The organism is Treponema socranskii subsp. buccale (genome assembly GCF_024181585.1).
Classification (GTDB): domain Bacteria; phylum Spirochaetota; class Spirochaetia; order Treponematales; family Treponemataceae; genus Treponema_D; species Treponema_D buccale.
Genome location: NZ_CP054258.1, coordinates 114,800 through 172,470, shown reverse-complemented (window position 1 = coordinate 172,470; position 57,671 = coordinate 114,800). Strand labels below are relative to the sequence as shown.

Sequence of the window (57,671 nt, the reverse complement as noted above, 5' to 3'; positions counted from 1 at the left end):
TTTCTTCGTACTTATACAGCGCGTTGACGACGAGCGGTGTAACGATAGCCGTGACGATAACCGCAGCGGCGCATTGTGCCGTAGCCGCGGCGGCATAGGGTTCCCACGTCGGATCGACGGCGGCGATGGCGGCAGGTGTTCCGACGGAATTTCCCGCAGCCGTACCGACCGCGGCTCCTACCGCGCAGCTTCGCCGGTTCTTTTTGCGGATAAGCAATTTGTAGATAAAATACGTCGGAATACCCGTCCACAAGACGGTAAGCAGACCGATAAGGATACCCGGAATACCGGCCGTGATAAAGGTTTTAAAACTCATACCGGCGCCGAGCGGAAAAGCGAAGAGGAAAATCGATATGAGCATACCGGGCTTTAAAAAATCGCGCATTTTATCGTCGAGGTTTCCGAGTATCATGCCGACGATGATCGGGAAAATACATGCAAACAAAGCTTTCGCCGGAATCGTCGCGACGCCGCCGAGTCCCATAAACAGCATTTCATAAAACGGACCGTCGTTCGAAGAGATGACCGCGATGGCACCGACATCGGTTTTGTCGCCGTATTTCGTAGCGAGCGCGGTGTACAAGCCTCCGTTTGAATTCGACATACAGCCGATAAGGCCGAGCGGCGTCATACCGAGCATAACGGCACCGGGACCGCCGATTCGCGCGAGGATAACACCGATAGATACGCCGAACAACACTTTACTCGTATTGATGACGACGCCTTTATACAATGCCTGTCCCGCGCTGCGGAATTGAATTTGCGCACCCGAACAAAGGAACAGCACTGCAATAAGACAGTTGCCGCCGTTTTTGAAAAGCGCCGTCGTAAAGCTTCCGATCTTCAAAAAATCCGGAAAGAGCGTGTTAACGGTCACTCCGAGAATCAACGGAACGACCATCAATCCGCCGGGGATTTTGTTAATGGTATCAAGGATTTTAACTTGCCCGAGTTTCATAATTTCCTCCGCGATAAAGTAATATATAATTATAAACCCCGAATTTAAACGCTGTCAAGGAAAATAAAATCTCGTATCGCACACACGGAACGCGCCGGATCGCCCTGCACTCTCACGACGGTTCATATTTGCAGCACACCGAACAGCCGGTAACGATGACGTGCTTTTTACCGTCCTTCGTTTTATTGAAAAGACGGGCGACGAGGTGACCCTCAGGCGGAACTTCTTTATGGCATACGGGACATATCCGTCTTACACCCGGCTCGGGTTTCGGATAACAATGCGGACAGCCGAGTATGATACAGCGTTGATCGCTTACCGTCATCGGCCGAAAAACGCGCGAATACAGATCTTCTTTATATAACGGCGAAGCGCAAAGCGGACAATTCGCAAACGAAGGAGCTTTTTGCCGCGTGCCTCTCGCCGTATATTTATCGCGTTTCGTCAATTTAATAAAATACCGCAGCGCAAAGACAATGATAACGACCGCACCGCCGATCAAAATATAATCAAGCATACGGAAAGTATAGCACGTTTTCGCCATACGTACACGCAGCGTACCCTGATGCGATTCGAATGCGAATGCGATGCGCATCTTGCCGTTCGCGGTTTTTTTATTTATTATTAATGCATGAATATCATCCTCGTCGGATCGGGCGGGCGTGAACATGCCGTCGCGTGGTCTCTCGCGCAAAGTCCGCTTGTAAAAAAGATCGTCGTCGTTCCCGGAAACGGCGGTACCGCTTCTGAAGCGAAATGTAAAAATATCGATATATCCTCGTGCGGTTATATAGAAAACAACGGTACTTCTCCTTACGTGCAGATTGCGCGGCGCGAAGAATGCATTATGGCTGTCGTCGGACCGGAAAATCCGCTTGCTGAAGGCCTTGCCGACGATTTTTGGAAAGCCGATATTCCGTGCATCGGACCGAAAAAAGCGGCCGCCGAACTTGAAGCGAGTAAAGATTTTGCAAAGCGATTTATGCGCACGTACGGCGTCGCATGTGCAAAAAGCGAAACGTTTGACGACAGCGAAAAAGCGAAAGCATACGTCATGCAACACGGCGCACCGGTCGTCATAAAAGCGGACGGGCTTGCGGCGGGAAAAGGCGTTGTCGTTGCAGCGACCGTCGAAGACGCCCTTTCGGCGATTTCCGATATCATGGATTCGGGCAAAGTCGGAGCGGCGGGGGAAAAAATCGTCATCGAAGAATACCTCGAAGGCATCGAAATTTCCGTACTCGCCGCGGTTTCGGTAACTCCCGAAGCGGCAAAAAAACAAAAGGCGAAAATCGTGCCGTTTTTGCCGGCACGCGATCACAAACGCCTTTTCGACGGAGCGGCAGGCCCGAACACCGGCGGCATGGGAGCCGTATGCCCGCTTGCCGACGTGACGGATGAAACGATGACGCTCTTTCGGCGCGATATTCTTTCGCCGACGCTCAAAGGACTCATAGCCGAAAACTTCGATTACCGCGGTTTTATTTTTTTCGGCCTCATGCTCACAAAAGACGGACCGAAGCTTCTCGAATACAATGTACGGCTCGGTGATCCCGAAACGCAGGCCCTGCTTCCGCTCGTCGATTTCGATTTCGCCGCGATGTGCTGTTCGATCGTCAACTGTTCGCTTGACAATTTTTCATTCAAATGGAAAACGGGCTGCGTCGTCGCTCCGGTCGTCGTTTCGGGCGGTTATCCCGGCGCATACGAAAAAGGCAAAGAAATTACAATCGATGAAAACCGCATAAAAGAGGCCGGTGCGAAATTATTTATTGCAGGAGCAAAGCGCGCTCCAAACGGAAAACTCGTCACCGACGGCGGACGCGTACTCGCATGCAGCGCACACGGTGCCGATTTCGACGAAGCGCGTAAAAAAGCGTACGATGCGATCGATGCGGTACGCTTTGACAATGCGTTCTATCGAAAAGATATCGGATTACCGGGCGCGGCGGAATCCGGAACGCTGTAAAAAATCGATTGCGCGGATCCCGAATTTTGCTCGTCATATCCGATTAAAAACATCGGACGGTAACGCTTTTCTTGAAACATATTTCTTCTTTCCCCGCATTTTGTCGATTCAATTGCCGGGTGTAAAAAATTCCATGATATCTTCTTTGAGACATTCGACGGCCGCTTTTTTATCGCCGCGCATCAAATAATTAATAAGCTGTTTATGATAATTCGCTCCGCTGCTTATCCGCGTTAAATGCAGCATTTTCCAATACGAACGGACATAGACGATGCCGAGCGTCCGCATAACATCGGCAAGCCGTTCGTACGAAAAATCGTTGCCCGAAAACGAAAAAAGCGTCAAATGAAAATTACAGTTTTTTGCCCAGTGTTCAAGCGCTTCACGCTGTTCGGGCTTACGGTAATCTTTATACAACAATTCTTCCAACCGAGCGATCCGTTTATCCGTTACGGCATCCCAATTCCGTTCAAGATACCCGCATTCCAATACGACACGGTAATCGAGCATCTCGGAAACCGTTTGCTCGGAAATAGACATCACTTCATAACCGAATCTCGGTATGCTTTTTAACAATCTTTCATTACATAGAGAAATCAACGCTTCTCGAATCGGAGACTTGCTCACGTTGAATTCATCGACAAGAGACTTTTCCGTAATGATGTCGCCCGATTTATATTCATCGCGGATAACACGCTGAAGGATAATATCGTAATACGTATCTTTCAGCGTGTTGTTCGAATATTTTTTCCGCGTCGCAACCATGACATGTGCCTTATTTTTCGAGCATGATATGCAATATTTCCGTATCGGTTGAACGCATACCGTCGCGGCCTACGCGGCCGAAGCTCCGTATCGTTTCTTCAGCCGACCCTTTAACCAGACCCTCACCCTTTTGGAATGCGATACCCTCTTCGGAACCGAGTTCGAAACCGAGAATCGCCGCATCCACCGCCGATGCGATCTTTGCCGCACACGAAGGCTTTGCGCCGTCACATACGATACCGCCGACATCGCCGAGCGTATTCGTAATCGTACGCGTAATGGCATCTTCTCCGCCGCCGTGCAGATAGGTTATGCCGCAGCCGGCTCCGGTCGCCGCGCACACCGCTCCGCAAAACGCGCTCAAGCTGCCGATATAACGCTTTTGCAAAAGCGCCATGAGATTTGCCAAAACAAGCGCACGGATAAGCTTGTCGTGCGGCACATGCCACTCTTTCGCATATTCGATGACCGGCAGCGATACCGTCATTCCCTGATTGCCGCTTCCGCTGTTTATGACGACCGGCAGCGGACATCCGCTCATACGCGCATCGCTTCCCGCCGCGGCGGCAGCACGAGCGCGCACGCGTACATCGTTTTTGTCGTACAGCTTTTCAAGCGTGCGTCCGATCCTCGCTCCGTATTCGCGCGCAAGCCCTTCTTGCGATATGGCGGTATTATATTCGATCTGCCGTTCAATCACGGCGCGCACGTCTTCGATATTCACTTCATTCGCAAAATCGATGATATCTTTTACCGCAAGCAGCGATTTGTCCGCTTGCGTTCCCGTGTCGGCTTTTGCTGCGGGCGATTGCGCATCGATTATTACTTTTCCGTTTTTTTCAATATATGAAATATTCGTGTGCTTTTCGGATACGATGACGATCGCCGTATCGTCACCTTTTTTTGCCGTTACGCGGATATAAAGATTGTCTTTGCCGTCGACAAGACTGCACTTGCAAAACCCCGAATCGACAAGCTCTTTCGTTTTTTTAATCTGCTCTTCGGTGATTTTCGAAAGCACTTCCAAACCGATTTCAGCGTCGCCGCCGACAGCACCGAGCGTCGCCGCCACATCGATTCCTTTCATGCCGCCGGAGTTCGGAACGGTTACGCCCTGCACGTTTTTGACGATATTACCGCTCGCTTCGACCCGTATCGTTTCGGGAAAACTCCCGAGCACGTCGCGCGCTTTTGCCGCCGCAAACGCGATGGCGATCGGCTCGGTACAGCCGAGCGCGGGTACGAGTTCCGTTTTTAAGATTGCGACGTATGCATCGTATATCTTTTTATCCATATAATTATTTTCCTTGCCAATACGTATTTATCGCTTCAAACAAGAGTTTACCGACGACCGAACCGCCGTCGAGAACGCCGATGCTTTTTTCCGCGTAGTATGCCGCACGTCCGTGTACCGCTTTCATATTTTTCGTATTTTCCGAACCCTTTGCGGCAGCGGCGGCGGCAGCTTCGAACGCTTTTTTTTCACCGTCGGCACTGTGCTTTTCAAGTTCGTCGACTGCGGGAATAAAGGCGTCCATAATCGTTTTTTCTCCGGCTTTCGATCCGCATTTTTCGCTGATCGCATCGATCCCCGCTTTAAATGCGGCACTCGTTTCCGCCAAATCGATATCCGTTTTGCCGCGCATCGCTTTCGCCATACCCATAATGCCGATCGACGTAATCGTCCCGAGCGACGACGGCGCCTTTTCGTTAAACGTCATCCCCATTTTCATAAATAATTTTCCCAAGTCCGTTTCATCGGAGGTGTCGAGAAAATCACTTACCGCTTTATAACCTTCGCTCATGGAAATGCCCAAATCGCCGTCGCCGTTTTGCTGGTCAAGTTGAATGAGATAATCTTTATTTTTCGTCATCACATCGCTTATAATTTTACATGCACCTTTTACATCTTTCGCATTCATACGAGATCTCCGTATATTAATAATTAATAAACAGGGCTGCCCGAAAGCTGAAATTTTCAGGCAGTATCCTCCATTTTTTATACATTATTTTAAATAATAACTATTTGTTTTCATTCGTATAAAACGGTGTCGATGCCGGGGCGCGGAGCAATTCTTCAAGCTGCGAATCGAGCTTGAATACGGTGATCGACAGGCCGGCCATCTCCATAGATGTCGCAAATTCTCCGATGTGCGGCATAAAAACGCTTACGTTTTTAGAAGCGAGCATCTTTGCAACCGAACGATAGACGATGAGCTGCTCTTCAAGCGGCGTCGCACCGAGTCCGTTTACCATAACGGAAACTTTGTCGCCGGAAGCGAGGGGCATATCGGCAATGATTTTGTCGAGGATAACCTTTGCGACTTCATCGGCCGTCATCATCTTGCGCACTTCGATTCCCGGCTCGCCGTGAATGCCCATACCTACTTCGATTTCATCGTCATTGATGGAAAACGTCGGCTTTCCGACTTCCGGAACGATGCACGGGGAAAGCGCGACACCCATCGTTCTGATATTTGCAAGCGCTTTTTCCGCAACGGAAGCGACTTCATCGAGCGACATCATTTTATCGGCGGCCGCACCGGCAACTTTAAACGCATACACCATACCCGCAACACCGCGGCGCTTTGCCGCCGTTTCTTTTGCGCTCGAAGCGACGTCGTCGCACACGAGTACGGTTTTCGTTTTGATATCGTCCATGTCGACCATTTCGCAGGCCATGTCGAAATTCATTTTATCGCCGCCGTAGTTTCCGTAGAGGCACAAAACGCCGCTGCCGCGGTCGCACGCTTTAATCATATTCGCCATCTTCTGCGATGACGGAGAAGCGAACACGTTACCGATCGCGCAGCCGTCAAGCATACCGCTTCCGACATAGCCCAAAAACACCGGCAAGTGCCCGCTGCCTCCGGCCGTCACGATACCGACTTTGCCGTCTTTTACGGGATAACCCGAAACGAGCACACGGCAGTCGCCGTCGAGAAAATGCACTCTGTCGCCGTATGCAAGTTCGATGCCTTCCATCATTTCGTTTACAAAGTCTTCCGGTTTGTTAATAATCTTTTTCATACATACCCCCATATTGATATTGATTTAATAATTTATATTGCGGACAATCGATTATATCACGATTATCCGCCCAAATACGCTTTAATCACTTGCGGATCGGAAAGCAGTTCCTTTCCGGTTCCCTCCATGATTACTTCACCAGTCGCAAGAACATAGCCGCGGTCGGCGATCGACAAAGCCATCGATGCATTCTGTTCGATCAGTAAAATCGTTTTGCCGCCTGCTTTCAATTTTGCGAGCAGTTCGAAAATTTCTTCGACGATAATCGGCGCAAGTCCCAGCGACGGTTCGTCGAGCATGATGATATCGGGCTTGAGCATAAGTCCCCGCGCGATGGCGAGCATCTGTTGTTCTCCTCCGGAAAGCGAACCGCCCGCCTGCTTTTCGCGCTCTTTTAAGCGCGGGAAAAGCGCATACTGTTCTTCGATGAGAAGCGGTATATCTTTATTTTTAATGGACGGATTTCCCATCGTACCCGTGACAAGATTTTCGTAAACGGTAAGCGCCGGAAAGATTCTACGTCCTTCGGGAATATGCGCGAGTCCCATTTTGACGATTTTATCGGGAGCGAGGTTCGTGATATCCTTGCCTTTGAACATAATCGTTCCGCCCGATTTCGGCACGAGATTTGAAATCGCCATGAGCGTACTCGTTTTGCCGGCGCCGTTTCCGCCGATAAGCGTTACGAGTTCTCCGCTTCGCACTTCGATATTTTCGTCTCGGAGCGCGGATATACTGCCGTAATTGACGCTTAAGTTTTTAATGCTGAGCATACGGCGCCTCCCCTGTCAAAAGACCTTTACCGAAATACGCTTCGCGCACTTCTTTATCGTTTTTTACGACATCGGGAGTGCCTTCGCATATCTTTTGTCCGAAATTGAGCACGAGAATTTTTTTGCATGTTCCCATAACGAATTTCATATCATGTTCGATGACCGCAATCGTGTATCCCAAATTGTTGAGTTTAATAATAAATTCCGAAAGCGATTTCGTTTCGTTCGGATTCATACCGGCAGCCGGTTCATCGAGCAAAAGAATTTTCGGATTCAGTGCAAGCGCACGTGCAATTTCGACTTTGCGCTGAATACCGTACGGCAAATTGCCCGCAAGCGTATCGGCATACGCTTCAAGACCGATCATCGAAAGAATTTCAAGACCTTTTTGCGCGGCAAATTCTTCGTCGTTTTTATACGTTTTATCCCGGATAATCGCATCCGCAAATCCCGTTTTCAGTTGAAGATGAAATCCGATTTTAATATTTTCCAAAACGGACATAAAGCGAAACAGCATGATATTTTGAAAGGTGCGCGCCATTCCCTTCGCCGCGACGCGTTCGGGTTTCATGCCGGTAACGTCTTCGCCGCAGAACAGGATTTTACCGGACGTCGGATAATCCATTCCCGAGCACACGTTGAAAAACGTCGTTTTGCCCGCACCGTTCGGTCCGATGATGCCGAAAATATCTCCGGCGCCGATTTCCATGCTGACTTTTTCCACGGCTTTAAGACCGCCGTAATATTTACACACGTTTTCCGCTTTTAAGACAGGAGTATTCATTTCGAGACCTCCGTATCGCGTTTTCCGTCAGAGCCTTTTGTCTTCCCTGCCTTCCTCGCTCTCTTTACAAAACGGCGCAGGCTGAGATTCCCGGCAACGGCTGAAGCACCGACAAGTCCCTGCGGACGGAACCACATCATAATGATTATCAAAAGCGCGTATGCGACGAGCCGCCACTGTCCGATCGGCCGCAGCACTTCGGTAAGGAAGTTGACGATTATCGATCCGACGACGGGACCGACGAGCGTCCCCTGACCGCCGATAATCACCATGGACAGGATATTCCATCCTTCATCGAGCGTAAAATACGTCGAATCGATAAAGCGGACATAGGGAGCGTATATTGCGCCGGCAACGCCGATCCAAAACGCGCCGTACATAAAATTCGAAATTTTGTACCGAGAAGAATCCACACCGAGGCTCTTTGCGGCAAGTTCGTTCTCGCGTATCGACATCCACGCCCGCCCGATCCGCGAATTGATAACGCGGTGCGATACGAACAAAAATAAAATCGCAAATCCCAAAAATACATAATAGTAACGACGCGGGTTTCTGATCGCAATGCCGAAAAACTGCGGAATCGGAATACCTTTTATACCGAGCGCACCGCCGGTAAGAGCCGTCCAGTTGAGCGCAATAAGACGTGCGATTTCGGAAAAACCGAGCGTTACGATCGACAGATAGATACCGCTCATTTTAAGCGTCGGAAGCGCAACGAGCAGCCCGATCACAGCCGTAACGATACCGGCGACCGGAAGAGCGAGCCAAAAATTCCATGCGGCGCGGGTTGAGAGAATCGCTTCCGTGTAGGCACCGACACAAAAGAAACCCGCCGCACCGAGACAGGTCATACCGCTGTAACCGTTGATGATATTCAGCGCTCCGGCGAGCAGCGCATACAGGCAGATACGGCACATAACGCCCATAAAATAGCTTTTGCCGTAGATCTGCGGCAGAGCGAGCATCACCGCAATGAGAACGGCGGCAGTGACGATAACATGCTTTTTGCACCAGGCATTTACGGAATATAATGTATCGACGACCGCACTCATACTTTTACTCCGCGTTTTGAAACGAATCCCGTCGGCTTAATAATTAAAACGGCTATTAAAAATCCGAATGCGAATATATCGCGGAAGCTTGCCGATGAAATCATGATGCCGAAATTTTCGATTATGCCAATACACAATCCTCCGAGCGCGGAAAACCGCACGTCGGTCAAACCGCCGAGCACCGACGACGAAAACGCTTTCATACCCATTGAACCGCCCATCGTCGCCTGCAGCATTTGATAATAGATGCTCGACAAAAGCCCCGCAATACCGCCGAGTCCGCAGCCCAGACAATTTCCGAGCATCGCCATACGCTTTACATTGATGCCCATCATGTATGAAGCCGTTTTATCCTGACTGACCGCTTTAAGCTTGATACCGAATTTCGTACGGGTAAACAAAAACGACAGCGCAGCGGCGAGCAGGATGACGGTTATCATGATCAATAACTGTACCTGTGATATTTGAACGGTACCGATTTTAAAAAATCGCGGCTCGATGACGTCGAGCATCGGTTTTTGATTCGGTCCGAATATAATCTGCGCCAGATTTTTAATAAGCATCGAAAAGCCTATCGTACACAGCAGAGAAATATGCCGCGGCGCCGTAAAAAAATTCTCATAGCAGATTTTATATACGAGGATGCCGAGCAGCCATGAAGCGGCAAAACTCGATATGATACCGAGTACGATATTGTTTCCGCAAAGTTCGAACGCATAAAAAGCCGCAAACGAGCCTATCATAATCACTTCGCCGTGCGTAAATGTAACCATGCCGACGACGCCGACGACTACCGAATAACCGATAGCCATAAGCGCGTAAACAGCTCCCTGACATAATCCGTTTATCAGGTGATTTAAAAAGTATTCCATAAACCGGGCTTCCCTTGAATCGCTGTAAGCCGGCGGTCGAATAAAATCGGCCGCCGATATTATATTTTATTAATTATTTTTTAGAATAATCGAATCCGGCTTTAACTACGTACTGTCCTTTTTCGACCGCGCAAATCATATACACGCGAGTGATATCGCCGGCAGGGTTGAATTTAAGAGGCCCGGTAATTCCCGTAAAATTGCCGGAAGCGAGGTTATCGCGAATCGCTTTCCGCGTGATTTTATCGGGAGGACAGCGCGCGATCGCATCCGCGAGGAGGTATATGCAATCGTATGCACAGGCGGGGTGAACGGTCGGCTGGAATCCGGATTTTTTTGTAAACTCGTTTTTCCATGCGGTAAGCCGCGGATCGGCAGGATCGAAGAAAAACGGCGTCGAAAGCAAAAGCCCTTCGGAATTTTCTTTCGTCAAATTGATAAGCTGTTCCGAAGTTCCCGGCCCGAGCGTCGTCAGAGGAATATTCCATCCGGATGCACGGATCTGATTGATAACCTGCGGAACAGCGCCCTGATCCATAATGAGTACGACTTCCGGACGGGCGGAGCGCAGACGCGTAATGAGAGAAGAAAAATCTTTTTCATCCTGGACATAACTTACATCCGCAACGATATCGAGCCCGACAAGTTTCGCTTCTTTTTTGAAATTGTCGAATGCGGACATACCCCAATCGCTGTTGATATAGATGACACCGACTTTCTTTACGCCCATATATTTTTTCAAAATGTACCGTGCAAAAAACGGCGCCTCACCGTCCTGCCGTCCCATAATGCTGAAACACCAATCGCTCATACCCGCATAGGTCGGATTCGACGCCGTCGGCGAAAGCTGCACGATACCGGCTTCATCGACGATCGGAGCGTTTGCCATACAGCAGCCGCTCGTAAAATCGCCCATAATCGCGAGGATTCTGTCGTCGTCACCGAGTTGCCGCGCGAGGTCGGAACTTTCCTTTTGGTCGCCTTTCGAATCTTTTATAACGAGATTTAATTTCCGTCCGTGAACACCGCCCTTTGCATTGATTTCGTCGACGGCCATCTGCCCTCCGACTTGAAATCCTTTACCGTATTCGGCATTCGTTCCGGTAAGAGGCGCCAATACGCCGATTTGAATGGAATCGCTGTCGGAAGACCCCAGCGCCCATACAGCGACGGCACATAAAAATACAGCCGTTAAAGCGACAATCAGTTTTTTCACATTGTACCTCCGTAATTCTTTCACTGAAATATCCGGTTTTATGCGGTTTGTAAGATACCAGTAATATCTTACAAATACCTTATAAGTATAAATCGAGTTTTCAAATAACGCAAGGTTTTTTTTGTTTTTTCGATTTCAGCGGTTCGTCCCCGTCACACGCTGAACAGCAAATCTTCATACGACGGAAACGGCTTGTACGCTTCGGCAAGCAGCGGCTCTATCGCGTCGGTTACCGCACGCACTTTTTCCATCGCGGGGATCACTTTTTCGGCGTACGCTTTTGCACGGCGCATATAATCGCCGTTTGCGATCGCCGCCGCATGCTTTTCCGAAAGCGAAGCCGTCTCTGCCGAAAGAGAATCGGCAAGCGTGTCGAGTTTTTCGAGCAGCGAAATACCCGCTCCGCATTTTGCGTGCGGGACTGCATCTTTTACCGACACGACCGTCTCCGCAATCGAATCCATATAACCGAGTACAGAGGGCATGATATTTTTATTAACCATTTCGATCATCGTGCCGACTTCGATATTGAGCACTTGGCAGTATTTTTCGAGCTTTACTTCATAGTGGCTTTTCATTTCCGCTTCCGTGTAGATGCCCATCTCGGTATACAGCTTGACGTTTTTCGGCTTGAGGTATTCGGCGACCGCTTCCGGAAGATTGCGCAAGTTCAAGAGTCCGCGCTTTTTCGCTTCGGAAACCCAATCGTCTCCGTAGCCGTTGCCGTTGAAGATGATTTTCCAGTGATCCGTGATTTCTTTTTTAATAAGTTCCTGCAGCGCTTGATTGAAGTCTTTAGCTTTTTCGAGTCTGTCGGCATATTCTTTCAAAACGTCCGCGACGATTGCGTTGAGCGTCGTCATCGGCCCCGAAATCGACAGCGAAGAGCCGACGGAACGGAATTCGAATTTGTTTACGGTAAACGCAAAAGGAGACGTGCGGTTGCGGTCGGTCGTATCTTTCGGGATGGGCGGCAAAACATCGGCGCCGATTTTTATCTTTTGTTTCGATTTCGCGCTGTACGGCGTTCCGTCTTTTATCGATTTCAATACGGCTTCGAGCTCGTCGCCGACGAATATCGACATGATTGCAGGCGGCGCTTCGTTCGCTCCGAGCCGGTGATCGTTTCCCGCGCTCGCAACCGAAATGCGCAGCAAATCCTGATTGTCGTCGACGGCGCGGATCACCGCGGTGAGGAAAAGCAAAAAACGCGCGTTTTCCCTCGGCGTGTCGCCCGGCTTCAAAAGCCCCTCGCCCGCATCGGTTTCGATCGACCAGTTGTTGTGCTTGCCGCTGCCGTTGATGCCGGCAAAAGGTTTTTCGTGCAGCAGACACACAAGCCCGTGCCGACGCGCAACCTTTTTCATAATCTCCATCGTCAGCTGATTTTGATCGGCCGCCAAATTCGTCGTCGAAAAAATCGGCGCCATTTCGTGCTGGGCGGGAGCCGTTTCGTTGTGTTCCGTCTTTGCAAAGATGCCGAGCTTCCACAACTCTTCGTTCAAGTCTTCCATGTATTCACTGACGCGCGGCGTGATCGCGGTAAAATACTGGTCGTCCATCTCCTGACCCTTTGCGGGCTTTGCACCGAAAAGCGTCCGCCCCGTCATCTGGAGATCTCTGCGCTTTTCATAGAGTTTTTCATCGACCAAAAAATATTCCTGTTCGGCGCCGACGCAGGAAATCACGTGTTCGACGTCTTTTTCACCGAAGAGCCGAAGCACGCGCACTGCCTGTTTGCTGAGCGCTTCGATGGAACGAAGGAGCGGCGTTTTTTTGTCGAGGGCTTCTCCCGTGTACGAACAGAATGCCGTCGGAATGCACAGCGAATGATCTTTTACGAACGCATACGCCGTCGGATCCCACACCGTGTACCCGCGCGCTTCAAAAGTGGCGCGGCTTCCGCCCGACGGAAATGACGACGCATCGCTTTCGCCTTTGACAAGCTCTTTGCCGCCGAACTCCATAATGACGCCGCCGTTTTTGTCGGGAGCGATAAAACTTTCGTGCTTTTCCGCCGTAATGCCGGTGAGCGGCTGAAACCAATGCGTATAGTGCGTCGCGCCTTTCGAAATAGCCCACTCCTTCATCGCGTACGCCACTTGATTCGCAATTTCAAGTTCGAGCGGCGTGCCGTCGTCGAGCGTTTTTTTGAGCGCTTTGAATGTGTCTTTCGGCAAAAGCTCCTGCATCACCCTTTGATTAAAAACCATGCTTCCGAACAATTCCTGCACATTCGGCATACAGTCCTCCGGCGTTTTATCCCGCACTTTAAAAATAAAAAAAACGATGCAAACCCCTTTTGCACAAAAGCGTTTACATCGCCTGCAGTTTTCATATTCACGTTATAGCCTTTGTCGGCAAAAAAATCAAGCGATTTACCGGTCGCTGCCGCTATGCTTCCGTCATAAAAGCGTTACGTCGCAGCGTTTCCTCCATTAAAAAAATATTCTTCGATTGCATCTTTATCGGGCATATTCCTGTTTTCAATTTCATTAATAACCGTTTTTGTATTCCATTCCAACTCGATCGGTTTTATCGTATATGCGTTTTTATCGATTTCTATAATATCGGCTAATTTTCCTTTTGAATATTTTCCGTCGCAGCCCGCAGATCCTACGCTTATATATGTATTTATTTTCTCCGTTAGGAATGCTTTATGTAAGTGGCCGAAAAAAATCACATTATTTTTCTTCGGTTCGATTCCGAATACGCGATCGAGATCAAGTCCGTCAATACCGTATTCGAATACATTGTATTCGGAAATTATTCCGTTTTCCAAAAAGAAATGCTGAAAATACAGATTATATTTTCCGATTTCGATATGATATTTGTAGGGAAGCTTTTCAATATAACGTACGTTGTCGATGCCTATTTGCTCTTTTGTCCATCGATAGTGTTCAGCTTCCGATTTTCCTATGCTCTTTTTCAATTCGGGTCCGAGCCCTATCGAACAGTTATATTCTTCGTGATTGCCTTTCAGATAAACCGTTTTTTCTCTCTTAATAAATTCCAGCGTTTCTTTCGGCCACGGCCCCAAATCAACGGCATCTCCCAGCGTTATGTGCAAATCGCATTTTTCGCGCGCATATATTTTTGCCAACGCTTCGCATGCCAATATGTTTGCATGTATGTCAGAACTTATCAATATCCGCATTTTTTACTCCGCCGGGAGCGCGACTCCGGCATCCGTTATCCCGTAAAAACGATTTCGCCGATCCCTCACATATCTTTTAAAACCGACTTAAAGTGCACGAGGTAATCGGCAAACGAAATATAGCACAGCGCAAGGCTCGCGACAAACATACCGAGCGCGGCGTTTTTCCAAGCTTCCGTATGCTGCACGACCGATAAAACGACAGCGCCGACAGCTCCCCCTTTCACCGCATAAAAGCGCAGCGCACATTCGGGGATGAGGCATACAAATCCCGATGCGACGTAAAATACGGTTTTGAGTTTTCCGCCCTTTCGCGCGGCGATCGCCGTACCTTGCTTTGCCGCGACCATGCGGAGAAAATTCTGCGAAAACTCACGGTACAAAATCAATACGAAAATCCATACCGGAAGATAGCTTTTAACGGATGCGGCGAACGAATACATAAAACACGTAAACGTCGTCAAATGGACGATAACGTCCGCAAAGGGATCGAACATCTTTCCGAAGTCGCTCACCTCACGGTTTTTACGCGCAAAAAATCCGTCGAGAAAATCGGTAAATTCCATGCACGCCAGGAGAGGAATCATAAGAGCTGCCGAAAGACCGGCAAATCGCCCCGTCCAAATCGGGATAAAATAGATAAGGAAAAATACCGGCGCAAAGACGATGCGAACCGACGTAAATGCATTTGCAAGTTTCATATTGTAAGTATGTTTTGAAAGACACATAGTGTCAAGACGCGATATTGGGGCTGTCTCAAAAGTCGGTTACTTTTTCGACAGCCTGTCGAGTTTAAAATTAAGTCTTTATATTGCAAGAACTTAATTTTAAACATCGCATATAAAATCAAGGAAGCTGTCCAAAAACTGAAGTTTTTGGACAGCCCCGAACACATTAACGGAAACTTACTCTCAATGCACGGCACGGATGCCGTGTCGTATTCTTGCAAAACGGCCGCGTATTTTTGCTCCGCAAAAATACGGTAGTGAGCGCTGCACGGATGCAGCGCGAACGAATATTACTTCGCTTTTTCGGGATGGCGGTTTGCGAGGAAGTTCGCGTAAACGGCGCCCGAAATATTATGCCACACGCTGAACACGGCACCCGGGATCGTCGCAAGCGGATACTGTGCAAAGTGCGTCGCCGCAAGCGATGTCGCAAGTCCCGAGTTTTGCATACCGACTTCGATTGAAAGCGCACGGCACTTCGTCGTGTTAAGACGCAGTAATTTTCCGACGCCGAATCCCGTCGCATAACCGAGCAGATTGTGAAGAATAACGACGATGACGACCATAACGCCGACAGTTTTAAGCCGCGCGGAATTCGCGGACACGACGCTTGCAATAATCATGATGATCGCGATCGTCGAAATAAGCGGAAGGATACGCACGATCTGGCGCGTCACTTTTTCGAAAAAATAATTGCACACCAAACCGAGCGCAATCGGCACGAGTACGACTTTTACAATCGACAAAAACATCGCGACGGCATTGACATCGACACGCTGCCCCGCATACAGGAGCGTTAAAAGAGGGGTCATAAGCGGCGCGAACAGCGTCGACACAGCGGTCATGCCGACCGACAGCGGAACGTCACCTTTGGAAAGATAAGTCATGACGTTCGACGAGGTACCGCCGGGACAAGTGCCGACAAGGATAACGCCGACCGCGATTTCCGTCGGCAAATTAAACGCTTTCGCCAAAAGAAAAGCGATAAGCGGCATGAGCGTAAACTGCGCGATAAAACCGATTATGATATCTTTCGGCCGGCTGAACACGACTTTAAAATCGTCCATTTTGAGCGTGAGTCCCATGCCGAACATGACAATGCCGAGCAGCCAATTTATCCAGCTCGTTTTAATCCACAAACAGGTCTGCGGTGCAAAGAGCGCAAGAGCGGCAACCGCAATGACGATGAGCGCCATCCATTTGCCGAAAAAATCGCTCAGCTTTTCAAGAAATTTCATACTAATTACATCCTTTACATGTCTTTAATTATATTAAAGTATTTTAGCATAAATTAAACGGCCGTGTAAAGACGGCAAGACTTTGCCCGAACGGCGTCGTATATGCGCAAAAGTTTATTATTTTTCGTCACCGTTATTTTTTCAAAAGAGCTGCAAACGGATTGTAGCCTTCGCCGTCCGTCTGACCGGCCATATAACGCGCCGTCGTTTTATCCTGTTCGACCGACGTCGTCGGCGTAAGCGAAATACGCCGTTCCCGAGCGTTTACTTCTTTGACGAGTACCGACATCTTTTGTCCCTTCGAAAAGACTTTGTTCAGATTCGTATGAGAGTCGACGCCGTCCATTTCCGATATGTGCACGAGTCCGTCGACGCCCGGTTCGAGTTCGACAAAAACGCCGAAGGGCGCAACGCGCGAAACGGTGCCCTCGTATTTCGAACCCGGGGCATATTTTTCCGCTGCAGCCGTCCACGGATCGGCAAGCAGCTCTTTTGCGCTCACCGAAACGCGCTCGTGCGCCCAGTCCGCTTTAATAATTTTTACGCCGAGCTTTTGCCCGACATGCAAAACGGCGCTCACGTCGTCGACACGAGAGCGCGCGATTTCCGAAATCGGCAGGAGCGCTTCGAATCCGCCGATATCGACAAAAGCGCCGTATGTTTGCAGCGACACAACTGTCGCTTCGACCGTCATGCCTTCTTTTAATTTTTCCTTGAGCGCTTCAAGTTCTTTTTCGTACGCTTCTTCCAGGACGACGCGGTTTGAAACGAGTATGTCGCGCCCGTCGTTTTTGTATTCCTGAATTTTAAAAACGAGGTGCTTTCCGACAAACGATGCGGCATCTCCCTTTTGCTTCCAGCCCATCTGAGAATACGGGCAAAAGGCGCGGCTCGTCCCGACCGTCACTTCGTAGCCGCCTTTGATCTCTTTGTCGACATGCCCTTCGACGGGGATGCCGTTTTTATACGCGTTTTCCAAAATCGATTTATCCGCTTTGCCGCCGGAAATCTTTGTCGTAAAGCGAGCTTCCCCGCTTTCGTTTCCGATAAAATATACATCGAGCATATCGCCCGGATGTATCGAACAGATGCCGTTTTCATCGGTAAACTCGGACGCGTCGAGTACGCCTTCGCTTTTCGCGTTCAAGTCGAGAAAAACCGTACCCGCGGAAACCGCGACGACTTTGAGCGAAACCTTTTCGCCTATATCAAATTTTTTCATAAGAACCTCATACTTCGAACGCGATTATAGCGCATTCTGCAAATGCGCGCAAATCGAAATGTAAATCGTATCGGAGCGCAAATCGGCGAAATGTCACTATCAAGGCAACTGCGGTTTTTATACCGCTTTCGATTATACTTTTCAACGCACTGCGATACGTTTTTTCGGGACAAACTCAACTTTCAGATTCATGTTCAATCCATTTGCAAGCCGCTGCAAAAGCCGTATCGTCGGATTTCCTAAACCGTTTTCTATTTTGCTTATATCCGATTGCGCAATACCGGTCGCTGCAGCAAGTTCTTTTTGTGTGATATTACATGAATTTCTTGCATCGATTAACGCCCGAATCAAAGCATATTCGGGTTCCAATGCTTCGTATTCTTTTTTGAAGTTTGTGTTTTTACATTGATCTTTCAACGCTTTAGTCAATGTCATTTTTATCTCTCATGTGCGATGCCGCACATATCGTACACGGAGGCAAAGCCCTTGCGCTTCATAAACGCTTCGATGCCGGAGAGCACTTCGAGCATCGTCAGCGGATTTGCAAAAGTGTTCGTACCCACTCCGACGGCAAGCGCTCCCGCCATGATAAACTCGACCGCATCTTCCCATTTTTCGATACCGCCGACAGCGACGATCGGCACGCGTTCGTGCGGCGGAAGCGAGCGCATCGCTTCGAAGGTTTCCCACACGAGGCGCACGGCGATCGGACGGACGGCAGGGCCGCCGAAGCCCGCTTTGATTTTATCGAACACCGGCACACCGCACTCTATGTCGACGGCGACGCCTTGAAAGGAGTTTCCGATGCTGAGCGCATCCGCACCCGAGCGGATGCAGGCGAGCGCGACACCCGTAAAATCGGGCGCTTGCGGCGTAAGCTTTACGATGAGCGGTTTTTTCGTTACGGCGCGCACTTCGCGCACCGCAGTTTCCGCATTCGCACACGTCATGCCCCACGCCGCTCCTCCGGCCGCAACGTTCGGACAGGAAATATTCAGTTCGATGATCGGGACAGCACTTTTATCGAGCAGCTTTGCGCCTTCGATATACGTTTCGAGTGTCGAACCGGAGAGGTTCGCGATCGCCACCGTTTTCAGTTTGAGCATTTCCGGCAGTTCGAAATCGATAAAATGAGCGATGCCCGGATTTTGCAGCCCGATCGAATTCATGAGACCCGAAGGCGTTTCCCACAAGCGGATGCCCGTATTTCCTTCGCGCGCTTCGAGCGTCAAACCCTTGCTCGCAATGCCGCCGAGTTTTCCGACGTCGAAAACGGAAGCGTATTCCGTGCCGAATCCGAAAGTCCCCGAAGACGCGATGACGGGATTTTTTAAACGCACGCCCCCGATCGCAATCGAAAAATCGGGTACTCCGTCGAGCGCTTTTCGAGCAGGCTTCGATACGGGCTTCGGAAATTCGAGGATGCGGCTGTCGAAAACGGGGCCGTCTTTGCAGCAGCGCTTATTGCCTTCGCTCGTGTGAATCGTGCAGCCGAGGCAGACACCCATACCGCAAGCCATTCGGCTTTCCATGCTTATATAACACGGGATACCTGCGCTTTCGGCTATGCGCTTTACATACGAAAGCATAGGCGTAGGCCCGCACGCATACACGGCGCCGTAACCTCCCGCACGGAGCGCATCTTCGGTAAGGGCTGCGGGAAGCATGCCGTGAACGCCTTCGCTTCCGTCGTCCGTCGTAATTATTAATTTTTCCGGGCGAATATGCTCCAAACCGTAGGAGCCGCTTTTAAAGCTCGCAAAAAAATCGTAAGAGCCGGGCGGAAGCGTTTCGGCAAAAGCAGCTACGGGCGCGACGCCGATACCGCCGCCTGCAATACAGACTTTTGTATCGTTTTCGGGAAAGGGAAAAGTGTTGCCGACGGGGCCGAGCATCAGTACTGCATCTCCCGCTTTCAGCGCGCACAACTCCCGCGTACCGCGCCCCTTTACGAGGATGAGAAACTGTACTTCGATTTCGTCCGCGCACGCTTCGGCATGAAATACGCTGACCGGGCGCCCCAAAAGCACACTCGACCTTTCCGCGCGCAGCATATAAAACTGCCCCGGAAGCGGCATGCCGGACTGCGCGCTCGGCGAACTTCCGCCGCATACGGTACTGACAGCATTCGCGGCTTCCTGCGGCACGGCGGAAGGGTTTACAGCTTGCAGAATCGAAGACGGCATCGACTGACAGTGCCTAGCTGCCGACTTCGGTACGCAGACTTTCAGCAGAAAAACGCTTCCTTCGGGACGCGCGCCTTTTTCTTTTTCACAGAATATGACGGTACCTCTTGCATAGAGCGGAGGAGATTTGCAAGCTGCTGTATCGGACATAATGTAAAGATATGATTTTACGCGAGTTAGGGCAAGACGGGGGCAGAGGCTCCCGCATAAAAAACGGCACCCCGAATAAGGGGGTGCCGTCCGCACACTATCGTCCGCACTTCTAAGCCCTTCCGAAAGGTCTGCTTTTAGAACGGACGATCACTTGCCTGTCGCTGCGTTCGCGCCCGCTTTACGACCGTTTACGCAAAAATCGACGATAGCGTTGCCGCCGAGCCTGTTTGCGCCGTGATAATTTCCGGTAATTTCTCCCGCACAATATAAGCCTTTGATAATCGTGCCGTCTGCACGAAGTGCATGCGCATCGTTATCGACGTTGATGCCGCCCATCGTGTGATGCGTTGCAGGCTTTCTCGGATACGCATACCACGGACCGGTAACCAATTTTTTCGTCCATGTAATGCGCCCGAGCGGATCTTTTGCCGAACCGTCGACATAGGTATTAAAATCATCGACCGTTTTTTGCAAAACGGAGGCATCCATATTGAGCGTTTTTGCCAAATCCGCAAGCGTCGCGCCCGATACGTATCCCGCCAGATGATTGTCGAGAAAGTACGCGACGCTTTTACCGCCGAGCGTCTTGCCTTTCGCAGGATCGGGTACGGTGTCCGCGCTGAACAGCTGATACATAAGACCGTCGGGCTGCGCGATAATTGCAAGAGACATTTCGTCGCGGCGGCCGTCTTCACGAACAAAGCGCCTTCCTTCTTTATTTATATACATGCTTGCGCTGTATGTGAGCGTAATATCGCTTGTCGCGCCCGTCCACGGATTTGCATACGGCAACAACTGTATCTGTTCCATATTGATGAGTTCGGCGCCCGCATCCTGTGCCATAAAAATGCCGTCTCCGGTAACGCTCGCCACATTTGTCGTAATGACTTTTTCGCTTAAATCGGGCCACTTGCCGGTTTGACAATATTTTTGCCGCATCTGTACATTTCCGGCAAAACCTCCGGTTGCAAGGATAACGCCTTTTTTCGCGTGCAGCGTCACTTTGTTTCCCGCTTTGCCGACCGCATTCACGCCGACGACATCGCTGCCGTCCATGATCAAACTCTTCGCTTCGGTATCCATAAGCGCTGTAAATTTGTCGCCCCGTTTTGCAAGCACGTCTTCAAACGCTTTGAAATAGCCGGTGCCGTTCGGCATAACCGACGTATGCATACGCATATAAAGAAATCCGCTCGCAACAAACAGCACCTCTAAAAATCGAATCGTTTAGCGATGCCGAATAATGCGCGTATGCTTTTACCCCGCCTTTCGCGCACTGCCCTTCCGCGCATCGATTATGTTTTTAATAACCGGCCAAGAGAACGCGAGAATCGTCGCGATCAAAAGCACGCAGGAAACGGGTCGCTGCACGAAAGTCATGAGCTTCCCGTGGCTCATCACGAGCGCACGGCGGAAGTTCGCTTCCATCATATTGCCGAGGAGCAGTCCGAGCACAAAGGGCCCCGTCGGGAAATCATATACTTTGCACACAAAGCCGAGAAGAGCAGCGGCAAACATGACGATAACGTCGAAAAAATTATTATTCAACGCATAAGATCCGACAACGCACAAAAGGCATACCGCCGTCCAAACGGTCGGCTGCGAAACGTTCAGCACTTTCGCGGATGCTTTTGCGGTAACGAGACCGAAGATCAAAAAGACGACATTCGCAAGCAGCATAAGCAGCATAATCTTTGCGGTAAAGTCGGCATTTTCCGTAAACATTTTCAAACCCGGCTGCATACCGTACATCGTCAAAGAGCCGATAAGGATGGCGGTAACCGAATCGCCGGGAATACCGAGCGTCATCATCGTCGTCATCGCTCCTCCGATAACCGCATTGTTTGCAGTCGAAGAAACGGCGAGCCCTTCAAGCGAACCCTTTCCGTATTCTTCGGGATGTTTACTCATTTTTTTTGCATTGCCCCACGAGATGATCGATGCGATGTCGCCGCCCGCTGCGGGAATCGCGCCGATGAGCGTTCCTTCGACGGCACCGATAAGCGTCGGTATCGTGAGTTCTTTGAATTCCTTAAACGACGGTAAAACGCGGCCGAGCGCAAGATTGACTTTCCGCGCTTTCATTTCCGCCGCTTCTTCCGTGCGGTTTCGCGAATACATCTGATACAGCACTTCGCCGATGCCGAACATACCGATCATAACAGGGATAAATGAAATGCCGGCGAGCAGGTCGACCGAACCGAAAGTAAAACGCGGTATGGCAAGCAGAGGATCAAGTCCTACACAGCTGAGCAGGATGCCTGCAACGCCGAGAATCGTACCTTTGAGCACGTTGCCGGTGGATACCGCGATCATCATCGAAAGACCGAAAAGCGCGAGCATACAGTACTCGGGTGCATTGAACGTTACGGTAAAATTCGCGATCGGCGTGGAAAACAAAATGAGACACAGCGTCGAAAATATGCCGCCCATAAACGAATAGATGACGTTTACGCCGAGCGCGAGACCGCCTTTTCCCTGCCGGTACATCTGATAGCCGTCGAGCGATTGACTTATGGAAGCGGGCGTTCCCGGCGTATTTATTAAAATCGCGGAAATGCCTCCGGAAAAAATCGCAGCGTTCCACAGCCCCATAAGCAGCGCGAATCCGTTTGCCGGCGGAAACCAAAATGTAATCGGCGTCATAATGGCGATGCCCATCGTTGCGGACAAACCCGGCAGCGCGCCGATCACCGTACCGATTACGACTCCGAGACATAAAAACAATAAAACCGACGGCGTACAAAGTTCAAAAAAAGCCTTGGCAAAAATTTCGAGTGTCATACATACTCCCGTATACTATCTGTCATTTTTTAGATATTAAATTGAATGGAAAAGCCTACGACAAAGGCCAGATAGATAAAAGCGACAAACACGACCGAATAGATGATATTGAATTTCCACGTACGCTCAAATATAAAATTGAGAAAAACCACAAGCGCAAGCGCCCACAAAATAAATAATTTCGTAAGCTGCCATAAAATAAAAAATACGACGATGGCCGTTATCGTCAGTACGAGCATTTTAATATTTTTTTTTGTTTCTTCACTTGCAGCGGCAGACTGTGCTTTTTCGATCTTTTCACGGATGCTGCGAATCAGTAAAACGATGCCGAGAATCCCTAAAACGGATCCGAGCAGCACGGGAAAAAAACCGGCTCCCGGAACTCCGTCGGAAGTTTGCGCGTTAAAACGCATCGTATTTTCCGCAAGCGTATAAATGACCACTCCGAAACCCAAAAGCGTTATCACAATACCGGATATCGCATCACCCTTGCGCATAACGGCGACCTCCTTTTCATACGATAAAAATCGGGGCTGTCTCAAAAGTCGGTTACTTTCTCGACAGCCTGTCGAGTTTAAAATTAAGTCTTTATATTGTAATGACTTAATTTTAAACGTCGCATAGTACATTTAAGGAAGCTGACCAAAAACTGAAGTTTTTGGTCAGCCCCGATCGGCAAAGCATTATTTTTTGAGCAATGCGGGAATCAATTTTCCGTAATAGCTCAATTCTTTTGCGGCGGCGGCATCCATATCGGAACCGCTCAAATACGCGTGTTCGAAACCGCGCGATGCAAGCAGTTCTTTTACCGGCGCGGAATTAAGCGCGACGAAGGACGCTTTTTCGAGGATACTCACGATTTCAGCGGGCGTACCCTTCGGAACGGCAAACGCACCCCAGCCCTGAATCGCAATGTCGATGCCTTTTTCGCGGGCGGTCGGTACATTCGGAACGACGGACGAACGGCCTTCGCCGAGAATTATTAAAACTCTCAGTTTACCGTCGTTGACGAGGCTTTGTACTTCCGACGGAGAAACGGTAACCGCTTCGATATTGCCGCCGGCAAGAGCGGTTACGGCAGGAGCCGCGCCTTCAAACGGAACGTGCGTAAATTTAACGCCGCATTTATCTTCGACCGAAGCGGCCGCGACATGCCAGATGGATCCCGTTCCGGAATTTCCGACGCGGACTTTTCCCGGATTCGCTTTCGCATACGCGATGAAATCTTCAATCGTCTTCCACGGAGAATCCGCCTTTACCGTGACGGCCGACGGAATCGTCATCGCCCGTCCGATAAATTTGAAATCGTCGGTGCTCAAATCGGTAAGACCGAGTGCGCGGAGCATCGTCGATTCGACGGGCATATACGCGATCGTGTAGCCGTCGGCCTTTGCGTTTTTGACCCGCGTCAATCCCGTCGCTCCCGACGCGCCGGTGATATTGCTCACGGTGATCGTACCGGGGAGCGCTTTTTCAAGTTCCGATGCATAGATGCGCGCCGTCGTATCGGACGCACCGCCCGCAGAATACGGAACGATCAGAGAAATCTGTTTGTTGCCGGGAAATTTGACATTGTCTCCATTACCCAGAGCAAAGCTCCAAGAAATTACCGCTGCCGAAAGCAGACACAGTATTCCGATTCTTTTCATACTACCTCCATAAAAAGCCATATACCTCTACACCGTATTTGCAATTACAAATACGATGCAACTTCTTTTTTCAGTTCCGCAACCTGCTCGGCAGTCAAATCGAGAAGCGGTCGGCGCATGTATCCGCCGCGAATACCGCGCATCGTTAAGATATTTTTGAATATGGACATATTCGCGCCGCATTTCATAATCATCGCCAATTTCGTTGCTTTAACCTGCGCTTTCCGAGCCGCGGCAATATCTCCCGATTGAAACGCTTTATACACGTCGACGAAAGCTTCCGGAAACGGGCCCGAACAGCCGGAAACGGTACCGTCGCATCCGCACGACAGCGCGGGCAAAAAGAGATCGTCCGCTCCGGGGACAACCGAAAAATTTCCTCCGCGCACTTGCAGATATTCGTTTATCCTGCGCATATCGGCAAAACTGTATTTTACGCCGACGACGTTTTTACACGCGGAAGCGATCTCTTCCATCGTCGCAGCCCCGATGTCGTTGTGCGCAAGCTGAGGAATCACATATACATACACGGGAAAATCGTCCGGCAGCGCGGCGCATACCGTTTTATAATATTCGACCATAGCGCGGTCATCGACATGGAAGAACACCGGCGTAATGATGCCCACGCCGTCAGCACCGATGCTGTGCGCGTGTTTTGCAAGACGGATCGTACAGTCCTGACACATTGCACCGACGTGGACGAAAACCGTTACGCGGCCGGCGGCTTTTTTGACAACGGTTTCGGCGACGAGTTCGCGCTCTTCGGCGGACATCGAAAACATTTCACCCGTCGTACCGCACGGATACAAACAGTGAATGCCTTTTTGAATTAAAAATTCGGTCTGTTCTTCAAGCGCCGCGACGTCCACTTTGTTGTCTTGCGTAAACGGTGTTGTCATGGCGGTAATAACGCCGTATAATTTTTTCATAGAACCTCCCATAAGTCAGAACGGACGATTATTTACCCGCAGCTGCGTTCGTACCGGCGATGCGTCCGAATACGACCGTATCGGTCAGCGCGTTGCCGCCCAAGCGGTTCGCACCGTGTATGCCGCCGGTAACTTCGCCCGCCGCATACAAGCCCGGAATGATTTTTCCGTCGGTGTTGTACACGTGACAGCCCGTATCGATTTTGACGCCGCCCATCGTGTGGTGAACCGTCGGAACGCGGGGAGCCGCATAGAACGGAGGCTTGTCGATCGGCGTCGAATAAAGCGTACGACCGAACGCGTCCTTCGATTTGTCGGCGACGTGTTTATTGAAATCGTCGAGCGCGGCTTTCAAATGATCGGCGGGAACGTTCATCGCTTTTGCAAGCTCTTCGACGGAGTTCGCTTTTACCGCGCGGCCGGCCGCAACAAGTTCGTTCGCGGATTCGTTGAAATTGTTTTTTTCGTCGCCCGTCGGATAGCAGTGCGAATCGAGTACGATCCACATATAGTTATCCGGCTGATGAAACAACGCCATCGTCATCGTATCGCGCCTAGCGCCTTCATCGACAAAGCGGTCGCCGTTTTTATTGACAAAGATGCGGCGTTCGACATCCATTTCGATATTGCCGGAGAGGCTTCCCGTTTCGGGATCGCCGAGCGGCAGGAGCTGGATGTTTTCCATCTGCACGAGCTGCGCGTGAAGCGGTTCGAGCATGGCAAAAGCGTCTCCCGTCGAACTCGGCGGGTTCGTCGAAGGAATATTCGCACCGAGCGTCGGCCATTGTTTGTTATATTTTTCGCGCATTTCGACATTGCGTGCAAAACCGCCGGTCGCAAGAACTACGCCCTTATTCGCGCGAAGCGTCACTTTGTTGCCCGTTTCACCGATCGCATTGACGCCGACGACTTTACCGTTTTCGACGATAAAACTTTCACCCTTCGTGTTGAGCATCACTTCGATGCCCTCGTGCGAATCGATATAGCGGTTATAGGTTTTGAAAAATCCCGTGCCGACGGGGTCTACCGGTTTATGCGCGCGCGGCCACAAACCGCCGGTTACCGTAAACGTGCCAGGCTTGAATTCCATGCCCATCGATTTGAGCCACTCGACGCCTTTCCACGCATTATCCGTAAGCACGTGGATCAAAGCGGGATCACCCTGCTTGTCGCCGCCCTCATAGGTCTGCTTGTAATGCAGCGCGACCGAATCTTTGTTCGCTTTTGCCGTTTCGCTGCCGTCGTCGACCGCGTTCAGCGCGCCGCCGGCCATAATCGTATCGCCTCCGACGCGAGCCGTCTTTTCGATGATGATAACCGTCGCGCCGTTTTGATTTGCCTGAACGCCGGCTGCCATACCCGCTCCTCCCGCGCCGACGACGATAACGTCCGCCGTCTTTTCGACATCGGCCGCTTTCGTTTCCGCAGAAGAAACGGTTGCCGCGTTAAGCTTTTCGACATTGACGCCCGCGCTTTTGAGCGCAGCATCCGCCGCCTGCATAATCGCGCGGCTCGTAATCGAACATCCGCCGATAACATCGAGGTTCGTTTTTTGGGAAGCGACGATCTGCGCCGGAATCTTTTCGATCGCAGGATCGCTGATGCCGGGCGTTTCGTTGTGCTTCGTTACCGTTACCGATTCGATTTTCGAAGCGGAAAGCTTTACCTGCACCGTGAGCGCCCCTCCCATACCCGTACCCTCACCGGTATAGGTTCCCGCTTTGAATTTGTTTCCGCCTCCGCAAGAAACAAAAAACAACGATGCTGCAAGCATCACCGCTGCCGTCCGCTTAAAAGCGAATTTCCTCATTTTTCCTCCCATAAAAACTTTTGCAGGAAATATCAATTTCCGAAAAAGTTTTTAGCCGTGCGCGTGTGCGCACACGTTCAATAGTCGAGTTTGCAAAACAAAACGTATCGTATTCATGCGATTTTTATCGAAATAACACGTATACACGTCTTCTGCAAACATCCAAGCAAACTCGAGATAAAAAGTATCGGCGATATTTCAGACGGCGCTTTTTATCGTACCTCCGTTGTAAAACATATTGTGCGTGCGCTTTACGACAGAACAAATCCCGCGTGTCCGCGCTTAGAGCCGAGTTGAAAGATTCAATTTCAAATTAAATAAAACGCGTCATCAGACTTCATACTAACACATCAATTCGTAAATGACAATCTTTACGCGATGCATCTTTGTCCGATGCACGATGTAAAAGCCGGCGCTTACGTCAAAGCGCACAATTCTTCTTTTGCCGAAAGCGCGCTTCGAGCAGCCGCATCGGCCATATCGGAAAGCGTAATCGTCCCTTCATCCGCTTTTCGCAGGAAATCCGCATCGTTTTTCCATGCGCATAAAAGAGCGCGCGAAGAGTTGACGACGCCGCCGGCTTTGCCGAGGAGTGCAGCGGCAACGCGCGCTTTTCCGCCCTGAGCACCGTAGCCGGGGATCAAAAAAAAGAGTTCGGGATACGCGTCGCGCAAAAAACGGGCATCGCTTTCTTCCGTACAGCCGACGACGGCACCGACGGGCGGACAGCACTCGGCCGGATAATACTCGGAGCATTCTTTCGCAAGCCGCTTGAGTTCCGCACCGACGATGCCGAATACGACGCCTCCTTCTTTAAGCTCCCTTCGTTCGATGTCCGCCGCCCCGGGATTCGACGTGCGGAGCAAAACGAATATCCCTTTGCCCTTTTTGCAAAAATCCGCAAAGGGCGAAAGCGTATCGAAACCCATATACGGATTTACCGTCACGATATCCGTTTCGAAGTCGCCCGAAAAATGCGCACGCGCATAGGCTTCCGCCGTATTCGCGATGTCTCCCCGCTTGATGTCGGAAATGACCGACAGCCCTGCAGCCCTCACCGCCGAAAGCGTTTTCGCATACGCGCTCATTCCCGCAACGCCCATCGCTTCGTAATACGCGATCTGTACTTTACAGCAGCACGCACTTTTGTCGGCCGCAATTCGATTAACAATTTCTCTGTTGTATGCGAAAACCGCTTCCGCTTTTCCGCCGAATCGGCGCAAAACGCTTTCGGGGATATACGACGGATCGGTGTCGAGTCCGACGCACAGCGGTCCGTTTTTTTTCGAAAGCTCCCGAAGACGTTCCATCGCGTGGTTCACGTCACACCTCGATTTTGTGCTCCATAAGCCAGCCCGTCGCCAAAAAATATACTGCGCCGAAAATCGCATAACGCAGCGTATGATTCCACGAATAGCGCAGCACTGCCGCATAGACCGACGAGTTCCGAACCATGTCGCTCACGTCGGCATCGAAACCGAGCGTACCGATGCGCATCGGAAAATAAAACAGAAAAAATATGATCACCGCGATTAAAAATTTATTCGGTTTTTTCGTACGGATAAATGCGGCATACAGCGCCATCGCAAAATTGAACATCGCCTGCCAGCTTGCAAAAGAGATGACGCCCATGACACCGAATTGTACGAGTTCTAAAAAATGTTCGGCAAACGCAAAGCGGTACAGCTGCTTTATGCTTTCGACATAGGACATACCCGGGTTGACCGGAAACGGCATATATTCCGAAAACGCGCCGTGAAACAAGAGCCCCGCAGTCGGCGCCATAAACGACAGATACAACAGAGCCGGCAGCATATAGATGACGTATTCGGCAAGATTTACGAGCTGCCTCGCTCCGAGCTGTGCATAGCTTCGTTCGGGCACAAGCAACGCAAGCCATCCCGTATCGCCGAAAAGAATCGGCTGCATATTGCCGCTTCCGCGAATCAGCGCATACAGCGGGATGATCCCCGCGCAGCAAAATCCGATAAAATACAGTATCATACCGAAAAGCGAAAGGTGATCCGACCTCGTTTGATACGCGATAAAATTAACAAGAACCGCACCGAGCAGCACCATCGCGATAACGGCGCTCGTATACAAAATGCGCAGACGGCTCGCTTTCCATTCCTGTTTCAACGTTGCGTGCGTAATCATTACAGCTCCCTGACGGCGATATTTCAAACGCCGTTTTTTACATTTCCTTAAACGTATCGATATACAGTTCATCGATGTCCATGCCGCGTCGGCTTTTCAGCACGCTCGCATCTTCATACAGCACGATTTCTCCGTTGCCGATAAAACACACGTCGTTGAACATGTGTTCGATGTCGTGTACGAGATGAGTGCTCACGATGATCGATGAAGAAGGATTGTACGTGTTGACGATAGCCGATACGATTCTTTCCCTTGCAACGGGATCGACGCCGCCGAGCGGCTCGTCGAGCAAAAACAATTTTGCACTGCGTGAAAAACACAAAGTCAAATTCAGCTTTTCGATCATGCCTTTCGACATCTGCGAGACGGGAACGTTTTTTTCGAGACGGACGAAATCGAGCATATCGGACGCTTTGCGCACGTCGAAATCGTCAAAATAATCGCGGTAATAATCGAAAGCGTCGAGTGCCGTCATCCACTTCGGCATAATATTCCGATCGGGTAAAAAGGATACGTATTTTTTGCTTTCAACGCCGACGGGGTTTCCGCACACGCACACTTTTCCGCCGTTCGCCTTTTGCAGCCCCGCAACGACTTTCAAAAACGTCGTCTTGCCGCTGCCGTTCGGCCCCATGAGTCCCATGATTCGTCCCGCTTCGAGCACGAGCGAAATATCTTTAAGCGCGGGCTTTGCGCCGTACCGCTTCGTCAAATTTTCAACAGTCAATATCGGTTCCATAGAATACGGACAGTATAGCGAATTTACGCATGCTGTGCTATCAGCTCCGGAGAATTCGTTTCTCGTATTCCGCCGTTATCGATTACCGCTTTTTTATAACCCTTGTTTCCCGCCGGTATTTCGGCTACACTTGTTTTATGACGGCGCTTCAAAAAAAATTATTTTCGATGCAGGATGAGGCTTACCGGCGATTTCAGCAAAAACTTTTGCCGACGCTTCCGAGCGAAACGATCATCGGCATACGGACTCCCGCGCTCCGCTCTTTTGCAAAAGACTTCGCAAAGACTTCCGATGCGAAAGAATTTATTAAAAAATTACCGCACGTCTATTACGAAGAAAACAACGTACACGCGTTCATCATCGAAACGATTGCCGATTTCGACGACGCCGTCGCCGCTCTCGACGATTTTTTGCCCTACGTCGACAACTGGGCGACCTGCGATTCGATGAGTCCGAAAGCGCTCGAAAAAAATATTCCTGCGTTGTACAAAAAAGCGCAGGAATGGATGGCATCGAAAAAAACTTATACGGTGAGATTCGGCATCGGCATACTCATGCGCTTTTTTCTCGACGAACGCTTTACGCTTTCGTCCGCGACCCTCGTTTCAAAAATACGTTCGGACGAATACTATATCAATATGATGGTCGCATGGTATTTTGCGACGGCGCTCGCAAAACAATACGATGCCGCTCTTCCCTTTATCGAAAAGAAAAAGCTCGATGTATGGACTCACAACAAAACGATTCAAAAAGCGATTGAAAGTTACCGCGTTCCCGACGACCGCAAAAAATATTTGTGCAGTCTGAAATTAAAACCGTAAACGTATTTCGATAAGCCGCCGGTTACGTCTCTCTCTTCCGTGTTAGGGATTGGAGGGGCGGCGAAGCCGTTCCCGAGCGAGCCGTGCGAGCGAGGGAATGGAGCGCTTATGCGCGGAACCCCGCAAAGCCCGGCGCCGAGCGAAGCGAGGCGCAACACCCGAAAAAGAAAAAGAATATTTGTACTACATCCTGTTGTGATTGCACAGTTTTTTTTACTGCACTATAGTAGACGTATGGCATACAGGGTTTTTATCGACGGACAGGAAGGTACGACGGGTTTAAAGATATACGAGCGCTTTGCAAAGCGAAGCGACATCGAAATACTGCGCATAGACGACGACAAAAGAAAAGACGCGGACGAACGAAAAAAATTAATTAATAATTCCGACTTTACGTTTTTATGTCTCCCCGATGCCGCTGCCGTCGAAGCCGCAGAGCTGTGCACGAATCCCGCCGTGCGCATCATCGACGCGTCGACTGCGCACCGTACGGCTCCCGGCTGGGATTACGGTTTCCCCGAACTTTCAAGCGATTTCAGGCACCGCATCGAAAGATCGAAACGGGTCGCGGTTCCCGGCTGCTATGCGAGCGGCTTTAACGCGATCTGCTTTCCGCTCATCTCTTCGCACATCATGGGACGCGATTATCCCGTCGTATGCCACGCGGTTTCAGGCTACAGCGGCGCGGGCAAAAAAGCGATCGCCGAGTACGAAGCGGAAAACCGCCCCGAAGAACTCGCCTCCCCGCGCCTCTACGCGCTGACGCAGCATCACAAGCATTTGCCGGAAATGCAAAAGATAAGCGGCTTGGATTTTCCGCCCGCCTTTACTCCGTATATATGCGATTATTTTTCGGGTATGACGGTTACCGTGCCTCTGCACGTGCGGCTGCTTGCAAAAAAAGTTTCCGCTCTTGACGTACGGGAGATGTTTGCGTCCCGCTATGAGGGTTCAAAATTTATTAAGGTTATGGAACTGCAGGATACGATCGACGGCGGATTTATCGCGGCAAATACGCTTTCGGGAACGAACGATATGCAGATATTCGTGTACGGAAACGACGAGCGCATCGTAATCTCCGCACGCTTCGACAATCTCGGCAAAGGAGCGTCGGGAGCTGCGGTGCAGTGTATGAATATCATGATGGGAATCGACGAGGGTACGGGACTGTAACGATGGCCGGCGATATCCGATCCGACGAAGGGGGCGATGCTTTTAACAATCTGTATGCCGGCGGCTGCGGTTATTTTGAAGGCCGCACGTCGCACGAAACGATTTACCGCATTCCGTCAGTGGACGAAGCGTCCGCTATGCTGCTGCACGGTGAAGAGCAGAAGCGTATCGAAAACGATCCCGCACTCTGTCAGCGAATTTTGTTCGACATCATCCTCGCCGAAGGTTTCCGCCGATCAGGATCGTACGTATATCGCGCCGACTGTCCCGATTGCAAAGCGTGTATTCCGATCAGAATTTTTCCGGACGCGTTCGAGCCGTCGAAGTCGCAGCGGCGAGTGTTCGAGCGGAACCGCGATCTTGGCGTAACGATCACGACGAAAGCGGACGAATTCGTCACCGACGAAAAAGTTACGCTTTTCCGCATCTACGACAAGCGGCACAATCCCGACTCTGAAAAAAGTTTTGACGAAGCAAAAAAAACGCTCATCGATATGAACGGCATCTGCCGCACGGCGGAGGACGGCAGATACGAATCGTTTTATTCCGGCACGATAAATATGGATTACAGGTACAGCGGAAAGCTCATCGGCGTCGGCATCATCGACACGGGAAAAGAAAGCCTGTCGTCAAATTATTTTTACTATGACACGTCGGACGAAACGAAAAAGAGAAGCATCGGCACCTACAGCATATTGAGGGAAATCGAATTGTGCCGAACATTTCATCTGCAACGGTACTATCTCGGCTATTGGCTTAAAGACTGCAAGTCGATGGTGTACAAATCGAATTTCAAGCCGCACGAATTGCTGATCGACGGCAAGTGGAAACTGATTACATAATCGAAATACGGAAAAGGCGGAAATATATCGATGAAAACGGGAATCGTAATCGAAGGCGGAGGACACCGCGGCATCTATGCGGCGGGCATACTCGACGTGTTGTGCGAAAACGGCATCGAAGCCGACGGTGTGCTCGGCGTGTCGGCGGGAGCCGTTCACGGAGCAAGTTATGCGTCGCACCAAATCGGACGCTCCGTCCGCTACACGATGAAATACTGCGGCGACAAACGCTATATGAGTTTCCGCTCATGGCTTAGGACGGGCGATTTATTCAACGCGGATTTTTGCTGGCGCGAGTTGCCGGAAAAACTCGATCCTTACGACAACGACGCGCTCGAATCTTCTCCGGTTGCGTTTTACGTAACGTGTACCGACGTCGAAACGGGGGAGCCCGTTTATCATCGGTGTAAAACGCTCCGCGGCGATGAAATGAAATGGCTGCAGGCGTCGGCGTCCATGCCGCTCGCTTCGAACATCGTATACGCGGACGGCCGTAAAATGCTCGACGGGGGCATCGCCGATTCGATTCCGCTCCGCGCTTTCGAGCGGCTCGGCTATACGCGAAACATCGTCATTTTGACGCAGCCTGAAGGATACCGTAAAGGAAAAAATCCGCTGCTCCCCGCGCTGCGCATTGCAATGCGGAAATATCCCGCGCTCATCCGTGCGATGGAAATGCGCCATATCGTATACAACGATGAAGTCGCGGATATCGAACGAAGGGCGGAAGCGGGCTCGGTTTTGCTCATCCGTCCGAAGCACACTGCGGGTGTCGGGCGTACGGAAAAAGACGGTGCAAAAATCAAAGCGCTGTACGACATCGGACGAAAAGACGCTCTCGATCGGCTCGATGAGATTCGGAAATTTTTCGAAAAGCGGTAACGTGTGCCGAGCGCACAATGCCGCTGTCGTTTACAAAAAGCAGAAAAAACCGCCGGCATATCAAAACGACAATACTTGACGCAACTCGCAATATCACTTTCGTTTACGAAAGACTTACGCCCGCGTGGAGCACCGCGCAGCGTCCGCGCGTTAGCGCGGATGAGGGTTACCGAAGTGCGGAAGGCGGGATCTTCCGATCCGCTTCGTCCTGATAATTATTAATTAGCCTGAATGTCGAGTTTCGAAAATATCAGTTAAATAAAGCGGGCTTTCGGTAAAATGACCGACGTACAATCTTTGTAGACGTAGCGGCCTCACAGCGGGCGCCCCGCTTACGCTCCGGTTGTGCTTTTAAGCGCCGCTTCCGCAAGCTGAACGCACAAAGTCGCACGCGGGTCTCCCGCTGCTACGCCGCAGCGCGTACACTTCCGACCGTTCTATTACGTAGCCGGAAAGCCGCTTTCGCACACTTTTATTTGTTTTTCGAAACTCGCCATTCACTTGAGTCACGAACCGGCTGGAAAATTTCGCGTTTTAGCAAACTCGAAATTTTGGTTAATTATTAATTATTAAAAATTTCCGTCGGCGACGCTTTCGGCGTGCAAAATCGCAAAATACGACAATTGCACAAAATCCGTAAAAATGTTATTTTTAAATCCGTATGAATACCCTCGTTGCGCTCTGCGCCGTCGGCGCGGATAAAATACTCGGCAATGAAATTAAACATCTCGGCTACAAACTCGCGGGAAACGCGCCCGGACGGGTTTTTTTTACCGGCGACGACGATGCGCTTTTCCGCGCGAACCTGTGCCTCCGCACGGCCGACCGCGTATATTTACAGGCGGCTTCTTTTCAGGCGGCCGATTTCGATTCGCTTTTTGCCGGCACTTATGCGGCCGATTGGCAAGATTTATTAAAAAAGGACGTGCGCGTCGTCGTGGACAAAGTGCGCTCACATCACTCGAAATTGAATTCGGAACCGACGATTCAAAGCATGGTGCAAAAAGCGATCTACAAAAAACTCGGTGACAAGTGGCGCATGACGACGCTCCCCGAATCGGGAGAGACGGCGGATGTGCGCGTATATATCGACAACGATAAGGTAAACGTCCTGCTCGATCTTTCGGGAGAGCCGCTGTACAAACGCGGCTACCGCACGGGAGGAGGGACGGCGCCGCTTCGCGAAACGGTTGCCGCCGTGTTGCTGCAGGAAATGCTGTGGCGCAGAAAAACGCCGCTGCACGATCCCTTTTGCGGTTCGGGAACGATCGCGATCGAAGCGATGCTTTTTGCGCACGATATCGCGCCGGGGGCAGGCAGGAGCTTTGCGCTCGAACACCTTGCCGTTTTTAATAAAAAACGCGCGGACGAAATCCGTGCGCAGGAAGCGGAACGGATTCGAACGGATGTCGAAGTGCGCGTTACCGGAAGCGATATCGACATGGAGGCGGTAAACCGTGCAAAAGCGAACGCCGAACACGCATGCGTTGCGGCCGGCCGCGCTTTGCAGTCCATCGGAAAAGACAACCGCATTCCGCGCCCCGATTTCATACAGTCGGATTTTATCGATTTGGCGGCTCCGTACGACGAAGGGCTTTTGCTGTGCAATCCTCCGTACGGCGAGCGGCTCGGAGACGAAGCGGAAGCGGAAGCGCTCTATAAAAAGATGGGCGCGCTGTGGACGAATTTTCCGAATTGGCAAATCGGCGTCATCACCGCAAGCAGACAGTTTCAAAAATGCTCGGGACATTATGCGGACAAACTGAAAAGTTTTAAAGCCGGAAATCTCGATACGCATTTTTATATGTATTCCGGAGCTTCAGGCAAAAAAGAAAAAGCGTAGGCGGAGGGCTTTCATGGCGATCATCGTCGAACACGACAAACGCAGACATAAAATACTCGAAAAAGCGCTCGACGTTTTCGTCGAAGAAGGCTACGAAGACGTCACCTTTCAAAAGATAGCCGACCGCTGCGGCATTACGCGGACGACGCTGTACATCTATTTTAAAAACAAACGCGAAATTTTTTTATGGAGCATCAAGCAGCTCGTATCGGGAATCGAAACGACGATCATGCAGATCGTCAACAATACATCTCTCAACACGGAAAAATGCTTCCGCAAAATGCTGATGAGTATCGTCGACGGAATCGGAGCAAATAAAAAACTCTTCAGCGTTTTGCTCTTGTATTTGATACAGCTGCAAAAATCGGGCATCGATCCGAGGGAGCGCGTCATGCGGCGCGTCATCAAGCTGCGGCACATCATGACGACGCTGCTCATCCGCGGCGCAAAATCGGGCGAATTCAAAAAGATAAATGTCAAAGTCGTAAACGATATGTTTTACGGATTGATCGAATCCGCGATCTTCCGCCTCGCCGTCCTCGCACAGGAAAATATCGACGACATACGCGACATACTCAATTTTGCCGTCGACGGCATCATCGCAAAGCGGAGCCGCGCTTGAGGGCACAACGCACGGGGTGCGCGGATTTGCCGCTGCATCGGGGCACGGTTCCGACGTGGCTCGCCGAGCGCATGAAAAATCTCGGAACGCTGATTGTCGAATCGATCATTCAAAATTACGGTAAACGGGAAGTGCTCGTGCGATTGAGCGATCCGATGTGGTTTCAGTCGTTCGGTGCGGTGCTCGGTATGGACTGGCATTCGTCGGGCATCACGACGAGCGTCATGTATGCGCTCAAACGGGGACTGAACGAACGCGGACGGGAACTCGGCATCTGCGTGTGCGGCGGGCGCGGAAAATATTCGCGCAGTACACCGAACGAATTATTATTTTTATCCGATGCCGCAGGACTCGACGGTGCCTCGCTCGTACGCGCAAGCAGGCTCTGCGCAAAGGTCGATAACAACGCCGTCCAGGACGGCTTCCAGCTGTATCAGCATAATTTTATTGTAACCGACGAAGGCGATTGGGCGGTCGTGCAGCAGGGCATGAATGCCGCTTCGCGCACGGCGAGGCGATATCATTGGTGTTCGCCGAAACTGCGCTCTTTTGTCGAAGAGCCGCATACGGGCGTCGTCGGAGAAAAGCAAAGTTCAATTTTAAATCTCACCGATCGGGCGGCGCAAAGGACGCGCGCTGCGATCGTCGAAATCGCACACGAAAATCCAGACCGTATCGTGCACGAACTCTCGCATATCGCATCGCCTTCTGCGGCAATCGTCGTGCCGAGAGAGCCCGAGCTTTTTCCCGACCTTGCCGAAAGCGCGGACAAAACTGCGGAAGCGGTTCGCCCCTCGCCCGCTCCGCACTCGAACGACGTCGCAAAAACGGCTCGCATTTCGCACTCATCGCGCTCCATAACGATGAGCACGCATCACGACGTACGCGCCGAAGACATCGATTTAAAAAGACTCGGCGCCGTGCTCGCGCTATCATATGAAAGCCCTCCGGAAGATTTCGAATCGCTTTTACTCACTCCCGGTCTCGGGCCGCGCACGTTGCAGTCGCTTGCGCTCGTAAGCGAAATCGTATACGGAACGCCGTCGCGTTTTACCGATCCCGCGCGATTTTCGTTTGCACACGGAGGAAAAGACGGGCATCCCTTTCCCGTACCGTGCAGGATTTACGACGAAACGATCCGTGTGCTCGGTGACGGCATCGAAAAATCGAAACTCGGCGACACCGATAAAACCGAATGCCTGCGACGGCTGTATGCGACACAGCTGCAGATCGAACGATTTTGTTCGCCTGAAGCAGATTTCGACAAAGCGGTCGCGTATGAAAAAGCGCATTCGAAATCGTGGGACGGCCGACAAGTATAATAATCGGAGGATTGCAGTTATGGAAACGGCGTTATATCTTATTCCGACGACGCTCGGCGACACCGACACCGAGCGCGTTATACCGGAATACAACCGGAGCATTATCTCGGCGATAAAATATTTTATCGTGGAAAACGTACGGAGCGCACGGCGCTTTCTCAAAAAAATCGACGCTTCGATCGACATAGACGAACTCACGTTTTTTGTGCTCGACGAACACACCGATTTGGCAAACATCGAACCTTTTCTCGCGCCGCTTAAAGCGGGCTTTGCAACCGGCGTCATTTCGGAAGCGGGCTGCCCCGCAGTTGCCGATCCGGGCGCCGCAATCGTCGCGCTCGCACACAAAAAAGGTCTCCGCGTCACGCCGCTTGCAGGCCCCTCTTCGATCATCATGGCACTTATGGCAAGCGGTTTTAACGGACAAAACTTCGCATTCAACGGATATCTTCCCGCAAAACCCGATGCGCGCGCACAGAGGATCAAACAGCTTGAAAGCCGCGTTTACAAAGAAAAACAGACGCAGATTTTTATCGAAGCGCCGTATCGAAATATACAGCTTCTTTCATCGCTCCTCTCATCGCTCAAAGGAGAAACGAAATTGTGCATAGCGGCGGGCATTACCTGCAAAGAAGAATGTATCCGCGCGATGTTCGTTTCCGAATGGAAAAAGTCACCGCTTCCCGAAATTAATAAAATACCCGCGATCTTTTTGCTGTACGCATAAACACCGCACAAGGCCATGTGATTAATAATTATTAATTTCGTTTATGCAGATACACTTCGACAAATTCGCCGATTGCGCCGGTATTTTACAAACCGACGTACGGCCGGATATATTTATTAATTAATAAATTCACACTTTCAGAAAAACCGTATCGATATTTTTCCGTTTCTGTTTCCGACCGGCGTCATATTCCGGTTTCGGGGGGGGATGGGTGTGACCTTTATTTTTATACAGCATACTGTCCGCTTTTTTAATAAGTTCAACGGCGCTCATATCCTGTCCGTCGGTTTTCGCATAACCGATGCTCAGCCTTATCATATAGGGCAATCTCCGTGCGGCCGCTTCCGCATCGATTATTTTATTAAAATCGTATATCAATTCATCGGGATTCGACAGATAAAGAGACTCGGCAATTAATAAAAATTCATCACCGCCGAACCGTGCGGTAAAAGCGTTGTATTTTTGACTTATCGTCCGAAGCACTTGCGCAACGATGCGCAAAACTTTATCGCCTTCAATGTGACCGTACGTATCGTTTATCTCTTTGAAAAAATCGATATCGAACATAAACAAATACAGCGGCCATTCGGTAAGCGGGCTGTTGAATTTCGTTTCGAGATATTGATCGGCACGGCGGCGGTTGTTCAGCTCGGTCAACGCATCGCTGAAAATCTGCGCCTGCTGAAAATTAATAAACGTAATGAAAAATCCGGAAAATACGGCCATTTCGATAAGCGGTGTACCCGGAACAAAAACCTGAAGCGAACCGACGACAACGGAAGCGATGATGGAAAAGGCGAAGCTGAACGTAGCCTTCCGCCGCATCGGCATGCGTTCTTTCGAGCCGTACCACAGCGCCCGAAAAGCCGCAACGATAAAATACAAAAGTGCGATCGTCATTTGCCAGCAATAATACGGTCCGCGCACATAACGGTTATCGCTCGATATATAAAAAATCCATCCCGTATGATACGAACAAACACACATAAAAAGAGAAAGTGCGAGCGGCAACGAAGCGATAATCCATAATTTGCGTTTTTTTACAAACAGCGTTTTTAACCTGATTTCCGTATAGACAAGCGTTAAAAATCCGAGAACGCCTACTAAAAAAACGGAAAGAAAACAAACGGTGCCGTTTACGGAACGCAAGAAGTACGGTATATAACCGTATTCTCCAAAAATCCACGCCGCGTCGATAAAAGAATAGGCTATAAATACCTGCAGCATGATCTTCAATATACGTATTTCGAGTTCGCTGCCGATATCGGTTGTCAATTTTTTGCTTATTAAAACGGAAAATGCAATAGAAAGAAAATCCACTACAATGTAGGTAAGAACGTTGTTGATCGTTTGGGACATACGATCCTTCCTTATTCTTAAATGTAAAATGGAGTGACATATATTCCGCAGCAACCGTTGAACGATTATAGCATATATTTACATTTTTTACTACGGCAAAAGATTTTTTTCACGGAAATCAAGTTTTGCCCAAAAGCGGTAATAATGCTTGAGGATTCATAAGAGCACGGAACATAATACCGTTCAACGGCAGCTTCGATTGTGTCTCCCGCTTGTGTATGCGGATTATGTTCAGCGCAAACTTGTGCAGCATATTGAGATTCTGCTGTACGTTCTTACTCTGCACCCTGCATCTGTCCTCGTCAAAATGTACATCCAACAGCCAATGCATCGATTCCACCGACCATTCCTCTCTTGCATGATGGAGCAGCTCTTCCGCTCGTAACGCTTTACTTGAAATATAATAATGCCATTCTTCCGTCACCCCTTTGTTCGTCTCAAATCGCGTATGCACTGCTCCAATACATTTGAGTTCCGGCCATACTCGTCCTCCCGGCTGCCATGAAACATCATCACTCGTATATGCACTCCGTGTTTCTTTCCGCCCATGTCCTCTTTCCGTTTGCGTGATGCTGTCCATCGTCGCTCTCAGCTTTGTATCCTGAACATACTCCGCGATATCGTTCATAAGTGCTTCCTGATTGCCCTTCGCACTTAACAAATAATCCGCTTCCGCCCCAATTATCGCTTCGGCAGTCTCTATTTGACAGTTCATTGCGTCCGCGACCACCATACAGCCCTTAATTTCAAGCTCTTTTATCAATTCCGGTACAGCCGGAATCTCATTACTCTTTGATTCGACTGTTCTTTGGGCAAGTGTCAGCCCCAATTCACCTATCTGTGCACTGATGATATGCAAGGGATTGTCGTATTTTTTCATCTTTCCCGTTGAGCGGATAGCTTTTCCGTCTATGGCTATCGTCAACGGCTGCTTCTTTTTCTTCTTGCTTTGTTCTTCCTCTTCCGTCTCAAGTTTTGCTGCAAGATTCGGTACAACCGAAGCTACCCATTGTTTCATACATTTATTCAGTGATTCAGGCCGTATGATTGCAAGCAGACTCAAAAGCCACCAATAGCACGGTATCCGTTTGATCCCGAAGGTTTCTTCCAGAAACTTTCTGACATGTTCGGTTGTTGCCCACTCGTGGATTTTCTTTACGCTTTGCAAATCGCACAGGCTTCCCAAAATCACGATGATAACCGCATCTTGTACGCTGCAAAAATACCCGTCGTATTCCCGTTCCGTCTCAAGCACTGCAAGTGCATCTTCTAATGTTTCCCACCTCATGCTCTTACTTTAGCATTTTATCGACTTTTTAAATAGGGGGCTTGAAAATTGATTTCCGTGGATTTTTTTCGATTGTTTATTTGTATGATGAACATATTGATTTGACAAGAGCCGGCCGATGTTTTATGATAATTCGAACTTCCGAAAATCCGTCGAATATTCGGATGGGGACATACTTAAACGGAGCATATATGTTAAAACATATTCCTTCAATTATCGGACCGGATCTGTTGAAAACGTTAATGGAAATGGGGCACGGCGATGAAATCGCGATCGTCGACGGCAATTATCCCGCCGCTTCGCGTGCGCGCAGGCTTATCCGCATGGACGGGCACGGCGTATGCGAAGTGCTGAAAGCCGTTCTCGCGCTTTTTCCTCTCGACCACATGAAAGAAAACGCGATTCTCATGGAAGTTCCGAAAAACAATTTCGTCGAAACGCCGATTTGGAAAGAATTCGACGCCCTATGCCGTGAAGGCGACGAAGCGTATAAAAATTATTCGCTTATAGAAGCCGGCGAATTTTATAATCGCACCGAAAAATGCTACGCCGTAATCGCGACGAGCGAAAAGGCGCTGTATGCCAACATCATTTTGCGAAAAGGTATTGTACGCTGAGGACGGAACACTCGGTACGCAAAAGCGTATTTTTAATTTGACAACTCCGATAACTCGTGCTATTATCGTCAGTAATATTCTAAATCCAAGATAAAGTAAAGTTTTACATTGGAAAAAAGTTATGAAAAAATTTATCTGCACCGTACTATCGGTTTTATTGCTGTGCGCAATGGCGGCGGCAAACGGCAAAAGCGACGGCGATTCCGACACCGCTTCGGACAATCAAAAAATAACGCTGAAATGGGCGTCGGTTCATCCTCCGATACATCCCGCTTCTCAAATGATGGCGCGCATCGCGGAAGAGATTTCGGAAAAGACGAACGGCCGCATCGAAATCAAATGCTTTCCGGGCTCACAGCTCGGCGGAAGCAAAGATTTGATCCGCGCGGTACAAAAGGGCGACATCGATATGGTGAGCGAAGGAGCGGCAAACTTCGGACAGTACGTGCCTTCCGCAACGATTGCCGAAGCGCCCTATATTTGGCGCAGCATCGGTCATCTTGAATCGGCTCTCAACGGAGCGTTCGGACAAAAAATAAACGAAGCGCTTGTCCGTGAAAGCGGTATGCGTATGCTCGGCGCAATGTATTACGGAACACGCCATCTGTCGACGTCGACGAAAGCGATACATTCGGTCGCCGATTGCGCGGGCATGAATATCCGCGTTCCCGAAAACGATCTGTTCGTCGCAATGGCGCACGCGTGGGGTTCCAATTCGAAACCGATCACGTTCAGCGAACTGTATTTGGCGCTCCAATACAATATCGTCGACGGACAGGAAAATCCGCTGCCGACGTTCGCTTCCGCAAAACTTCAGGAAGTGCAAAAATACGTCATCCTCACGGGGCACGTTATGACGCCCGCGCTCGTCGTCATCAACGAAGCGGCATGGCAAAAGCTCGAAGCTACCGATCGGGAAATCCTTAAAGCTTCGCTTGCAAAAAACATCGAATGGCAAAACAACGAAATCGTCAAACAGGAAAATGAATTGATTGCGTCGCTGAAAGCGCAGGGTATAACGGTTATCACTCCCGACGTCGAAAGCTTCAGAGTGGCGACGCTGAAAACGCTGCCGCCGCTGTTCGAAGCGAAGTGGGGCAAGGGTACATGGGAAAGCATTCAGGCTATTCAATAACCGCCAAGCGCTTGCGATACGGGCAATGATCGCCGGAGCGCCCTGCTTCGGCAAAGCTGCAAACTGAACGCCGCATTCCGATGCGAGCTGCAGGCAAAACGCTTTATTCCAGCGTGAGCTGTGTTTCTTTTTCTTTTTGATTTTTCAAATAACAATCGCGGCAAAGACAGGTATATTCGCTGTCGCCGACGACGATATCGCTTGTCTTTGCACCCTGCTTATAATACGAATAGTTGCCGATTTGGCTTGCACACTGCGTGCACACGCCGTTCAATTTGATGATGGAATCGCAATAAGGCAGAAGTTCCGCCGCTTCGGTAAAAAGCGTACATTCCGATGTCGCAAGCAAGCCGGCAAAATAAACGTCCTGATCTTTTCGGCACTCGGTTGCAAGCGCGGCGCAGTTTTTTATCATAAAATATTCGTCGACGAAAACCGCGTCGTATTCGTCGAAACGAGTTCCTCCGTCGAAAGCGCAAACGGAAACCGTATAGATCTTTTTCGATTCCGCGAGCCGACGCAAAGCGTTTTCGAGTGGTGAATGTGAAAAAAAACTGCGCGTGTCGCGCTCGGGTCGAACGAGAATGATTTTTTTATGCGCGTATACGTAACGCTCCATCTTTTGAAACAACAGCGTCGATTTGCCCGAAAACATCGGCCCCGTAATCAGCTCAACCATGCCTACCCCGTCTGCAGGCTACTGTAACGCAAAAACGACAGCGTGGCAATGAGAAAACACAGTGAAGTTCCGCTTGTGCGTTACCTTCGGACAGCGGTTTTCGGATAAGAAATAAAACTTTATCGAAAAACAAGCAGTATCGATATCATAAAATTTTCGGGACTAAACTCCCTATAAATCGTCACTTTTTTCATATAAAATACAATCATGATTCCGAATATAATTCTATGCGATGACCACGCTCTGTTGAGAAACGGAATAAAAAGCTGGATAGAAACTCATTCAAAATATAAAGTTACGTATGAAGCGGGAACGTGGGCGGAATGCGAAAAAATTATCGAAGCGTTTCGCTCGTCCGACTGTCGCTCGTCCGATTCTCCGAACAACCATATCGCCGTCGTGGATATTTCGTTCAAAGCAGAATATTCGCCTGCAGCCCACGAAGAAAATTGCGGTTTTGAAATAATCCGCCGCTTTACCGCGCTCGGCGTTCCGTGCATCGCGTATTCAAGTCATGATTCGGGAGGATTTGTAGAACACGCCGTAAGTTCTGCCGTCGGGGCAAAAGGTTTTGTTTCAAAAAATGCGGATGAAGAAATTTTGCTTGCAGCGATTCGTGCGGTGTCCGACGGAAAAACATACATTCAGGCGGAACTGGTAACAGGTCTTTTGGAAGTAAACTGCATAAGTCGGACTTTTACCAAAAAAGAAAAACTCCTTTCGGATGCGCTGACGATCCATAACACAAACGCCGAAGTTGCCGCCGCTCTCGGCATCACGGAAAAAACCGTTGTAAATTATCTTACAATTTTGTATGACAAAGCAGGGGTAAAAAACAAACTTGAATTCTTGGAAAAAATGGGGAAGTTAAATTGAACGTCCGAGTGAAAGCATTTTATAAAACGGCACTTCTTTGCTTGGCCGCACTCGCTTTGAACATTGTAACTTTCTTACTCGTCACGTATTTGCGGCTTCCCGTTTTTATGGACACGATTTTTACGGTCGCTCTCGTTTTTTATGCAGGGCTTGTGCCGGCTTTGATTGTCGCAGCTCTCTATAATCCGATTATGACGATTTTGCTTTGTGTAATTAACGGAACGGAAATCTTTTACTTTGATTTTTTGTATGCGATCTGCGGAATCCTGATTGTCATTTCGACTTGGATTTTCAGCCGCAACAAAAAAGAATTCTTTCATTCGAAACCTTGCAGTTCCGGCTGTCGGCAACATTCCTTTTAAAACCGTCATAAACGATTTGTGCGAGCAGTTCAAAGAGCAAAGCGGAATGGACTGCTCGTTTTTCGTTTCTCCCGACGTTGTGCTTGACGATTTTTCAAAAGAGCAAAAACATCACATTTTACGGATAATTCAGGAAGCCCTGAACAATGCACAAACGCACGCAAAAGCAAGCGAGACAAGCATTGTCATAAGAAAAGGCCGCAGTGAAAACCGCCGTTCCGAGCCGGTCCCGGAGCAAAACTTGCAGGCCGGCGAAGATTTTATTTGCATAATGATTTTTGACGACGGGCAGGGCTTTGCCGGCGCTGTACAAACGGAACGAGAACGATATTCGCAAAACCACTTCGGCATGAGCGGAATGGAAATGCGTGCAAAACTTTTAGGCGGTTCTCTTGTTGTGCAAAGCAATGCGGAAGCCGGAACGGAAGTGCGACTGGAAATTCCGGTAAAAAGCGTATAGTTTCAATCCGATTCAGTCATAATCCCGAAGTTTTGACTTTTCCCTTTGTCCCGATTTTTTCGGGAGCAAACTCCCTATTATGTAAGCAAAAACAAGTGTAAAATCATTTCGAATAAAAGGATGTATCACGCCGATTCACAATCGTGTAAAAGCGATAAAAAACTAAGTCGGATAAATTTATCTAGGAGGTATGATAAAAAGGAAAACGAACAAGTGGTAATGTGATAAGCTGAACAAAGAAAGAGTTCAGCGGGAACCAGGCAAGAGTTCGACATATTTAGTGGAGGCTATGACCTTCGGTTAGGAGAATGAAGAGCTATTGCCGCACCATACGATAGTCGTAAGAGACTGAATGGGAGAATGGGACACATTACCGAATAGACTTTCCGCTGAGTGAGAACGGAGGTCAAGATGACAGTTTACATTGGCGTTGATTTGCACAAAACACAGTTTACCGTGCATGAGCGGACAGAGGAAACGGTTGAAAGCATTGAGCAGATCAAACAGTATCCGACGACAGAAGTTGGGTATGCGGCATTTCTTGCGAGAATAACGGAGTACAAGATAGGCGGTTTCACTGTGAAAATCGGAGTTGAATCAACCGGCAACACAAGATTCTTCAAGGCTCAGGTAGAAAAAGTGGGAGCGCACGTGACGGTAATCAATACGTTGAAATTCAAGGTAATCAACGAATCGACGAAGAAAACCGACAAGCATGATGCTTCGACGATTTCAGAGTTTCTATCAAAGGATATGCTTCCGGAAAGCTATCTGTGCAGTAAGGGAACGGAAAACTTGAGACGGCTTTTGAAATCAAGGGAGCGGCTGGTTCATTCGATTGTCGGACAAAAGAATGAAATTCATGCGCTTCTGGTGAGTATGGGGCTACAGGATGAAAGTCGAAGCCTCCAAAGTAAAAAAGGGCGCCAGGAAGTTCTGGACACCCTGTCGTCGCGTAGCGACCTCGTGCTCGAAGCACAATCAGTAAAACTGATGATTGAAATTATAGAGCAGATGAGCCAATCGGTCAAGCTGATTGAAAAGCAGTTAAGCGAATTAACGAAAGACGATGAAATGGTTAGTCGTCTTATGACGATTCGAGGCTGCGGAAAAATCACGGCATGGATAATCCGCTCGTACACAGAAGATATAGGTAGGTTTGCCAGTGCGAAGAAATATGCGGCCTTTTGCGGGCTTGTGCCATGGGTACAGGATTCAAATGAAACGGTGAGACATGGCAGAATAACCAAGCGCGGTCCTCAGGAATTGAGAACGGCGTACGTACAGTTGGTGTTGGGAATTCGTCGTTGCAAGGATACTTCGGGATGGAGGATCATGCAGCGACTGGATTATATGAAAAAGAACAAAGGCAGCGGCAAATCGATTGTTGCAGCTGCAAGGAAGATGGCAGAAATCGTGTGGGCGTTGCTCACGGGAAAACAGGACTTTGATTCAACAAAGATGATGGGTAGATATAAACCTATGAGTCTTGCTGAACAAGCCCTCGTTGCCATGAATTAAACAGCTTAGAAAGTCACCTTGTTCATTGACTTTTTATGGGAGGAATTATGAGAACCTGTTTAAGGAAAATCGGAATACTTGCGGCGGCGATTTTGTTTGCCGCATCGGTATCGTTGGCACTGCTGTTTACCGCCTGCTCGAATAACGCGGGCGGAAATACGGGAGGCGGAACGCCCGCGGCCGTATCGTACCGCATAATCTTCCGCGTGGACGGCGGGCACGGCACGCTCAAAGCAAAGGCGGAAGGCGTTGCGGAAACGGCAACAAGCCCTATAAGCGTCGAAAAGGACAAAACCGTAACTTTTATCGCGGCACCGGAAAGCGGTTACAGAGTTGAAAAGTGGACTGTAACACCGGAGTCTGCGCTGATCGCGGAAGGAAAGGCCGGCAACACCCTTGCAAAAGTCAAAATCACCGCAAACACAAAGGTGAACGTAAACTTTACAAATGATTTATACACGGTAACTTTGGAAAACATCGATCCTACAAAGAAAGAGGCCGTTATAAAAGCGGTAAGCGAAATTACCGGCAGTACTCTTGAAGAAGCAAAAACGCTTGTAGAAAGCGCACCGAAAGTGCTTAAAGAAAACATAACCGAGGCGGAAGCGGATGAAATAATTGCAAAAATTGCCAAAGCAGGCGGTACGGCATCAAGACCCGAGAGATACACCGTAGCGCTAACACCCGGAGAACACGGAACAGTGACTGCAAATCCCGTAATTCCTGCAAGCGGCAAAGTTGACAAAGACACGGAGATCACCTTTACCGCGGTTTCCGAGTCGGGCTACAAAGTCGACACGTGGACAATAACCCCCGCTTCCGCACTGCAAGAAGGCGGCACAGCCGGAAGTTCGACTGCAAAAGTAAAGATAACCGCGGCAACAACGGTAAACGTGAGCTTTACCAAAGAGGGATACGCAGTAACATTTGATGCAAAAGGCGGAACTCCCGTACCTGCGGCACAAACCGTAAAGTACAAAGAAAAAGCAAGTGTGCCGTCGCCTGAGCCGACAAAAGAAGGTCATACCTTTGAAGGCTGGTACAACAAAGACGGAGACAGTCTTTGGGATTTTGCCGTAAACGAGGTAACACAAAACACCGAACTGTACGCAAAGTGGCGGATAAATACATATCCCGTAACCTTCAACGCTACACCGCCGAACGGCACGCTCAAAGCGGAAATTGCCGGCACCGCAATCGCTTCGGGGAAGCCGATTGAATACGGCAAAACCGTAACCTTTACCGCGGATCCTGCAACAGGCTACAAAGTTGACAAGTGGACAATAACCCCCGCTTCCGCACTGCAAGAAGGCGGCACAGCCGGAAGTCAGACTGCAAAAGTAAAAATAACCGCCGACACAAATGTGAATGTGAGTTTTACCCTGAAGACATATCCCGTAACCTTCAGCGTGGACGGCGGACACGGCACGCTTAAAGCGGAACTTGCCGGCAGCGCAATCGCTTCGGGGCAGCCCGTTGAGTACGGCAAAACCGTAACCTTTACCGCAGGTCCCGCATCAGGCTACAAAGTCGACACATGGACAATTACCGGCGGAACATTTGAAGAAGGCGGCACACCCGGAAGTACGACTGCAAAAGTAAAGATAACCGCCGACATAAATGTGAACGTTACCTTTACCTCACTTTACGAGCCGGTAGCTTTCGGAACAAACGGTACAGGTTTGGACACCTATCTTAAAAATACCGCACCGCATACAGACGGCATTTGTTACATAAAAGTAACCGGACTTACGCCGGCGGATTTAAAGGGAGGTAGTAGCTATCCTATCAAACCGAGCGCACTCGGAAAAATACTAAAGGATAACCCGACTAAAAAGGTGGCTCTTAAATTGGAAGAAATACCCGGTCTTACCGATATGACCGCCTGCTTTCTCAACTGCACAAACCTTATTCAAGCTCCGGTGATTCAAAGCAGCGTTACCAATATGACCAGATGCTTTGAAGGCTGCACAGGCCTTACGCAAGCTCCGGTAATTCCTGGCAGCGTTATCATTATGGCAGCCTGCTTTGGCGGCTGCACAAGCCTTACGCAAGCTCCGGTGCTCCCAAACGGCGTTACCGATATACGAGGCTGCTTTTCCGGCTGCTACAGACTTACTCAGGCTCCTGTGATTCCGGAGAGCGTTACGTATATGACCAACTGCTTTGGCGGCTGCACAAGCCTTACTCAAGCTCCGGTGATTCCAAGCAGTGTTACCGATATGCAAAGCTGCTTTAAAAGCTGCACAAGCCTTAGGCAAGCGCCGGTGATTCCAAGCAGCGTTACCAATATGAGCAAGTGCTTTTTCGACTGCGAGAATCTTTATTACGCTCCCGTATTTGCTGCTTCCGCCAGCGTTACCGATATGACCAGCTGCTTTGAAAGCTGCTACAGACTTACTCAAGCTCCCGTGCTCCCAAACGGCGTTACCAATATGGAAAACTGCTTTTCCCACTGCACAAGCCTTACTCAAGCTCCGGTGATTCCAAGCAGCGTTACCAATATGGAAAGCTGCTTTTTCGGCTGCACAAGCCTTACTCAAGCTCCCGATATTCCGAGCAGCGTTACCAATATGACCAGATGCTTTGAAGGCTGCGAGAAGCTTTATCACGCTCCCGTATTTGCTGCGTCCGCCAGCGTTACCGATATGAAATGCTGCTTTCAAGACTGCAAAAGACTTGTTTCCGCTCCTAAGATTCCCAACGGTGTTACCAATATGTTCGGCTGCTTTTCTGACTGCAAAAGCCTTACTCGAGCTCCGGTGATTCCAAACGGCGTTACCGATATGCGCTTCTGTTTTTCCGGCTGCTGGAACCTTACTTTGCCCCCTACGATTCCAAACAGCGTTACCCGTATGTTTGGCTGCTTTGAGGGCTGCGAAAGCCTTACTTACGCTAATGAGATTCCAAGCAGCGTTACCAATATGACTCGGTGCTTTCGAGACTGCAAAAATCTTACGTTTGTTACGCTAAAGTGCGATTATGTTGCGGATAATTTTAACGAGGCTTTCTCCGGTTGCACAAAACTGACGGCAGGCAGCATAAAAGTTCCGGCGGACCAGCTCCAAACGTATAGGAATAATGCCACGATTATGGGGGCTCTCAAAGACCGGTTTATTGCGGAGTAAACTTTGTCAGACAGACATAATTTAGCCTGTCCGGTGCGATTTTGCGTTAAGCAAAATCGTGTAGCATAGTGCGGTACGGCCGCCGGTCGGTAAAAATACCGAGCGGCGGCAAACATCGCAAAAGGTACAACCGGCAAAATGTGTAGGAGCAGTGCAGTACATTTTTGAAAATAAGATGTAACAGCACCGTTTAGCCGCTTTAGCGGCCGAAAAAAATTTTTATGGGAATTTCTATCTATGATCGATAATTATTGGGAGTGTATGGGATTGCTTCCCGACCCTTCCGTAAACTGCAAAAAACACAGAGAAGAGGCATATAAACGTGCCCATAAAATACGGCAATTTGAAATACAATTGTTTTGGACGCGCGGAACCTATTATTGGGCATTTATTCTTGCCGCTTTTACCGCGCATTTTGCCTTATTGAGTTTGCTGTTCAATGCGGAGCGTTATCCGTTTTCTTTGTGTAACGTGTATAATTTGCCGAGGCTTTCTCTTTTTGCATTGATAATAACTTCTTTATTCTGCTATTTTTTTTCACTTTGTTGGGTATTAATGAATAAAGGGTCAAAATTTTGGCAAGAAAATTGGGAAAAACAGATTTATGCGTTAGAAACCGAATTTTCGGGAAGCTTATATCGGACAATGCTTAATACGGAGAATAAAGACGATTTTTGTGCCTGCACATGGAGTTTAAAACCGTATAACTATTCCGTTACAAAAATAACGGCACTTACTTCAATTGTGTTGGTGATTGCCTCGGGCTTTATGAATCTTTTTTATGTGGTGATATTTGCTTTGCGTCTTTGCAAAATAAGCAGCACAGTTTGTTTTACGAAGATTTCCATTGTACATTGGATTTGTTTAATCGGTGCGATCCTTGCATGGCTTTTGATTGTTGTAGCGGTACCCTGTCTGACAGAAGGAAATAAAAAGAAAGAGCAACAGGTAAATAAATGGCGAAATATATAAAGAAAACAAGTGAAAAAATCTTAAAAGAAGTCTTTCCGAGTTTTCCGATGATTTCATGTCGAACGGAAGGTGCAAGACCGGCAATGCAAAGCCTGTAACGGGTTAGGGATAGAAGCGGAAATTGCCTAAGGCAATTGGAGCGGATAGCCCGACCCGCCGCAGGCGGGGAACCCCCTGAAAAAAACGAAACGTACGATGTAATTAAGACTTGGCATTGACGTACGCTATAATGTACCTTATCTTAAAAATAGTAAACATTAAGTTATATGAAATTATGTGTTGTTTTTAATGATTGGGAGATGATTTTTTTATAAAATATTGTATACTATGAGAAATAGATGGAAGGAGTGATAAACAGTTCGGCAGAAATTCAGCCTGACTGTTTATCTGCCGAGTTTGCCTTTCGGCAAACGTCGCATTATGAGAGGTACCTATGTCGGAATTAGCTTTTAAGCAACTTTCAGCACAAGTTGATATGCTTTCTTATACTGAGAAAATTAAATTACTTGATAAGATAGTACGGACTTTACACAGACCCGTAAAAACTCATAAAAGAGAATTCTCAGACTTTAATGCGGTTTTCGGTTTGTGGAAAGACAGGCATCTTTCTGTTGAGGAAATAAGAAGCAAGTCTTGGGGTCGTTCTTAATGATTTATCTTTGTGATACTTGCGTTCTTATAGACTATCTTCGTGGAAAAACCGAAGTTCAGCAAAAACTTGAGCAAGACAAAGGACTGGGTTTGGGAATGTCTTCTATTACTTATTTCGATGGAAGCCGCGCAATAAGCGGCGAACGGCGCGCGGTGAGAATTGGTCGTACAGATACAGTTTGTTCTACTGCCCGCATACGGGTTAGGGATAGAAGCGGAAATTGCCGAAGGCGATTGGAGCGGATAGCCCGACCCGCCGCAGGCGGGGAACCCCCTGAAAAATAACTTTATGGACTCCCTTTCGGCCTGAGAGATGATTCAAACAAAAAAAATATCCGGTAATATTTCGGAAGCGGCAAAGATATCGAAATGAATATATCCTCTGAATCGGATTTTTCTGCTGATACAAATAGGAAACTGTCCAAAAACTGAAATTTTTGGACAGCCTCCGCATCGGATTTATTTGATATTTCGATTTTTGGCGAACGAAGTCGCATATTGAATCGAATTCAGCAAACTCAATTCGTTTTGAATACCTTGCCCCGCATGGCCGAAGGCCGTTCCGTGATCGACGGATACGCGAATGATCGGCAAGCCGAGCGTTATATTGACGCCGGTTACGGCTCCCCATTTTTTTGCCGCTTTATCGTATACGAAACCGAGCACTTTCAGCGGTATGTGTCCCTGATCGTGGTACTGAACGACGAGTACGTCGTACCAGCCGCCGCGCGCTTTCGAAAACGCCGTATCGGCGGGAAGCGGCCCGTCGACATCGATGCCTTCGCTTTCCGCCTGTTCTATTGCCGGAGTAATTTCCTTGATTTCTTCGTCACCGAACAAACCGTTTTCTCCCGCATGGGGGTTAAGACCGCAGACGCCTACTTTCGGACGTGCTATGCCGAGCTGTTTGCACGCCTGATTTGCAAGACGTATGCACTCGAGCTCCCGCTCTTTTTTCGCGCGGTCGCACGCTTCCCGCAGCGATACGTGAGTCGATACATGTACGACGCGAAGATCGTCTCCGGCGAGCATCATCGCATATTTTTTCGTATGCGTATAATCGGCATATATTTCCGTATGTCCGCTGTAATGATGCCCCGCAAGATTGATCGCTTCTTTATTAAACGCATTCGTTACCGTGCCGTCGATTTCGCCTTTCATCGCCAAATCGATAACCTTTATGACGCATTGAAACGCGGCTTCTCCGCACATGGCGCTCACTTTTCCGTATTCGAATTTCGACATATCGACGAGTTCGAGATGATACACGTCGATCGTACCGAGTTCGAACTTCGCCTCTTTGACTGATGCGATGCGGTTGATCTTCGTCGATGTGTCTTTTAAAATGCGCAGCGAATCTTCGATCATCTTTACGTCGCCGACGACGAATGGCCGGCACATTTTATAGACGTCCGGATTGCGCAGCGCTTTTACCGACAGTTCGGGACCGCAGCCTGCGGGATCTCCCATCGTAATGCCGATAATCGGTCTTTCGTTCATGTATACCTCCGTCGCGTCATCGTATTTTTATTCGATAACGCTTTCATAAATCATGCGGATATCATCGAGGCTCAACTTTTTGCGGTTGTTGACAAGGAGCCGCTGCTGCTGAGAACCTGCCGTTACGAGAAAATCGACGTCCTCTTTTGTGATGCCGAATTTTTTTAAGCTTACCGGAATCTCCGTATTTTTAACGATCTCCGCAATACGCCGTACAACGTATTTACTTTTTTCTTCGGCGCTTTCGCGGGCAGATTCGGGATGAATCGTATCGCATAATTCGGCGAGTTCTTTGATGCACGCATCGCAGTTGAAATCCATAACCCGCGCAAATAAAATCGCATTTGAAACGCCGTGCGCAATATGGTATTTCCCGCCGAGGGAATACGAAAGCGCGTGTACCGCAGTAGTTCCGCTGCCGGTAATTGCGACTCCGCCGTAAAATGCACCGAGAAGCATGTTCATCTTCGCATCGAGATCGGCCGGGTCGGTATACGCTTTTTCGATCGAAGAAAAGATAAGACGGGCACCGGCACGCGCATATTCGTTGCTCAACACGGTTGCTTTATTCGATGTATAGCATTCGACGCAGTGCGCGAGCGCGTCGACTCCCGTTGCGGCGACGATGCTCTTCGGAAGACGGGCGATCATATTGACGTCGAGGATAACTCCGTCGGGGATGAGTGCCGGATTGACGATGCCTTTTTTACTGCTTTCTTCGGGGATCGCGACGATCGCGTTTTGGGTCGCTTCCGAACCGGTACCGCATGTCGTCGGAATAAAAACCGCTCGCATACGTTTTTGTGCAAGAGAAGGATCGTTTACCAAATCGAATACCGTGTACGGCGCACCGATAAGAACGGCAGCCAATTTTGCCGTATCCATAGTGCTGCCGCCGCCGACGGCGACGACGAGATCGCCCTGCACTCCGCCCGCTTCTTTTATAACCGCATCGACATCATAGACGGACGGTTCGGCTGTGATACCGTCGAATATTCTGCAGTCGACGTTCTCTCTTTCCAAAATTGCGATAACTCCGTCGCAAAGCCCTGCCGCCCTGATGCCTTTGTCCGTAAACAAAAGGACACGCTTTACGGAATCGCGCTTTACAATGTCGGCAAGTTTTTCAATGCTGCCCGCCCCCGCATGCAGTTCGGACGGTATTTTCAAATAACTTATCATATATCGTTCCTTACTTCCTCTCACCGTGATTATGTTTTAATAAAAAATCGACGCATTCGGTCAGCACCGAATCGCTTCCGAAGCCGCCGGATTTTGTGATAATCGGAAGCGAGTCCGCCTCGCCCCCGACCAGGACACCGAGCGGCGTTCCCGGCACGATTTCGCAAACGGGCTCGATACCGAAAGCGCCCAGCGCATTGCACAGCCGCACCGTCGTATCGCCGCCGCATGAAATGATCGCCCGAAGCGGGAACGATTCGTATATGCGCGCGGCAAGTCTGCCCAAAGCACGCGACAGAACGTCCGCTTCGCGGTAATTTTCATCGCTGTCTTTGAGTACAATCGTAAAATCTTCAAACAAACTCGAAAGCGCGACAAGAAGCGTCGTATCTCCCGCTGCGATTCTACGAGCGGCTTTTTCAAAGCAATCGTTCAAAACTTTACTCTCGCCGCCGTATTTTATCGCTTTCGTATCCGCAACGATGCAGCGCGTACGTACATAGTCGCACAGCTTTTGAAATTGTATACGCGTTTTTTTATTGCGCGAACCGGAAATGACGAGCGTAAAGCCGTCCTTCAACGGCAAGTTTTCAGCCGCCTCTTTTTCCTTTTTCGCAAAACGCATGGCATCGAAACGTGCAAGCCCGGCCGATCCGCACAGCACATATTTTTCGGAAAAAAGAGAAGCGGCATCATATATCGATTTCAAATCGCTTTCCGAACATGCGTCGAACACGAAAACGGAAGCGCCGGATTTCGAAGCTTCGTCAAGCATATATTTTCTGACGACCGCCGCGCCGCCCCGAACGGTCTCAAGCGGCACCGAACGCACGGTACGCTTCATATCGCCCGCAACGGTTTTTACCGCATCGATTTTATCGTCTCCGGCATACAATATGCCGTTTTTGACGATGCGTCCGTTTCCGGGATAGGCCGGACACACAAACGCAAAATCGCTTTTGAACGAATCCATAACCGCTTCGAGTTCCGTACCCGGATTCCCCCGCAGCACCGAATCGATTTTTTTATACGGAGCGGCGGCTCCGTTTTTATTAAAAAACCGGCACACCTCGTAAACGGCGTCATAGGCCTTTGTACTCGACATGGCGCGGCTGTCCGTATTTACCGCAATGACATCGTACCCGGCAAAACGCGGCATACTTTCGGAATCGGGCATACCCACGCTCACAATTGAAGACGCTCCGCAATTTTTATATTGAACGGCAGTATCGTTCGCGCCGGTTAAATCATCCGCAAGTATAATCATAAACAAATTTTACTTTGCAATATCCGTGCCAATCGATTTAAAACAGGCGGCAAAGATTTCGAATGAGGAAAGATGAATTATGTACTGAAAGCGCTGCGGTTTACCGCGGTTACTGCGGACGGCCGCAAAATAAACGTATATTATAAAAAATATTTTTTTATGTTTTTAATAAAACTAAAACTTTGTGTTGCAATACGCATCATAAGTTGTAAAATGCAATTAAAGTTGTTTATTGCAACACAAGACATACAAGGAAATTTCCTCTCAATAATTCGGATTCCGTAAAACCGATTACCGAGCATTTCGGAGCGGCGAGCTGTTTTTTAAATTATCAATGTGCTATTATAATATCGTACTTCGATATGAAGTTTTAATAATTTTTATACAACAAGGGGGCGCATATGAAAATCGGATTCGGAAGCGATCATTCGGGGGTTGCATTAAAACATATTTTAATGGAGTACGTTCGCAATAAAGGATATGAATGCGTCGATTACGGTGCGGCGGATTCGAAGGTTCCGGCAAACTATGCCGAATTCGGCTTAAAGGTTGCCGAAGCGATTAAATCGCGCGAAGTTGAAAAAGGCGTGATGGTGTGCGGATCGGGCGTCGGCATTTCTCTTGCCGCAAACAAGGTTCCGGGAGTAAGAGCCGCGGCGTGCAGCGAACCGTGTACGGCAAAGCTCGCCGTCGAACACAGCGACATAAATGCGGTCGCCATGGGCGTATGCATCGTCGGACCCGAAGAAGCGAAAATGATTGTCGACGCCTTTCTCGATGCCCGCTTTGAAGGCGGCGTCTACACGGAACGGGTCGACACTCTTTCCGCTATAGAAAGAAAATACGGCAAATAAATGCGGCCGCCGAATCGGCGGCTTTTGCGGGCTTTATTGCAATGCGATTTTTTCTATTTCCGCAGCCAAAATTTTTGCCGATGCCGAATTAAAATGAACGCCGTCTACGCTTGCGTTCAAACCTCGTGCTTTTGCGAACCCGTCTTTACAAAACGGCAACAACGTCATTATCGCGGCATCTATAAGCCTTAACGCAAAACCGTATTTCCACGTATAGGTGCGCTTGTCGGGTAGAAGCGTTTCTTTTTGCAGTTCGTATATATCGATAAAAGAATAATTATATTTTTGCGCCAATCGTTTGATAACGGCGTTTCTTCGTACCGTCTTTTCATGCGGAAAATTTTTTAAGTTAATAAACGGTATTCCGAAAACGATTACGCGTTTGTTTTTTTCGGAGCATAAGTGCAAAAGTCTGTCATATTCGCGTTCAAAGTTATCGTCATCTTCTATGCACCGTTTTATTTTGCAGCGCAGATTCATTGTCAAAAACCAAAACAAAGAAAGGGATTTTAAATACGGCAGCAGAATATCGTTTGTACCGATTCCGAGGATGAATGTACCGCCCCCGTGTCGGGGCTTATCGATTATTTCTTTGAGCCGGCCGTAAGCGCCCCTAAGCGTGTCGCCGTTTTTTCCTTTGTTTACGGCATGAATTTTTTTGTTAAAAAAATGAATATACGAATAGCCGACATTACCGAATGTTAAGCTGTCGCCGACACAGATGAGTTTCATTCCACGCTGATTATTGTTTGTCGGAATTCCGGCAAGGTATTGATACAACTGCGAGTGCAGAGATCGCATTTCGTCGGGGGCTTTCATCGAGTGCCGGTACATAAATAAATTTCCGAAGCGGCTTTTAAAAACTTGAGTAAAAACGGCTTGCAGCACCGGAGCCGGCAGCAGCCTCAAAAGGTGCATTTTCGGCGGCGAAAGTTTTACTCCCGAACGGTACAATTTTTGAAAATTGTTTTTTATTTGCCGCGCCGTATCGTTCATAATGCCCGCTTCTTTCCAAACCTCTTCGGGTTTTTCGGCTTTATAATACGCATCGGCAATCGGAACAACCAGCGCCAAGTGATACAACTGCCATGCGTGCATGTCTTTTACGATTCGGTACGGTACGCCCGCCGTCTTAAAAAGAGCCGCGAGTTTTTTCAGCCGCTCCGATGTGTTCCCGCCGATTTCGGCGAATGTCGTAGCCTGAATAAGAGGCGGCGTAAAATCCGCTTTCAGCACGCCGTCTTCATAGCTGCCGCCCGCCCCCGGAAAGGCGGGGATAATACGCCCCTTGCCGCACAGGTTCTCCCAGCCGGCGTAAGGTTCAAGCGTATTGACCATTGTAACGATGTTCGGGCTGCCGTTCGGCCGGAGTTCTTCAAGCGCCGTATGCACTTGATTTTCTTTTACCGTCAAAAAG

Annotated in this window: 52 protein-coding genes and 2 pseudogenes (2 of these 54 running past the window's edge); 18 read left to right on the top strand and 36 right to left on the bottom strand. The window is 49.3% G+C overall.

The window, feature by feature from the left end:
• Both HRI97_RS00830 and HRI97_RS00825 read right to left on the bottom strand, forming a co-directional pair.
• Positions 1 to 958: the 5' portion of a 2-keto-3-deoxygluconate permease gene (locus HRI97_RS00830; RefSeq protein WP_180487566.1), read on the bottom strand. 86 nt of this gene lie to the left of the window's left edge; only the first 958 of its 1,044 coding nucleotides appear in the window; it begins with the start codon at positions 956 to 958; its stop codon lies beyond the left edge, outside the window.
• 112 nt (positions 959 to 1,070) lie between these two features.
• Positions 1,071 to 1,475, bottom strand: a complete 405-nt coding sequence (locus tag HRI97_RS00825) for a hypothetical protein (protein ID WP_253726053.1) — start codon at positions 1,473 to 1,475, stop codon at positions 1,071 to 1,073.
• Positions 1,476 to 1,589: 114 nt separating this feature from the next.
• Between HRI97_RS00825 and purD the strand changes: the two genes are divergently transcribed.
• Complete coding sequence (gene purD, locus HRI97_RS00820; protein WP_253726052.1) at positions 1,590 to 2,927, top strand: phosphoribosylamine--glycine ligase; 1,338 nt, start codon at positions 1,590 to 1,592, stop codon at positions 2,925 to 2,927.
• Positions 2,928 to 3,035: 108 nt separating this feature from the next.
• Here purD and HRI97_RS00815 read toward each other — a convergent pair whose 3' ends face one another.
• The 25 genes from HRI97_RS00815 to HRI97_RS00695 all read right to left on the bottom strand — a co-directional run bounded on the left by HRI97_RS00815 (position 3,036) and on the right by HRI97_RS00695 (position 30,171).
• Positions 3,036 to 3,692, bottom strand: coding sequence for a GntR family transcriptional regulator (locus HRI97_RS00815; protein ID WP_253726050.1), 657 nt, complete (start codon positions 3,690 to 3,692; stop codon positions 3,036 to 3,038).
• 10 nt (positions 3,693 to 3,702) lie between these two features.
• Positions 3,703 to 4,986 (bottom strand): L-cysteine desulfidase family protein, encoded by a 1,284-nt coding sequence (locus tag HRI97_RS00810; RefSeq protein ID WP_253726047.1) that lies wholly within the window; start codon positions 4,984 to 4,986, stop codon positions 3,703 to 3,705.
• A gap of 4 nt (positions 4,987 to 4,990) precedes the next feature.
• Positions 4,991 to 5,614 carry a dihydroxyacetone kinase subunit L gene (locus HRI97_RS00805; RefSeq protein WP_253726045.1) on the bottom strand — a complete coding sequence of 208 codons (624 nt, stop codon included), beginning with the start codon at positions 5,612 to 5,614 and terminating at the stop codon, positions 4,991 to 4,993.
• A gap of 100 nt (positions 5,615 to 5,714) precedes the next feature.
• Positions 5,715 to 6,722 (bottom strand): dihydroxyacetone kinase subunit DhaK, encoded by a 1,008-nt coding sequence (locus HRI97_RS00800; protein WP_253726044.1) that lies wholly within the window; start codon positions 6,720 to 6,722, stop codon positions 5,715 to 5,717.
• Positions 6,723 to 6,784: 62 nt separating this feature from the next.
• The gene (locus HRI97_RS00795; protein ID WP_253726042.1) at positions 6,785 to 7,495 is read right to left on the bottom strand and encodes an ABC transporter ATP-binding protein; all 711 of its coding nucleotides are present in this window, start codon (positions 7,493 to 7,495) and stop codon (positions 6,785 to 6,787) included.
• Positions 7,482 to 8,279 (bottom strand): ABC transporter ATP-binding protein, encoded by a 798-nt coding sequence (locus HRI97_RS00790; protein WP_253726040.1) that lies wholly within the window; start codon positions 8,277 to 8,279, stop codon positions 7,482 to 7,484. Before HRI97_RS00790 ends, HRI97_RS00795 begins: the two co-directional genes overlap by 14 nt.
• A complete protein-coding gene (locus HRI97_RS00785) occupies positions 8,276 to 9,331 on the bottom strand; it encodes a branched-chain amino acid ABC transporter permease (RefSeq protein ID WP_253726039.1) in 1,056 nt (351 codons plus the stop codon). The genes HRI97_RS00790 and HRI97_RS00785 overlap by 4 nt, the downstream gene beginning before the upstream one ends.
• Positions 9,328 to 10,203 (bottom strand): branched-chain amino acid ABC transporter permease, encoded by an 876-nt coding sequence (locus HRI97_RS00780; protein ID WP_180487554.1) that lies wholly within the window; start codon positions 10,201 to 10,203, stop codon positions 9,328 to 9,330. Before HRI97_RS00780 ends, HRI97_RS00785 begins: the two co-directional genes overlap by 4 nt.
• Before the next feature lie 73 nt (positions 10,204 to 10,276).
• A complete protein-coding gene (locus HRI97_RS00775; protein ID WP_253726037.1) occupies positions 10,277 to 11,419 on the bottom strand; it encodes an ABC transporter substrate-binding protein in 1,143 nt (380 codons plus the stop codon).
• 152 nt (positions 11,420 to 11,571) lie between these two features.
• The gene (locus HRI97_RS00770) at positions 11,572 to 13,662 is read right to left on the bottom strand and encodes a glutamine synthetase III family protein (RefSeq protein ID WP_253726035.1); all 2,091 of its coding nucleotides are present in this window, start codon (positions 13,660 to 13,662) and stop codon (positions 11,572 to 11,574) included.
• Between the two features lie 173 nt (positions 13,663 to 13,835).
• On the bottom strand, positions 13,836 to 14,576 hold the full coding sequence (locus HRI97_RS00765) for a metallophosphoesterase family protein (RefSeq protein ID WP_253726034.1): 741 nt from the start codon (positions 14,574 to 14,576) through the stop codon (positions 13,836 to 13,838).
• A gap of 65 nt (positions 14,577 to 14,641) precedes the next feature.
• Positions 14,642 to 15,277 carry a CDP-alcohol phosphatidyltransferase family protein gene (locus HRI97_RS00760; RefSeq protein WP_253726032.1) on the bottom strand — a complete coding sequence of 212 codons (636 nt, stop codon included), beginning with the start codon at positions 15,275 to 15,277 and terminating at the stop codon, positions 14,642 to 14,644.
• A 317-nt stretch (positions 15,278 to 15,594) separates the two neighbouring features.
• A complete protein-coding gene (locus HRI97_RS00755; protein WP_253726031.1) occupies positions 15,595 to 16,542 on the bottom strand; it encodes a bile acid:sodium symporter family protein in 948 nt (315 codons plus the stop codon).
• A 133-nt stretch (positions 16,543 to 16,675) separates the two neighbouring features.
• Positions 16,676 to 17,764, bottom strand: a complete 1,089-nt coding sequence (locus HRI97_RS00750; RefSeq protein WP_253726030.1) for a 30S ribosomal protein S1 — start codon at positions 17,762 to 17,764, stop codon at positions 16,676 to 16,678.
• Positions 17,765 to 17,905: 141 nt separating this feature from the next.
• Positions 17,906 to 18,199, bottom strand: a complete 294-nt coding sequence (locus HRI97_RS00745) for a helix-turn-helix domain-containing protein (protein ID WP_253726028.1) — start codon at positions 18,197 to 18,199, stop codon at positions 17,906 to 17,908.
• A gap of 2 nt (positions 18,200 to 18,201) precedes the next feature.
• The gene (locus HRI97_RS00740; RefSeq protein WP_253726027.1) at positions 18,202 to 20,100 is read right to left on the bottom strand and encodes a dihydroorotate dehydrogenase; all 1,899 of its coding nucleotides are present in this window, start codon (positions 20,098 to 20,100) and stop codon (positions 18,202 to 18,204) included.
• Between the two features lie 150 nt (positions 20,101 to 20,250).
• Positions 20,251 to 21,282 carry an FAD-dependent oxidoreductase gene (locus HRI97_RS00735; protein WP_253726026.1) on the bottom strand — a complete coding sequence of 344 codons (1,032 nt, stop codon included), beginning with the start codon at positions 21,280 to 21,282 and terminating at the stop codon, positions 20,251 to 20,253.
• Between the two features lie 78 nt (positions 21,283 to 21,360).
• Positions 21,361 to 22,887 carry a tripartite tricarboxylate transporter permease gene (locus HRI97_RS00730; RefSeq protein ID WP_253726025.1) on the bottom strand — a complete coding sequence of 509 codons (1,527 nt, stop codon included), beginning with the start codon at positions 22,885 to 22,887 and terminating at the stop codon, positions 21,361 to 21,363.
• Between the two features lie 29 nt (positions 22,888 to 22,916).
• Complete coding sequence (locus tag HRI97_RS00725; RefSeq protein WP_253726023.1) at positions 22,917 to 23,384, bottom strand: tripartite tricarboxylate transporter TctB family protein; 468 nt, start codon at positions 23,382 to 23,384, stop codon at positions 22,917 to 22,919.
• A gap of 186 nt (positions 23,385 to 23,570) precedes the next feature.
• Entirely contained in the window at positions 23,571 to 24,536 is a 966-nt protein-coding gene (locus HRI97_RS00720; RefSeq protein ID WP_253726022.1) for a tripartite tricarboxylate transporter substrate binding protein, read from the bottom strand.
• 44 nt (positions 24,537 to 24,580) lie between these two features.
• Positions 24,581 to 25,465, bottom strand: coding sequence for a dihydrodipicolinate synthase family protein (locus HRI97_RS00715; protein WP_038082435.1), 885 nt, complete (start codon positions 25,463 to 25,465; stop codon positions 24,581 to 24,583).
• Positions 25,466 to 25,493: 28 nt separating this feature from the next.
• Entirely contained in the window at positions 25,494 to 27,275 is a 1,782-nt protein-coding gene (locus HRI97_RS00710) for a flavocytochrome c (RefSeq protein WP_253726021.1), read from the bottom strand.
• A 416-nt stretch (positions 27,276 to 27,691) separates the two neighbouring features.
• Positions 27,692 to 28,597: an orotidine-5'-phosphate decarboxylase gene (pyrF, locus tag HRI97_RS00705; protein ID WP_253726020.1), complete on the bottom strand. Its 906-nt coding sequence runs from the start codon at positions 28,595 to 28,597 to the stop codon at positions 27,692 to 27,694.
• Position 28,598: 1 nt separating this feature from the next.
• On the bottom strand, positions 28,599 to 29,432 hold the full coding sequence (locus HRI97_RS00700; RefSeq protein ID WP_180487540.1) for a hypothetical protein: 834 nt from the start codon (positions 29,430 to 29,432) through the stop codon (positions 28,599 to 28,601).
• A 37-nt stretch (positions 29,433 to 29,469) separates the two neighbouring features.
• Complete coding sequence (locus HRI97_RS00695) at positions 29,470 to 30,171, bottom strand: ABC transporter ATP-binding protein (protein ID WP_253726018.1); 702 nt, start codon at positions 30,169 to 30,171, stop codon at positions 29,470 to 29,472.
• A gap of 137 nt (positions 30,172 to 30,308) precedes the next feature.
• Between HRI97_RS00695 and HRI97_RS00690 the strand changes: the two genes are divergently transcribed.
• The 8 genes from HRI97_RS00690 (at position 30,309) to HRI97_RS00655 (ending at position 38,403) form a co-directional block, all read left to right on the top strand.
• Positions 30,309 to 30,992: a DNA alkylation repair protein gene (locus HRI97_RS00690; protein ID WP_253726017.1), complete on the top strand. Its 684-nt coding sequence runs from the start codon at positions 30,309 to 30,311 to the stop codon at positions 30,990 to 30,992.
• A gap of 234 nt (positions 30,993 to 31,226) precedes the next feature.
• Positions 31,227 to 32,165 (top strand): N-acetyl-gamma-glutamyl-phosphate reductase, encoded by a 939-nt coding sequence (gene argC, locus HRI97_RS00685; protein ID WP_253726016.1) that lies wholly within the window; start codon positions 31,227 to 31,229, stop codon positions 32,163 to 32,165.
• A gap of 2 nt (positions 32,166 to 32,167) precedes the next feature.
• Positions 32,168 to 33,007: an arginyltransferase gene (locus HRI97_RS00680; RefSeq protein WP_253726014.1), complete on the top strand. Its 840-nt coding sequence runs from the start codon at positions 32,168 to 32,170 to the stop codon at positions 33,005 to 33,007.
• A 30-nt stretch (positions 33,008 to 33,037) separates the two neighbouring features.
• Entirely contained in the window at positions 33,038 to 33,889 is an 852-nt protein-coding gene (locus HRI97_RS00675) for a patatin-like phospholipase family protein (RefSeq protein WP_253726013.1), read from the top strand.
• Between the two features lie 661 nt (positions 33,890 to 34,550).
• Positions 34,551 to 35,732 carry a THUMP domain-containing class I SAM-dependent RNA methyltransferase gene (locus HRI97_RS00670; protein ID WP_253726012.1) on the top strand — a complete coding sequence of 394 codons (1,182 nt, stop codon included), beginning with the start codon at positions 34,551 to 34,553 and terminating at the stop codon, positions 35,730 to 35,732.
• Positions 35,733 to 35,745: 13 nt separating this feature from the next.
• Positions 35,746 to 36,354 (top strand): TetR/AcrR family transcriptional regulator, encoded by a 609-nt coding sequence (locus tag HRI97_RS00665; RefSeq protein ID WP_180487534.1) that lies wholly within the window; start codon positions 35,746 to 35,748, stop codon positions 36,352 to 36,354.
• Positions 36,351 to 37,676 (top strand): DUF763 domain-containing protein, encoded by a 1,326-nt coding sequence (locus HRI97_RS00660; RefSeq protein WP_253726010.1) that lies wholly within the window; start codon positions 36,351 to 36,353, stop codon positions 37,674 to 37,676. Before HRI97_RS00665 ends, HRI97_RS00660 begins: the two co-directional genes overlap by 4 nt.
• Positions 37,677 to 37,695: 19 nt before the next feature.
• Positions 37,696 to 38,403, top strand: coding sequence for an SAM-dependent methyltransferase (locus tag HRI97_RS00655; protein ID WP_253726009.1), 708 nt, complete (start codon positions 37,696 to 37,698; stop codon positions 38,401 to 38,403).
• A gap of 129 nt (positions 38,404 to 38,532) precedes the next feature.
• On the opposite strand, the gene HRI97_RS00650 is transcribed toward HRI97_RS00655, so the two are convergent.
• The gene (locus HRI97_RS00650) at positions 38,533 to 39,762 is read right to left on the bottom strand and encodes a GGDEF domain-containing protein (RefSeq protein ID WP_253726008.1); all 1,230 of its coding nucleotides are present in this window, start codon (positions 39,760 to 39,762) and stop codon (positions 38,533 to 38,535) included.
• Positions 39,763 to 39,880: 118 nt separating this feature from the next.
• Positions 39,881 to 41,050, bottom strand: coding sequence for an ISAs1 family transposase (locus HRI97_RS00645; RefSeq protein WP_253725133.1), 1,170 nt, complete (start codon positions 41,048 to 41,050; stop codon positions 39,881 to 39,883).
• A gap of 191 nt (positions 41,051 to 41,241) precedes the next feature.
• Between HRI97_RS00645 and HRI97_RS00640 the strand changes: the two genes are divergently transcribed.
• Complete coding sequence (locus tag HRI97_RS00640; RefSeq protein WP_253726007.1) at positions 41,242 to 41,667, top strand: RbsD/FucU family protein; 426 nt, start codon at positions 41,242 to 41,244, stop codon at positions 41,665 to 41,667.
• 121 nt (positions 41,668 to 41,788) lie between these two features.
• Positions 41,789 to 42,802: a sialic acid TRAP transporter substrate-binding protein SiaP gene (locus HRI97_RS00635; RefSeq protein ID WP_253726006.1), complete on the top strand. Its 1,014-nt coding sequence runs from the start codon at positions 41,789 to 41,791 to the stop codon at positions 42,800 to 42,802.
• A 103-nt stretch (positions 42,803 to 42,905) separates the two neighbouring features.
• Here HRI97_RS00635 and HRI97_RS00630 read toward each other — a convergent pair whose 3' ends face one another.
• Positions 42,906 to 43,481, bottom strand: a complete 576-nt coding sequence (locus HRI97_RS00630) for a thymidine kinase (protein WP_253726004.1) — start codon at positions 43,479 to 43,481, stop codon at positions 42,906 to 42,908.
• A 207-nt stretch (positions 43,482 to 43,688) separates the two neighbouring features.
• On the opposite strand from HRI97_RS00630, the gene HRI97_RS00625 reads away from it, so the two are divergent.
• Positions 43,689 to 44,357, top strand: coding sequence for a response regulator transcription factor (locus HRI97_RS00625; RefSeq protein ID WP_253726003.1), 669 nt, complete (start codon positions 43,689 to 43,691; stop codon positions 44,355 to 44,357).
• Positions 44,358 to 44,431: 74 nt separating this feature from the next.
• On the opposite strand, the gene HRI97_RS00620 is transcribed toward HRI97_RS00625, so the two are convergent.
• Positions 44,432 to 44,728: a hypothetical protein gene (locus HRI97_RS00620; RefSeq protein WP_253726001.1), complete on the bottom strand. Its 297-nt coding sequence runs from the start codon at positions 44,726 to 44,728 to the stop codon at positions 44,432 to 44,434.
• A gap of 37 nt (positions 44,729 to 44,765) precedes the next feature.
• On the opposite strand from HRI97_RS00620, the gene HRI97_RS00615 reads away from it, so the two are divergent.
• The 5 genes from HRI97_RS00615 to HRI97_RS00595 all read left to right on the top strand — a co-directional run bounded on the left by HRI97_RS00615 (position 44,766) and on the right by HRI97_RS00595 (position 51,449).
• Positions 44,766 to 45,179 (top strand): sensor histidine kinase, encoded by a 414-nt coding sequence (locus tag HRI97_RS00615; RefSeq protein ID WP_253725999.1) that lies wholly within the window; start codon positions 44,766 to 44,768, stop codon positions 45,177 to 45,179.
• A gap of 411 nt (positions 45,180 to 45,590) precedes the next feature.
• Entirely contained in the window at positions 45,591 to 46,700 is a 1,110-nt protein-coding gene (locus HRI97_RS00610; RefSeq protein WP_253725998.1) for an IS110 family RNA-guided transposase, read from the top strand.
• A gap of 47 nt (positions 46,701 to 46,747) precedes the next feature.
• On the top strand, positions 46,748 to 49,828 hold the full coding sequence (locus HRI97_RS00605) for a ribosomal protein L7/L12 (RefSeq protein WP_253725997.1): 3,081 nt from the start codon (positions 46,748 to 46,750) through the stop codon (positions 49,826 to 49,828).
• Between the two features lie 237 nt (positions 49,829 to 50,065).
• Positions 50,066 to 50,800, top strand: coding sequence for a RipA family octameric membrane protein (locus tag HRI97_RS00600; protein WP_253725995.1), 735 nt, complete (start codon positions 50,066 to 50,068; stop codon positions 50,798 to 50,800).
• Positions 50,801 to 51,233: 433 nt separating this feature from the next.
• On the top strand, positions 51,234 to 51,449 hold the full coding sequence (locus tag HRI97_RS00595; protein WP_016521345.1) for a hypothetical protein: 216 nt from the start codon (positions 51,234 to 51,236) through the stop codon (positions 51,447 to 51,449).
• 461 nt (positions 51,450 to 51,910) lie between these two features.
• Here the strand turns inward: HRI97_RS00595 and pdxA are convergent, their stop codons facing one another.
• The 3 genes from pdxA to HRI97_RS00580 are packed head-to-tail and all read right to left on the bottom strand — an operon-like array spanning position 51,911 to position 55,400.
• Positions 51,911 to 52,951 carry a 4-hydroxythreonine-4-phosphate dehydrogenase PdxA gene (gene pdxA, locus HRI97_RS00590; RefSeq protein WP_253725993.1) on the bottom strand — a complete coding sequence of 347 codons (1,041 nt, stop codon included), beginning with the start codon at positions 52,949 to 52,951 and terminating at the stop codon, positions 51,911 to 51,913.
• Positions 52,952 to 52,978: 27 nt separating this feature from the next.
• Positions 52,979 to 54,133, bottom strand: coding sequence for an iron-containing alcohol dehydrogenase (locus HRI97_RS00585; protein WP_253725992.1), 1,155 nt, complete (start codon positions 54,131 to 54,133; stop codon positions 52,979 to 52,981).
• Positions 54,134 to 54,143: 10 nt separating this feature from the next.
• Positions 54,144 to 55,400 (bottom strand): four-carbon acid sugar kinase family protein, encoded by a 1,257-nt coding sequence (locus HRI97_RS00580; RefSeq protein WP_253725991.1) that lies wholly within the window; start codon positions 55,398 to 55,400, stop codon positions 54,144 to 54,146.
• A gap of 401 nt (positions 55,401 to 55,801) precedes the next feature.
• Between HRI97_RS00580 and HRI97_RS00575 the strand changes: the two genes are divergently transcribed.
• Positions 55,802 to 56,254 carry an RpiB/LacA/LacB family sugar-phosphate isomerase gene (locus tag HRI97_RS00575; protein WP_253725989.1) on the top strand — a complete coding sequence of 151 codons (453 nt, stop codon included), beginning with the start codon at positions 55,802 to 55,804 and terminating at the stop codon, positions 56,252 to 56,254.
• 33 nt (positions 56,255 to 56,287) lie between these two features.
• Here HRI97_RS00575 and HRI97_RS12610 read toward each other — a convergent pair.
• Positions 56,288 to 56,965, bottom strand: a pseudogene (locus tag HRI97_RS12610) (SGNH/GDSL hydrolase family protein); the annotation flags it as partial.
• A gap of 30 nt (positions 56,966 to 56,995) precedes the next feature.
• Positions 56,996 to 57,671 (bottom strand): annotated as a pseudogene (locus tag HRI97_RS12605) (ketopantoate reductase family protein) (its annotated part continues 212 nt past the right edge of the window); the annotation flags it as partial.

Excerpts from the sequence above, each read along its gene's own strand:
- HRI97_RS00825 (WP_253726053.1), bottom strand. The coding sequence starts at position 1,475 with ATGCTTGATTATATTTTGATCGGCGGTGCGGTCGTTATCATTGTCTTT.
- purD (WP_253726052.1), top strand. The coding sequence starts at position 1,590 with ATGAATATCATCCTCGTCGGATCGGGCGGGCGTGAACATGCCGTCGCG.
- HRI97_RS00815 (WP_253726050.1), bottom strand. The coding sequence starts at position 3,692 with ATGGTTGCGACGCGGAAAAAATATTCGAACAACACGCTGAAAGATACG.
- HRI97_RS00810 (WP_253726047.1), bottom strand. The coding sequence starts at position 4,986 with ATGGATAAAAAGATATACGATGCATACGTCGCAATCTTAAAAACGGAA.
- HRI97_RS00805 (WP_253726045.1), bottom strand. The coding sequence starts at position 5,614 with ATGAATGCGAAAGATGTAAAAGGTGCATGTAAAATTATAAGCGATGTG.
- HRI97_RS00800 (WP_253726044.1), bottom strand. The coding sequence starts at position 6,722 with ATGAAAAAGATTATTAACAAACCGGAAGACTTTGTAAACGAAATGATG.
- HRI97_RS00795 (WP_253726042.1), bottom strand. The coding sequence starts at position 7,495 with ATGCTCAGCATTAAAAACTTAAGCGTCAATTACGGCAGTATATCCGCG.
- HRI97_RS00790 (WP_253726040.1), bottom strand. The coding sequence starts at position 8,279 with ATGAATACTCCTGTCTTAAAAGCGGAAAACGTGTGTAAATATTACGGC.
- HRI97_RS00785 (WP_253726039.1), bottom strand. The coding sequence starts at position 9,331 with ATGAGTGCGGTCGTCGATACATTATATTCCGTAAATGCCTGGTGCAAA.
- HRI97_RS00780 (WP_180487554.1), bottom strand. The coding sequence starts at position 10,203 with ATGGAATACTTTTTAAATCACCTGATAAACGGATTATGTCAGGGAGCT.
- HRI97_RS00770 (WP_253726035.1), bottom strand. The coding sequence starts at position 13,662 with ATGCCGAATGTGCAGGAATTGTTCGGAAGCATGGTTTTTAATCAAAGG.
- HRI97_RS00765 (WP_253726034.1), bottom strand. The coding sequence starts at position 14,576 with ATGCGGATATTGATAAGTTCTGACATACATGCAAACATATTGGCATGC.
- HRI97_RS00760 (WP_253726032.1), bottom strand. The coding sequence starts at position 15,277 with ATGAAACTTGCAAATGCATTTACGTCGGTTCGCATCGTCTTTGCGCCG.
- HRI97_RS00755 (WP_253726031.1), bottom strand. The coding sequence starts at position 16,542 with ATGAAATTTCTTGAAAAGCTGAGCGATTTTTTCGGCAAATGGATGGCG.
- HRI97_RS00750 (WP_253726030.1), bottom strand. The coding sequence starts at position 17,764 with ATGAAAAAATTTGATATAGGCGAAAAGGTTTCGCTCAAAGTCGTCGCG.
- HRI97_RS00745 (WP_253726028.1), bottom strand. The coding sequence starts at position 18,199 with ATGACATTGACTAAAGCGTTGAAAGATCAATGTAAAAACACAAACTTC.
- HRI97_RS00740 (WP_253726027.1), bottom strand. The coding sequence starts at position 20,100 with ATGTCCGATACAGCAGCTTGCAAATCTCCTCCGCTCTATGCAAGAGGT.
- HRI97_RS00735 (WP_253726026.1), bottom strand. The coding sequence starts at position 21,282 with ATGCGTATGCATACGTCGGTTATGCCGAACGGCACCGGCTATTTCAAA.
- HRI97_RS00730 (WP_253726025.1), bottom strand. The coding sequence starts at position 22,887 with ATGACACTCGAAATTTTTGCCAAGGCTTTTTTTGAACTTTGTACGCCG.
- HRI97_RS00725 (WP_253726023.1), bottom strand. The coding sequence starts at position 23,384 with ATGCGCAAGGGTGATGCGATATCCGGTATTGTGATAACGCTTTTGGGT.
- HRI97_RS00720 (WP_253726022.1), bottom strand. The coding sequence starts at position 24,536 with ATGAAAAGAATCGGAATACTGTGTCTGCTTTCGGCAGCGGTAATTTCT.
- HRI97_RS00715 (WP_038082435.1), bottom strand. The coding sequence starts at position 25,465 with ATGAAAAAATTATACGGCGTTATTACCGCCATGACAACACCGTTTACG.
- HRI97_RS00710 (WP_253726021.1), bottom strand. The coding sequence starts at position 27,275 with ATGAGGAAATTCGCTTTTAAGCGGACGGCAGCGGTGATGCTTGCAGCA.
- HRI97_RS00700 (WP_180487540.1), bottom strand. The coding sequence starts at position 29,432 with ATGATTACGCACGCAACGTTGAAACAGGAATGGAAAGCGAGCCGTCTG.
- HRI97_RS00695 (WP_253726018.1), bottom strand. The coding sequence starts at position 30,171 with ATGGAACCGATATTGACTGTTGAAAATTTGACGAAGCGGTACGGCGCA.
- HRI97_RS00690 (WP_253726017.1), top strand. The coding sequence starts at position 30,309 with ATGACGGCGCTTCAAAAAAAATTATTTTCGATGCAGGATGAGGCTTAC.
- argC (WP_253726016.1), top strand. The coding sequence starts at position 31,227 with ATGGCATACAGGGTTTTTATCGACGGACAGGAAGGTACGACGGGTTTA.
- HRI97_RS00680 (WP_253726014.1), top strand. The coding sequence starts at position 32,168 with ATGGCCGGCGATATCCGATCCGACGAAGGGGGCGATGCTTTTAACAAT.
- HRI97_RS00675 (WP_253726013.1), top strand. The coding sequence starts at position 33,038 with ATGAAAACGGGAATCGTAATCGAAGGCGGAGGACACCGCGGCATCTAT.
- HRI97_RS00670 (WP_253726012.1), top strand. The coding sequence starts at position 34,551 with ATGAATACCCTCGTTGCGCTCTGCGCCGTCGGCGCGGATAAAATACTC.
- HRI97_RS00665 (WP_180487534.1), top strand. The coding sequence starts at position 35,746 with ATGGCGATCATCGTCGAACACGACAAACGCAGACATAAAATACTCGAA.
- HRI97_RS00655 (WP_253726009.1), top strand. The coding sequence starts at position 37,696 with ATGGAAACGGCGTTATATCTTATTCCGACGACGCTCGGCGACACCGAC.
- HRI97_RS00650 (WP_253726008.1), bottom strand. The coding sequence starts at position 39,762 with ATGTCCCAAACGATCAACAACGTTCTTACCTACATTGTAGTGGATTTT.
- HRI97_RS00645 (WP_253725133.1), bottom strand. The coding sequence starts at position 41,050 with ATGAGGTGGGAAACATTAGAAGATGCACTTGCAGTGCTTGAGACGGAA.
- HRI97_RS00640 (WP_253726007.1), top strand. The coding sequence starts at position 41,242 with ATGTTAAAACATATTCCTTCAATTATCGGACCGGATCTGTTGAAAACG.
- HRI97_RS00635 (WP_253726006.1), top strand. The coding sequence starts at position 41,789 with ATGAAAAAATTTATCTGCACCGTACTATCGGTTTTATTGCTGTGCGCA.
- HRI97_RS00630 (WP_253726004.1), bottom strand. The coding sequence starts at position 43,481 with ATGGTTGAGCTGATTACGGGGCCGATGTTTTCGGGCAAATCGACGCTG.
- HRI97_RS00625 (WP_253726003.1), top strand. The coding sequence starts at position 43,689 with ATGATTCCGAATATAATTCTATGCGATGACCACGCTCTGTTGAGAAAC.
- HRI97_RS00620 (WP_253726001.1), bottom strand. The coding sequence starts at position 44,728 with ATGACGGTTTTAAAAGGAATGTTGCCGACAGCCGGAACTGCAAGGTTT.
- HRI97_RS00615 (WP_253725999.1), top strand. The coding sequence starts at position 44,766 with ATGGACTGCTCGTTTTTCGTTTCTCCCGACGTTGTGCTTGACGATTTT.
- HRI97_RS00610 (WP_253725998.1), top strand. The coding sequence starts at position 45,591 with ATGACAGTTTACATTGGCGTTGATTTGCACAAAACACAGTTTACCGTG.
- HRI97_RS00605 (WP_253725997.1), top strand. The coding sequence starts at position 46,748 with ATGAGAACCTGTTTAAGGAAAATCGGAATACTTGCGGCGGCGATTTTG.
- HRI97_RS00600 (WP_253725995.1), top strand. The coding sequence starts at position 50,066 with ATGATCGATAATTATTGGGAGTGTATGGGATTGCTTCCCGACCCTTCC.
- HRI97_RS00595 (WP_016521345.1), top strand. The coding sequence starts at position 51,234 with ATGTCGGAATTAGCTTTTAAGCAACTTTCAGCACAAGTTGATATGCTT.
- pdxA (WP_253725993.1), bottom strand. The coding sequence starts at position 52,951 with ATGAACGAAAGACCGATTATCGGCATTACGATGGGAGATCCCGCAGGC.
- HRI97_RS00585 (WP_253725992.1), bottom strand. The coding sequence starts at position 54,133 with ATGATAAGTTATTTGAAAATACCGTCCGAACTGCATGCGGGGGCGGGC.
- HRI97_RS00580 (WP_253725991.1), bottom strand. The coding sequence starts at position 55,400 with ATGATTATACTTGCGGATGATTTAACCGGCGCGAACGATACTGCCGTT.
- HRI97_RS00575 (WP_253725989.1), top strand. The coding sequence starts at position 55,802 with ATGAAAATCGGATTCGGAAGCGATCATTCGGGGGTTGCATTAAAACAT.